At 47.2% G+C, this 57671-nt stretch carries 49 protein-coding genes (2 of these 49 running past the window's edge); 10 read left to right on the forward strand and 39 right to left on the reverse strand.

Annotated features, from left to right (window positions below; genetic code table 11):
- From rsmB to RS891_RS21625, 12 genes are all read right to left on the reverse strand, one after another.
- Positions 1–1504, reverse strand: the 5' portion of a protein-coding gene (rsmB, locus tag RS891_RS21570; protein WP_315793137.1) for a 16S rRNA (cytosine(967)-C(5))-methyltransferase RsmB. The gene continues 17 nt to the left of window position 1, outside the view; only the first 1504 of its 1521 coding nucleotides appear in the window; its start codon is at positions 1502–1504; its stop codon lies beyond the left edge, outside the window.
- Positions 1501–2454: a methionyl-tRNA formyltransferase gene (gene fmt, locus RS891_RS21575; RefSeq protein ID WP_113053937.1), complete on the reverse strand. Its 954-nt coding sequence runs from the start codon at positions 2452–2454 to the stop codon at positions 1501–1503. Before fmt ends, rsmB begins: the two co-directional genes overlap by 4 nt.
- Before the next feature lie 12 nt (positions 2455–2466).
- The gene (def, locus tag RS891_RS21580) at positions 2467–2955 is read right to left on the reverse strand and encodes a peptide deformylase (protein WP_113053936.1); all 489 of its coding nucleotides are present in this window, start codon (positions 2953–2955) and stop codon (positions 2467–2469) included.
- A gap of 182 nt (positions 2956–3137) precedes the next feature.
- On the reverse strand, positions 3138–5687 hold the full coding sequence (gene priA / locus RS891_RS21585) for a primosomal protein N' (RefSeq protein ID WP_113053935.1): 2550 nt from the start codon (positions 5685–5687) through the stop codon (positions 3138–3140).
- 1 nt (position 5688) lies between these two features.
- On the reverse strand, positions 5689–6924 hold the full coding sequence (gene coaBC, locus RS891_RS21590; protein ID WP_113053934.1) for a bifunctional phosphopantothenoylcysteine decarboxylase/phosphopantothenate--cysteine ligase CoaBC: 1236 nt from the start codon (positions 6922–6924) through the stop codon (positions 5689–5691).
- A 118-nt stretch (positions 6925–7042) separates the two neighbouring features.
- Positions 7043–7258, reverse strand: a complete 216-nt coding sequence (gene rpoZ / locus RS891_RS21595; RefSeq protein WP_024631120.1) for a DNA-directed RNA polymerase subunit omega — start codon at positions 7256–7258, stop codon at positions 7043–7045.
- Positions 7259–7413: 155 nt separating this feature from the next.
- On the reverse strand, positions 7414–7986 hold the full coding sequence (gene gmk / locus RS891_RS21600; RefSeq protein ID WP_024631121.1) for a guanylate kinase: 573 nt from the start codon (positions 7984–7986) through the stop codon (positions 7414–7416).
- 13 nt (positions 7987–7999) lie between these two features.
- A complete protein-coding gene (gene remA / locus RS891_RS21605) occupies positions 8000–8260 on the reverse strand; it encodes an extracellular matrix/biofilm regulator RemA (protein ID WP_006209218.1) in 261 nt (86 codons plus the stop codon).
- 51 nt (positions 8261–8311) lie between these two features.
- Positions 8312–9211: a YicC/YloC family endoribonuclease gene (locus tag RS891_RS21610; protein WP_076288229.1), complete on the reverse strand. Its 900-nt coding sequence runs from the start codon at positions 9209–9211 to the stop codon at positions 8312–8314.
- A 19-nt stretch (positions 9212–9230) separates the two neighbouring features.
- Positions 9231–11120, reverse strand: coding sequence for a bifunctional homocysteine S-methyltransferase/methylenetetrahydrofolate reductase (locus tag RS891_RS21615; RefSeq protein ID WP_113053933.1), 1890 nt, complete (start codon positions 11118–11120; stop codon positions 9231–9233).
- Between the two features lie 176 nt (positions 11121–11296).
- Complete coding sequence (gene dapF / locus RS891_RS21620) at positions 11297–12130, reverse strand: diaminopimelate epimerase (RefSeq protein ID WP_113053932.1); 834 nt, start codon at positions 12128–12130, stop codon at positions 11297–11299.
- 185 nt (positions 12131–12315) lie between these two features.
- On the reverse strand, positions 12316–15180 hold the full coding sequence (locus RS891_RS21625) for a cation-translocating P-type ATPase (protein ID WP_315793138.1): 2865 nt from the start codon (positions 15178–15180) through the stop codon (positions 12316–12318).
- A 314-nt stretch (positions 15181–15494) separates the two neighbouring features.
- Here RS891_RS21625 and RS891_RS21630 point away from each other — a divergent pair, with 314 nt between their 5' ends.
- Together RS891_RS21630 and RS891_RS21635 are read left to right on the forward strand one after the other, a co-directional pair.
- Complete coding sequence (locus RS891_RS21630; RefSeq protein ID WP_315793139.1) at positions 15495–17261, forward strand: Rqc2 family fibronectin-binding protein; 1767 nt, start codon at positions 15495–15497, stop codon at positions 17259–17261.
- Between the two features lie 204 nt (positions 17262–17465).
- Positions 17466–17912: a GNAT family N-acetyltransferase gene (locus tag RS891_RS21635; RefSeq protein ID WP_113053929.1), complete on the forward strand. Its 447-nt coding sequence runs from the start codon at positions 17466–17468 to the stop codon at positions 17910–17912.
- 156 nt (positions 17913–18068) lie between these two features.
- Here the strand turns inward: RS891_RS21635 and RS891_RS21640 are convergent, their stop codons facing one another.
- From RS891_RS21640 to RS891_RS21675, 8 genes are all read right to left on the reverse strand, one after another.
- Positions 18069–18929, reverse strand: a complete 861-nt coding sequence (locus RS891_RS21640; RefSeq protein WP_315793140.1) for a PHP domain-containing protein — start codon at positions 18927–18929, stop codon at positions 18069–18071.
- A gap of 101 nt (positions 18930–19030) precedes the next feature.
- Entirely contained in the window at positions 19031–19957 is a 927-nt protein-coding gene (locus RS891_RS21645; protein WP_315793141.1) for a selenium metabolism-associated LysR family transcriptional regulator, read from the reverse strand.
- Positions 19958–20088: 131 nt separating this feature from the next.
- Positions 20089–20526: a hypothetical protein gene (locus RS891_RS21650; RefSeq protein WP_063565592.1), complete on the reverse strand. Its 438-nt coding sequence runs from the start codon at positions 20524–20526 to the stop codon at positions 20089–20091.
- A gap of 215 nt (positions 20527–20741) precedes the next feature.
- Positions 20742–21005, reverse strand: a complete 264-nt coding sequence (locus RS891_RS21655; RefSeq protein ID WP_063565591.1) for a YlbG family protein — start codon at positions 21003–21005, stop codon at positions 20742–20744.
- Between the two features lie 83 nt (positions 21006–21088).
- The gene (locus RS891_RS21660) at positions 21089–21526 is read right to left on the reverse strand and encodes a YlbF/YmcA family competence regulator (protein WP_113053926.1); all 438 of its coding nucleotides are present in this window, start codon (positions 21524–21526) and stop codon (positions 21089–21091) included.
- Positions 21527–21667: 141 nt separating this feature from the next.
- Entirely contained in the window at positions 21668–23569 is a 1902-nt protein-coding gene (locus tag RS891_RS21665) for a helicase-associated domain-containing protein (protein ID WP_315793142.1), read from the reverse strand.
- 50 nt (positions 23570–23619) lie between these two features.
- Positions 23620–25296: a DNA repair helicase XPB gene (locus RS891_RS21670; protein WP_315793143.1), complete on the reverse strand. Its 1677-nt coding sequence runs from the start codon at positions 25294–25296 to the stop codon at positions 23620–23622.
- A 200-nt stretch (positions 25297–25496) separates the two neighbouring features.
- Positions 25497–26666: a M20 family metallopeptidase gene (locus RS891_RS21675; RefSeq protein WP_315793144.1), complete on the reverse strand. Its 1170-nt coding sequence runs from the start codon at positions 26664–26666 to the stop codon at positions 25497–25499.
- 212 nt (positions 26667–26878) lie between these two features.
- Between RS891_RS21675 and RS891_RS21680 the strand changes: the two genes are divergently transcribed.
- The gene (locus tag RS891_RS21680) at positions 26879–27226 is read left to right on the forward strand and encodes a YugN family protein (RefSeq protein WP_063565586.1); all 348 of its coding nucleotides are present in this window, start codon (positions 26879–26881) and stop codon (positions 27224–27226) included.
- A 13-nt stretch (positions 27227–27239) separates the two neighbouring features.
- The gene (ftsW, locus tag RS891_RS21685; RefSeq protein ID WP_315793145.1) at positions 27240–28526 is read left to right on the forward strand and encodes a putative lipid II flippase FtsW; all 1287 of its coding nucleotides are present in this window, start codon (positions 27240–27242) and stop codon (positions 28524–28526) included.
- Between the two features lie 157 nt (positions 28527–28683).
- Here the strand turns inward: ftsW and RS891_RS21690 are convergent, their stop codons facing one another.
- The gene (locus RS891_RS21690) at positions 28684–29046 is read right to left on the reverse strand and encodes an Asp23/Gls24 family envelope stress response protein (protein WP_024631137.1); all 363 of its coding nucleotides are present in this window, start codon (positions 29044–29046) and stop codon (positions 28684–28686) included.
- Positions 29047–29230: 184 nt separating this feature from the next.
- On the opposite strand from RS891_RS21690, the gene cax reads away from it, so the two are divergent.
- On the forward strand, positions 29231–30301 hold the full coding sequence (cax, locus tag RS891_RS21695; RefSeq protein ID WP_063565584.1) for a calcium/proton exchanger: 1071 nt from the start codon (positions 29231–29233) through the stop codon (positions 30299–30301).
- Positions 30302–30495: 194 nt separating this feature from the next.
- Here cax and RS891_RS21700 read toward each other — a convergent pair whose 3' ends face one another.
- From RS891_RS21700 to RS891_RS21720, 5 genes are all read right to left on the reverse strand, one after another.
- On the reverse strand, positions 30496–30789 hold the full coding sequence (locus RS891_RS21700; RefSeq protein ID WP_024631139.1) for an Fpa/YlaN family protein: 294 nt from the start codon (positions 30787–30789) through the stop codon (positions 30496–30498).
- A gap of 224 nt (positions 30790–31013) precedes the next feature.
- Positions 31014–31259, reverse strand: a complete 246-nt coding sequence (locus RS891_RS21705) for an HPr family phosphocarrier protein (RefSeq protein ID WP_024631140.1) — start codon at positions 31257–31259, stop codon at positions 31014–31016.
- Between the two features lie 96 nt (positions 31260–31355).
- On the reverse strand, positions 31356–32471 hold the full coding sequence (locus tag RS891_RS21710; protein WP_113053921.1) for an aminopeptidase: 1116 nt from the start codon (positions 32469–32471) through the stop codon (positions 31356–31358).
- Positions 32472–32580: 109 nt separating this feature from the next.
- A complete protein-coding gene (locus RS891_RS21715; RefSeq protein ID WP_113053920.1) occupies positions 32581–33447 on the reverse strand; it encodes a hypothetical protein in 867 nt (288 codons plus the stop codon).
- Between the two features lie 132 nt (positions 33448–33579).
- On the reverse strand, positions 33580–35559 hold the full coding sequence (locus RS891_RS21720) for a sensor domain-containing diguanylate cyclase (RefSeq protein WP_315793146.1): 1980 nt from the start codon (positions 35557–35559) through the stop codon (positions 33580–33582).
- A 462-nt stretch (positions 35560–36021) separates the two neighbouring features.
- Here RS891_RS21720 and rpsD point away from each other — a divergent pair, with 462 nt between their 5' ends.
- Together rpsD and RS891_RS21730 are read left to right on the forward strand one after the other, a co-directional pair.
- Positions 36022–36621, forward strand: coding sequence for a 30S ribosomal protein S4 (rpsD, locus tag RS891_RS21725; protein WP_076288214.1), 600 nt, complete (start codon positions 36022–36024; stop codon positions 36619–36621).
- 356 nt (positions 36622–36977) lie between these two features.
- Entirely contained in the window at positions 36978–40097 is a 3120-nt protein-coding gene (locus RS891_RS21730) for a transglycosylase domain-containing protein (RefSeq protein WP_315793147.1), read from the forward strand.
- 178 nt (positions 40098–40275) lie between these two features.
- On the opposite strand, the gene acsA is transcribed toward RS891_RS21730, so the two are convergent.
- A complete protein-coding gene (acsA, locus tag RS891_RS21735; RefSeq protein ID WP_315793148.1) occupies positions 40276–42000 on the reverse strand; it encodes an acetate--CoA ligase in 1725 nt (574 codons plus the stop codon).
- 272 nt (positions 42001–42272) lie between these two features.
- On the opposite strand from acsA, the gene RS891_RS21740 reads away from it, so the two are divergent.
- Positions 42273–42905: a GNAT family N-acetyltransferase gene (locus tag RS891_RS21740; protein ID WP_315793149.1), complete on the forward strand. Its 633-nt coding sequence runs from the start codon at positions 42273–42275 to the stop codon at positions 42903–42905.
- Positions 42906–43056: 151 nt separating this feature from the next.
- On the opposite strand, the gene RS891_RS21745 is transcribed toward RS891_RS21740, so the two are convergent.
- The 4 genes from RS891_RS21745 to RS891_RS21760 form a co-directional block, all read right to left on the reverse strand.
- Positions 43057–43752 (reverse strand): 5'-methylthioadenosine/adenosylhomocysteine nucleosidase, encoded by a 696-nt coding sequence (locus RS891_RS21745; protein WP_315793150.1) that lies wholly within the window; start codon positions 43750–43752, stop codon positions 43057–43059.
- Positions 43753–43954: 202 nt separating this feature from the next.
- Complete coding sequence (gene ccpA, locus RS891_RS21750; protein WP_024631149.1) at positions 43955–44968, reverse strand: catabolite control protein A; 1014 nt, start codon at positions 44966–44968, stop codon at positions 43955–43957.
- Between the two features lie 92 nt (positions 44969–45060).
- Positions 45061–45408: a bacillithiol system redox-active protein YtxJ gene (ytxJ, locus tag RS891_RS21755; RefSeq protein ID WP_113053914.1), complete on the reverse strand. Its 348-nt coding sequence runs from the start codon at positions 45406–45408 to the stop codon at positions 45061–45063.
- A gap of 122 nt (positions 45409–45530) precedes the next feature.
- On the reverse strand, positions 45531–45944 hold the full coding sequence (locus tag RS891_RS21760) for a hypothetical protein (RefSeq protein ID WP_315793151.1): 414 nt from the start codon (positions 45942–45944) through the stop codon (positions 45531–45533).
- Between the two features lie 273 nt (positions 45945–46217).
- Here RS891_RS21760 and RS891_RS21765 point away from each other — a divergent pair, with 273 nt between their 5' ends.
- On the forward strand, positions 46218–46745 hold the full coding sequence (locus RS891_RS21765) for a type 1 glutamine amidotransferase domain-containing protein (protein ID WP_113053912.1): 528 nt from the start codon (positions 46218–46220) through the stop codon (positions 46743–46745).
- A 113-nt stretch (positions 46746–46858) separates the two neighbouring features.
- Here RS891_RS21765 and ptsP read toward each other — a convergent pair whose 3' ends face one another.
- From ptsP to aroA, 4 genes are all read right to left on the reverse strand, one after another.
- Positions 46859–48619: a phosphoenolpyruvate--protein phosphotransferase gene (ptsP, locus tag RS891_RS21770; RefSeq protein ID WP_113053911.1), complete on the reverse strand. Its 1761-nt coding sequence runs from the start codon at positions 48617–48619 to the stop codon at positions 46859–46861.
- Positions 48616–50496 carry a glucose PTS transporter subunit IIA gene (locus tag RS891_RS21775; protein WP_315793153.1) on the reverse strand — a complete coding sequence of 627 codons (1881 nt, stop codon included), beginning with the start codon at positions 50494–50496 and terminating at the stop codon, positions 48616–48618. The genes ptsP and RS891_RS21775 overlap by 4 nt, the downstream gene beginning before the upstream one ends.
- A gap of 153 nt (positions 50497–50649) precedes the next feature.
- On the reverse strand, positions 50650–51084 hold the full coding sequence (locus RS891_RS21780; RefSeq protein ID WP_315793154.1) for a CoA-binding protein: 435 nt from the start codon (positions 51082–51084) through the stop codon (positions 50650–50652).
- Positions 51085–51160: 76 nt separating this feature from the next.
- Complete coding sequence (gene aroA, locus RS891_RS21785; protein WP_315793155.1) at positions 51161–52456, reverse strand: 3-phosphoshikimate 1-carboxyvinyltransferase; 1296 nt, start codon at positions 52454–52456, stop codon at positions 51161–51163.
- 163 nt (positions 52457–52619) lie between these two features.
- Between aroA and RS891_RS21790 the strand changes: the two genes are divergently transcribed.
- A complete protein-coding gene (locus RS891_RS21790) occupies positions 52620–52925 on the forward strand; it encodes a rhodanese-like domain-containing protein (protein WP_113053910.1) in 306 nt (101 codons plus the stop codon).
- A gap of 284 nt (positions 52926–53209) precedes the next feature.
- Here the strand turns inward: RS891_RS21790 and RS891_RS21795 are convergent, their stop codons facing one another.
- From RS891_RS21795 to RS891_RS21810, 4 genes are all read right to left on the reverse strand, one after another.
- The gene (locus RS891_RS21795; RefSeq protein WP_258530689.1) at positions 53210–53719 is read right to left on the reverse strand and encodes a shikimate kinase; all 510 of its coding nucleotides are present in this window, start codon (positions 53717–53719) and stop codon (positions 53210–53212) included.
- Between the two features lie 519 nt (positions 53720–54238).
- Positions 54239–55648 (reverse strand): NADP-dependent phosphogluconate dehydrogenase, encoded by a 1410-nt coding sequence (gene gndA / locus RS891_RS21800; RefSeq protein WP_315793156.1) that lies wholly within the window; start codon positions 55646–55648, stop codon positions 54239–54241.
- Positions 55649–55817: 169 nt separating this feature from the next.
- The gene (locus RS891_RS21805; RefSeq protein ID WP_113053909.1) at positions 55818–56417 is read right to left on the reverse strand and encodes a hypothetical protein; all 600 of its coding nucleotides are present in this window, start codon (positions 56415–56417) and stop codon (positions 55818–55820) included.
- A 453-nt stretch (positions 56418–56870) separates the two neighbouring features.
- Positions 56871–57671, reverse strand: the 3' portion of a protein-coding gene (locus RS891_RS21810) for an MFS transporter (protein WP_315793157.1). Its footprint extends 492 nt past the window's final position; the window shows 801 of its 1293 coding nt (coding positions 493–1293); the start codon falls outside the window, past its right edge — the gene reads right to left on this strand; the stop codon is at positions 56871–56873.

A 57671-nucleotide genomic window follows, 5' to 3' on the forward strand; every position in this document is an offset into this window, starting at 1 on the left:
TCAACCTGGCAATGAAGAAGCCATCGCTGTGAGCATACTGTGGCAGGATCTGCACACCGCCGTTCACAACCTTCCAATCGGCTGTTTCCATACCAGACCAGGCAGAGTCTTCAGCTGCCTTGTATTCCGGATGCCGGGCCAAAAAGTCAGAGATCCTATGCTCGTTCTCCGCAGGCTCGATTGTACACGTACTATACACCAGAATACCCCCCGGCTTTAATAACGGTGCAACCCGATCCAGCAGTTCACGTTGCAGATTGGAGATATCTTGAATATCTTCCGCAGTTTTGGTCCATTTGACATCCGGCTTGCGGCGAATAACACCTAGACCGGAACATGGCGCATCCAGCAAAATACGGTCAAATGATGCCTCAGGATAACGCTCATCCAGATCAAGCGCATCACCTGTCACAGCATCAATGCAGCTAAGTCCCAGACGATCTGCCTGATCCATGATCAACTGACGTTTGTGAGCATGTACATCATTGGACACAATCCGTCCACGATCCTGCATTTTCTCCGCCATATGGGCTGTCTTTCCGCCGGGTGCTGCACAGCAGTCCATTACGGTTTGTCCTTCTTCAGGCCCAACTGCCTCGGCTACAAGCATGGAACTTTCATCTTGAACGGACAGCAAGCCATCCCGATACCAGGACGTAAGTGCCATGTTGCCACCACTACGAACGAGAATACCGTCTGGACTAAGCCGGGAAGGTTCCACGATCGCCCCCGTGCTCTCCATCTCCAGCATTAGTTTCTCACGAGTAGTCATTGTCGTGTTCACACGAACACTAACCGCAGGCGGTTCATTATTTGCACGACAGATCGCTTCCGCTGTCTCTTCACCATATTGGCTGATCCAGCGTTCAACCATCCACAGCGGGTGAGAATGCTCCAGTGAGATACGTTCAGCTGCAGGCAGATGATCGGGAATACGCAGTTCATCACGATTGCGAATCATGTTCCGCAGAACGCCATTCACCATACCCGAGATGCCCTGATGACCCAATTTCTTAGCCAAATTGACGGCTTCACTCACCACTGCGTGTTCCGGAATACGGTCCAGATATAACATCTGGTACACGCTGATGCGAAGCAGGCTACGAACCCACGGTTGCAGCTTGGACACACCTTTGGCTACATAGCGTTCCAGAAAATAATCAAGGGTATTCAATCTTGCGATCGTACCATAGACCAACTCCGTAGCCAGTCCGGCATCTGCCGGACTTAGTTCGGCCTCTTTCAGACGCCGGTTCAGCTCAAGGTTGCTGTACGCTCCTTCTTGCTCAACGGCGCTGAGTACCTTTACAGCGAGTGCACGAGCAGATGTTTTGGGTCGCTCCGAGCGTGATTTACCACTGGCAGAAGATGAGGATGCAGATGAATGTCCTGCACGACCCGATTTTCCCGAATTCGGACGACGTTGGTTTCCTCCGCGCCCGGGCGCATTTTCTGCGACTTTATGACCATTTCCTGACGGACGGCCTGATGTATTTCCGCTCATCTCAGCACCGTTCCTGGTTTCAGGGTACCACCACGGGCAAAGTCAGCAGCTTGCATTACTTTTTTGCCTGCAGGCTGAACCTCAGTAAGCCAGAGAGAACCGTCGCCTGTGCGAACTTCAATGCCGTTTTTGCCCAATTGTAACACCGTTCCCGGCTCAGCTTGTCCAGCATCCGATGATGAGAGTACATCTGCCTGCTTCGGATTTGCTGCTGCCCAAACCTTGAATACCTGTTCATCCCACATCGTAAATGCACCCGAGAACGGCACAAGACCACGAATCTGGTTGAACAATTCACGCGACGTGCGATTCCAGTCCATCTTCTCGTCATCCCGAGTTAGATTGCGAGCATACGAAGCATCGGCTTCATCCTGTGCATTAGCCGTTGTTTCGCCTGCAATCAGCCGCGGCATTTCTTCTTGAAGCAATTTGGAGCCCGCTTCGCTGAGCTTTACAAACATGGACCCTGATGTATCTTCATCCGTAATCTCCACTTCCACACGTGAGATCATATCTCCCGTATCCAAGCCTTCGGCCATAAACATCAGTGTAACTCCCGTCACCGGCTCTCCATTAATAATGGAACGTTGAATCGGGGCGCCACCGCGATATTTTGGCAAAAGAGAGCCATGCACGTTCACACAACCACGAACGGGCATATCCAGCACAGCTTTGGGCAGAATCTGCCCAAAAGCCGCAGTCACAATCAGATCCGGTTTCCATTCAGCCAATCGGGCTACAGCTTCTGGAGCACGCAGTTTCACTGGTTGAAATACAGGCAGGCCGTGGCGTTCTGCCGCAGCCTTGACTGGTGTTGGTGTAAGCACCTTTTTACGCCCCTGTGGTTTATCTGGCTGTGTTACTACCCCAACCACGTTATATCCCTCGGCTATAAGCATATCGAGAGACGGAACTGCAAATTCAGGCGTTCCCATAAAAACAATATTCAAATCGATCACTCCTTAGTTACGACGCGGCCCGGTTTGATCGGCTGCAATTTCGTATACCTTTTCAGCAATATCCGTAAAGAGCACGCCATCCAAATGGTCAATCTCATGTTGGAATGCGCGTGACAACAATCCGCTTCCCGTAATAGTCAGTTCCTTGCCTTCGCGGTCCAGCCCTTTGACTGTAACCGTCTCAAAACGACGCACATCACCGTTAATGCCAGGAATACTCAAGCATCCTTCAGGTCCAAATTGCTCTCCCTCGCTCGAAATAATCTCCGGATTAATCATCTTGATCAAGCCCTGCTCATCTCCGCAATCGATCACAATCAGACGTTTCAAAATACCAACCTGTGGTGCAGCCAGACCTACGCCTTCTGCGTCATACATCGTATCTGCCATATCATCCAGCAGTTTCTGTACATTAGGTGTAACTTTAGTTACTTCTTTAGCTCTTTTGTGTAGTACCTCATCTGGTTCTTTCACGATAATACGAATCGACATGTTGTAAGCACCTTCCTAATCCTCATCATAATTTCAGGACATCAGGCTCATTTCAAAAATAAGTACTGATTTTCTGCTATGTAGCAGGTATCAAAAACTGATTTTAAGATCGAGCCATCATTCATGCTGTTTTTAATCTATGTTTATACCGCTTGTTTACATCCGCATTTTACTACAAATGCTCACATTAACATTTGCGGGTCTACATCCAGACTAATTTGCAGTTTTTGCGCCTGAACATCGTCGTCCATGCGCCGGGCCGTCGCGAGCGCCAGTCCAATGGCGTCGACATCCCCCCGCCATTTTATCATACATTGGAATCTGTATCTATTCTTGATCCGAGGAATCGGTGATGCTACCGGGCCAAGCACATCAAAAGCATTATTACTGAAACGGTCCAAACTGCCTAACCAGCCAGCAGCATTTGCCTTTTCTTTCAGTATTCGTGTGTAGTTCTCAGCCAGCCGGATCAGTACCGGAAGCTGCTCATGTGAGAAGGTCACCAAAATCAGGCGACAGTATGGCGGATACTGCAAATTGCGCCGATGCAATAACTCCTCACGGACAAACGAAACATAGTCATGCTGGCTCGCATGCCCAATCGAATAGTGCTCTGGTGTATAGGACTGGACAAATACCTCGCCCGGCAGTTGATGTCGACCTGCACGGCCCGCCACCTGGGTGAGCAGCTGAAATGTTTTTTCGGCAGCCCGGAAATCCGGCAAATTGAGTGCCGAGTCTGCTGTGATGACTCCGACCAGGGTGACATCAGGAAAATCAAGCCCTTTGGCAACCATCTGGGTACCCAGCAATACGTCTGCCTTTTTCTCACGAAACTGCTTCAATAACTTCTCATGCGAACCTTTTTCACTCGTTGTATCCACGTCCATCCGAATGACGCGAATACCCGGGAACAGTTTCGCCAATTCTTCCTCTACCCGCTGTGTACCTGTACCAAAATATCGAATATGCTCGCTGCCACAATCCGGGCACACTTCTGGTGCTGCTTCCGCATATCCACAATAGTGACAACGAAGATTGTTTGAGCGCTGATGATAGGTTAATGAAATATCACACTCGGGACAGCCTGCAACGTATCCACAACTGCGACACATTACAAAGGTGGAATAGCCACGTCGATTCAGCAAAAGCACGGTCTGTTCCCCACGCTCCAACCGCTCTTCCAATCCTTTGTGCAAGGCGCGGCTGAACATCGAGCGATTTCCATCCTTCAGCTCTTCGCGCATATCAACAATCCGTACCTCTGGCAGCTTATTACCAAGTGCGCGGGTAGGCATCTCCAACAACAGTGGTGCAAAATCATCATTGCTCTGCGAACGGGCAGCATAGTAACTTTCCAGCGAAGGTGTCGCTGAACCCAGGACTACGACCGCCTGGTGCTGCTGTGCTCTTTTTACCGCTACATCACGGGCATGATACTTCGGAGTTTCTTCCTGTTTATATGAAGTCTCGTGCTCCTCGTCCATAATGATCAAACCAAGACGACTGAACGGAGCAAAGACTGCTGAACGGGCGCCAATGGCAACCTTCACCTGACCTTCCCGAATTTTGCGCCACTCATCATAACGCTCCCCACCGGACAACCGACTATGCATCACAGCAACCTGGTCACCAAAACGTCCTTTAAAACGCTCTACCATCTGTGGTGTCAGTGCAATCTCAGGTACAAGTACAATTGCCTGTCGATCCTGTTCAATACAGCGCTGAATGGTCTGGAGGTATACTTCCGTCTTGCCGCTACCTGTTACACCATGAAGCAAAAAGACGCCATGGCGCCTTTCCTGTAATCGACCATTAATATTGTTATAGACAAGCTGCTGCTCGTCGGTCAGATTCAGTGGCTCGGTCGCACGAAACTTCCGGCCCTGATAAGGGTCACGGAAGACTTCGACGTCCTCCGTCACAACCAACCCTTTCTCCTCCAGTCCTTTGACTGTAGCCGCTGATACCTGAAGTGTGGACAACAATTCTTTCATCGCCATCGGCAACAGTTCTTTCATTTCCAGCAAGAAGGCCAAAACTTCCTTCTGCCGTTGCGCCTTTGCCGGGAATGAAGTCAATGCCTCTTCCGCAGCTGCTGCATCCACAGCTAGATTAATGGATTTCATCGTTTTTTTATTCAGCTTGTCCTTAATCGCCTGACTTTCCAGCAGGACACCACTGAGCAACAACTTCTTGATCAGCGCAGCATGATTGGGGTATTTACGACTCAATTGTTGCAGGGGAACCTGCCCACGACTCTTCACAAAACGAATAATATCTTGCTGCACTTTTTCTGAAGTCGATTCTTCTCCCCACACAAAAAGAACTTCTTCACCTGACGCAGAACCTGCCATTTGTCCGTCCAGGGCATCTCCAAGTGAGATATACCGTTCTGCTTTCCCTTTCAGCGCAGTCGGTACCATCACCTGCAAAGACAAAATCCGATTGCTGGCATAACGTTCACTCATCCATTCGGCTAATTCAACCAAATCTTCTGACAACGGTGGAACGATATCCAGCAATTCCTGAATCGGTTTGAGTTTGAAAGTCTCCGTACCCGTGCGAGGCACCAGATCAATTACGAAACCCTGCACCGTCCGATGACCAAAAGGTACACCTACCCTGCTGCCAATCTCAATCCATTCACGCATGGATTCCGGCACCAGATAATCAAACGGCCGGTCCGTTTCCTTCACAGGAACATCGACAATAACCTTGGCGATTTCCATATTAATTCCTCCCGGCAATGCGCTCCGCCGCAATCGAAAGCAACCGGCGAGCCACCTCTTCCTTGGCCACCACCTGAAGCTTTTCCACCAAACCTTCACGGTCATAGATGTGCACCGCGTTGGTATCTGTTCCAAATCCGGCACCCGCCTGGGTGACATCATTGGCTACGATCAGATCACAGTTTTTCCGTTCCAGTTTCTCACGTGCATACATTTCTAATGAATTTGTCTCCGCAGCAAAACCAATCAAAAATTGATGGCTCTTCTGCTTGCCCAGCGTTTCAAGAATATCTATATTTTTAATAAGTTCAAGCGATAATGTATCGCCTTTCTTCTTGATTTTCTCCGTGTACACTTCCTTGGGGCGATAATCCGCAACAGCCGCGGCCTTAACCACGATATCTGCATCATCCCACTCACCTGCTACCGCATCATACATATCCTGCGCAGACTGTACCGGGATCACCTTTACATTGGCTGGCGGCTGAACCTGGGTATTCCCCATAACCAAAGTCACATCTGCCCCCAGATCACGCGCTGTCGCTGCAATGGCAAAACCCATTTTTCCAGAGGAATCATTGGTAATATACCTCACCGGATCAATGCGTTCGATGGTACCTCCTGCAGTGACTACAACCTTTTTCCCGCTCAACAACGAAAGCTGTTCGTTACGTTCCCGTTTGGCAGACTCCTGCTGTTCAAAAAAACGTTCCACCACATCGACAATCGTCTCTGGTTCTTCCAAACGTCCTTTGCCCACATACCCGCACGCCAGTTGACCTTCACCCGGTTCAATCATCAGGGTTCCGCGCTCCGTTAACAGGCACATATTATGTTGTACCGCCGGATGATCATACATATGTACATTCATCGCTGGTGCAATCATTACCGGAGCAGTGGTCGCCAGCAAGGTTGTAGAGAGCATATCATCAGCCATCCCATGTGCCATTTTGGCAATCACATTGGCTGTTGCCGGAGCAACCAGAACAAGATCGGCCATATCAGCCAGATGGATATGCGAGACGACCGAAGGCTCCCGCTCATCAAATGTATCACTATATACCACATTTCGGGTCAAGGTTTGCAGCGTTAATTCGGTAATAAACTGTTTCGCGGAATTCGTCATAATGACATGAACGTCCGCTCCTTTTTGCACCAGTCTGCTGCATAATGTAGCCGCCTTGTATGCGGCTATGCCGCCAGTCACACCAAGCACGATTTTTTTACCGTTTAACATGGTTATCCCCCCGATATACGACGTTTATAATGATGAATAGAGAAAAAAATAACAACCTCGCGGTTGTCAAATAAATCCGGCTTGCGCCGTATGCAGTTGAAGAGCAGCCGCAGGCGGCTTACTCTTCTTCCTCTTCGTCCTGTCCTTTGATGACAACGAGCAGATCACCATAAATCTCTTCAAGTGCAACGCCAACCTGTTTATGGGATCTGGCATTTCTCAAATCCGTTTTCTCACCTTCACGAAGCTGTCTTGCCCGGCGGGAAGCGGCAACAACAAGGGAATACTTGCTGTCGACTTTGTTCATCATTTCATCAATAGAAGGATACAGCATATTTACAAAACACCTCTTTGCATTAGTATAATCACAATTCGCCGCCTGACGGAATCATGGTGCACCGCTGGATACACTAACCAGACTGGAGCTGCTCTACATATATACTATGACAGCAGCTCCACTGATTATCGCATTTCGCGGCGGCAAATGGATTATTTATTGATCTTACAATGTTCGGCGATAATGATGCTTTCTATTCGTTTACACGCCAAATCAATTTCATCATTAACGACAGCGTAATCGTACTGCTCCAGCAGACTGATCTCATCTACCGCGACGGACATCCGATGATCAATCGTCGCCTGACTTTCCGTACCACGGCCCTGAATGCGATCTTTAAGCTCGTCCAATGAAGGAGGCAACAGAAATACAAAGATCCCTTCCGGAAACTTCTCTTTCACTTTCAACGCGCCTTGAACTTCAATCTCAAGAATGATGTCCCGGCCTTCGTTAATCGTTTTCTCCACAAAATCACGCGGTGTTCCGTAATAGTTCCCTACATATTCTGCGTGTTCCAACAATTGATCTTCAGCAATCATGTTCAGGAATTCTTCATGGCTTCTGAAGAAATAATTGACGCCATGTTCCTCACCCAGACGTGGCTGACGAGTCGTTGCCGATACAGAATAAATCAATTCCGGCACCCGTTTGCGCAAAGCGCTGCATACTGTACCCTTCCCGACCCCAGATGGGCCGGACAACACTACCAGTAATCCCTTAGACATATTACACTCCATTTTATTCGTCGTTGTCATCATCTTTCGAAGAAAGACGATGGGCGACCGTTTCTGGCTGAACCGCAGACAGAATGACATGATCGCTATCCGTAATAATCACGGCGCGAGTACGTCTTCCGTACGTTGCGTCTATCAGCATATGACGGTCTCTTGCCTCTTGTATAATCCTCTTGATCGGCGCCGATTCCGGACTCACGATGGATATAATCCGGTTCGCCGATACGATGTTACCGAATCCAATGTTAATGAGTTTGATTGCCATAATCAGGTTCTTCCCCCTATACATGCGACTCTTTTGCCGAAATATGACCGTTCATTCGATATTCGCCGCTTGCTCACGAATTTTCTCCAGTTCCGCCTTCATCTCGACAACACGGTTCACCAGAGCCAAATGGTTGGCTTTTGATCCAATCGTATTGACTTCCCTATTCATCTCCTGAATAAGAAAGTCCAACTTGCGGCCTACTGGCTCATCACTTTTCAGCAGCTCCCTGCTCTGTCCAAAGTGACTCAGTAGACGCGTAAGCTCTTCCTCTATGTTAGAACGATCGGCAAACATAGCAATTTCCATACCCAATTTATGCTCGTCAAAAGGGAAAGAGCCTTCTTCCTGCATTTCCGTAAGCCTTTGTCTTAACTTGTTGCGATGATCACTCACCACAGTCGGCGCAAGAGCAAGCATCTCGGTATGCAGTGATTCCAGACGACTGACACGTCGTTCCAGATCACTGGCCAGATGAAGACCCTCGCGGGCGCGCATCTGCTCCAGACCGGATAAAGCCTCTTCCAACCCCTGCTGCAGGACACGCTCCCATTCGTCTTTCTGCTCTTCCGGAAGCGAACTCGTCCCATCCGAATGAACCATGACATCTGGAAGTGCCAGCATATCCATAATACTCGGTTTGCCCTGCATACCATAGCGGCTCTCCAATTGCTCTGCGGCCTGAAGATAGGCCCTGACCGCCTGCTCATTCAGAACAGCGGGAAGAGCCTGGTCTTCATCTTTTTCTTTCATCACATAAACATCAATCCGCCCACGTTTTAAGCGGCTCTGTACCTTTTTCCTCAATCCGTCTTCATAACACGTCCACTCTCTTGGGAGACGCATCATCACTTCGCAATAACGATGATTGACAGACTTGATTTCCAATTGTACCTTATAGCCTCCAAAATGAAAGGCGGATTGACCGTATCCGGTCATACTGAATGACATCGGCATCACATCCGTTACACTATTGTAATTGATTATTAGGGTTGAAACAAGTAGGACATTGATGCTCCGACTTCTCCCACACATATTGGGTCAGTTCGGCCGTCATACTATAGAACATAAATGGAGTCATTAAATAGATTCCTTTGAAATGTTTTGTTGCTACATCCAGAAGCTCCTTGGCGATTTTCACTCCCATTGCCCGACCTTCTTCACCTTCGAGACCAGCCATCCGGGAGCGCACTTCATCTGACAGCTGAATACCCGGAACCTCATTATGCAGGTATTCTGCATTTCGGCCGCTCGCTAGCGGCATCACCCCTACAAAGATCGGTACATCCAGATGCTTGGTCGCTTCATGCATGGCTACGATGAGTTGGGGATCGTACACAGGCTGCGTCATAATATAATCGGCACCGGAAGCAATCTTTTTCTCAAGCCGCTGTACAGCTTTATCCAGATGTTTCACATTCGGGTTAAATGCGGCACCGATAACAAATCCCGCCTTCTGCTTGAGCGGTTTACCAGAGAAGGATACGCCGTCGTTCAGCTGTTTGATCATACGTATAATTTCAAAAGAAGTCAGATCGTATACCGAGCTTGATCCGGGCAAGTCACCAAAACGTGCAGGGTCACCTGTTACAGCGAGTACATGATTAATGCCCAGAGCATCAAATCCCATCATGTGCGATTGGGTCCCGATCAAATTCCGGTCACGACATGCAATATGCACCAGTGGGCGCAATCCTGTACGATCCTGAACAAGATGGCCGAGAGCCATATTACTCATCCGGGTAACCGCTAAGGAATTATCAGCCAATGTTAACGCATCTGCACCTGCCGCTTTTAATGTCTCGGCGCCTTTCATAAACTTCGCAATGTCGAGATCACGCGGTGGGTCAAGTTCGACGATAACCGTATGACGTTGTTTGACCAGATCCACAATCGTAGGCTGCCCCCCCCGTCCAGATCGTTCATCTACATTCTCATGCAGGATAATACGCGGTTTCGACTCGGATGGATCAGGTTCCAGTATTGGAACAGGTGTGTATTCAACAAGAGCCTGGGCAATTGCCGCGATATGATCAGGTGTTGTGCCACAGCAGCCCCCGATGATACGTGCGCCCAGATCAGCGAATTGCACTGCGGTCTGTCCGAAGTATTCCGGAGACGCTCCATAACGGAACTGACCATCGACGTAATCCGCGGCACCCGCATTTGGGTAAACAGACATTGGGACACCGATACGGCCTGACACCGTCTCCATCGCCCGCATAATTCCGTTTGGACCGGAACGGCAGTTGAAACCAATGACATCAGCCCCTTGCTCACGCATGATTCGGAAAGCTTCAGGCATCGTATATCCATCCAGTGTGTGTCCTACATCCTCAACAGCGAACTGTCCAATTACCGGCAGATCACTCAGCTTGCGCGCCTGCAGAAGGGCGATATCCATCTCCTCGATATCATAGAAGGTTTCGAGCAGAATGCCATCCACTCCTTCATCGAGCAATGCAAAAATCTGTTGCTGATAGAAACGCTTCAATTCACTTGTTGATACGTTCGTCCGCTTTCCTCCACGAATGGAGCCCACCGCGCCCAGAACATACCCGTTTGCGCCCGCTACTTCTTTGGCGATACGCACACCGGCACGATTGACATCCTCCACTTTGGACTCCAGACCAAACTTGGACAACTTATCATAATTGGCAGAGTACGTATTAGTTTCATGAATTTCCGTACCTGCATCGCGGTAACGACGATGCACATCTGCCACCACTTCAGGTGATATCAAGTTCAACTCTTCATAAGAAATCCCTACCGGGAATCCCATCTGATACAGGAAAGTTCCCATTGCCCCATCCCCTATGAGGACCCGTTCCTGCATTACACTGCGTAAATCCGCCTTCATCCCTTTTCCCCCCGCCTGACTGATCATTTCATACTAATGTAACACAAAAAACATCTGAAAACGAAGAAAAACACAGGTTTTTCGTGAAATTCAGTCTCAATAACCATCCTGACAAGTAGGAATTCATATAACAGCAAAAAAAGAGGCCCAAAGGCCTCCTCATTTAAACGTATTCTTTACGAAGTGACTCCTTTGAAAACAACTTCAGCAGGACCAGTCATGTACACGTGATTGTCAGCTTCGCTCCACTCAATATGAAGATCCCCGCCCTTGAGGCTGATCACCGCTGTACGATCCGTATGCCCGTTCAGAACGGATGATACCAGTGTTGCACAAGCTCCGGTTCCACAGGCCAGTGTTGGTCCTGCACCGCGTTCCCATACACGCATGTCCACATATCCGCGATCGCGAACCGTTGCGAACTCTACATTGATTTTTTTCGGGAACATGGGATGAACCTCAAGTAATGGCCCCCATGTAGAGAGATCAAAATTCACAGCATCATCCACATAGATGACTGCATGAGGATTACCCATGGAGACTGCCGTAAATTTAAACTCCTGTCCATTTGCTTCAATGGAATGATTCACCACCGGATTGGCATCGACGGTGGTTGGAACCTGAAGTCCATTCAGAATAGGTTCTCCCATATCCACTCGAACAGTTTCCACTTTACCATTACGAATGTTCAAGCTTACGGGTTGTACACCCGCACCGATGGTTTCAATCGTAATCTTTTCTTGGGTCACATGACCGTGATCATATACATATTTGGATACACAGCGTATGGCATTGCCACATTGCTCTGCTTCCGAACCGTCCGAGTTCATGATGCGCATCTGAAAATCCGCCTTCTCTGAAGGCAGTATATATACCAGGCCATCCGCACCGATGCCGAAGAAACGGTTGCACCATTTTACAGCCAATTCAGCTGCATCAGCCGGAAGCTGTTGTTCTCCAAATACAACAATAAAATCGTTGCCGAGTCCGTGCATTTTTGTAAATTCCATAACCTTGCCCACTCCTTTTGGCAGTCTGCTGCCAAAGCGTTATTCTTGCTTCTCTACAGGGTACCCTGGGATATTCATATCCAGCATTCCCAATAAAAAAAGCTATCCTGCAAAATGCCGAGGAATCTCGCCTCGAATCATTTTGAGGATAGCATAACGAAAACGATAAGCAATTGCTATTGATTTTATGCCGAAAACTTTGTACTTTTCGGTACGAAGCGCCCAGGGCCCATACGGCGACGGTTGCGACGACCTCCCCACACACTGCCCACTCCCATGAGGAAGGTTGGAATACCTGCGGCAACGATGGAAATGGCCCATTCACGCATACCCAGGGGCACGGTTTTGAAGATAGGCTGCAACGGCTCTACATACATGACTGCCAGCATCAGCACGATGGATGAAATGACTGCAAACACCAGATATTTATTCTGCAATGGATTCCGGTGGAAAATGGAGCGGGAACTACGGCAGTCAAATACATGAATGAGCTGTGCTAAAACGAGCGTAGCAAAGGCAACAGATTGAGCTTTGATGAGCTGACCCGGTTGATCTGGCGCCGCCTGTAAGGTAAGCCAGAAGGCCCCAAGTGTACAAAGCCCGATCAATACACCCCGACTGACAATTTTCCAGCCCAGTCGTCTGGCAAATATATTTTCCTTAGAGCCGCGCGGCTTGTGTTCCATCAGATCTTTTTCCGGCTGATCCACACCGAGCGCCATTGCTGGCAAACCATCCGTCACCAGGTTGACCCACAAAATCTGGATCGGCACGAGTGGCAAAGGTAATCCCATCATCATCGCGAAAAACATCGTTAAAATCTCGCCTACATTCGATGCCAGCAAATACCGGATAAACTTGCGGATGTTCTCATAAATATTACGCCCTTCTTCAATTGCAGCTACTATTGTAGAGAAATTATCGTCACTCAGAATTAACGCCGATGCTTCCTTCGTCACATCCGTGCCTGTTATTCCCATTGCAATACCGATGTCTGCTGCTTTAATGGCTGGTGCGTCGTTGACGCCATCTCCAGTCATCGCTACGACATGTCCTTTGCGCTGCAATGATTTTACAATCCGCAGTTTGTGCTCAGGCGATACTCGTGAGAACACGTAAATGCTCTCCACCTGTTTATCCAGTTGCTCATCCGTCATGCCCGCCAATTGTTGTCCACTAAGTGAAGCCCCACCCCGTGGAAGAATACCCAGTTGCTGCGCAATAGCCTCTGCTGTCGTGCCATGATCGCCGGTAATCATAACGGTACGTATGCCTGCTCTGCGACAAGTCGCAATTGCATCCCGTGCTTCACGCCGCGGTGGATCAATCATGCCTGCAAGCCCGACAAAGACGAGTTGGTTCTCGGCAGCATGTTCATTCTCCACTTTTTCATCCGGCTTTACATCGCGGTAAGCCATACCGAGAACCCGCAGTGCAGAACCAGCCATACTCTCGTTTGCCGCCATGACTTTCTGCCGCAGCGTTCCTGTGAAAGGCACAACATTACCTTCCCACAAAATGTGGCTGCATTGCCCAATCAGAACATCCGGTGCACCTTTGGTGTAGATCATGCGCCCACCCTGATGATGAACGAGGACGGACATCCGCTTCCGATCAGAATCGAACGGAAATTCCTGCTCACGTGCATATAACTCTTTGAGACCAGCCGGGGTAAGCCCCATTTTGGAGGCCAGTGTTACAAGTGCCCCTTCCGTAGGATCGCCTTTCAGCTCCCAAACCACACTGTCTTCCTTGACCGTTTCATTAACATGATCTTTCTTTGTATCTTTCTTTGCTTCTTTCTTGCTATCCTTATTTGTCTCTTTGCCTTTCTTTTTATTCCGCATCTCATCTGCAACACTTTCGATAATACTGGCATTATTACATAGTGCGCTGATCTGAAGCATTCTCCGCAATGTCTGGTCACTCTTCAGTTCCAAGGTACGACCATTCTCCAGCATCTGCCCTTCGGGTGCATAGCCATCCCCTGTGACCTTGATGCTGCGTCCCTCCAGCCACACGTCCGTAACCGTCATCTTGTTCTGGGTCAACGTACCCGTTTTATCCGAACAGATGACCGAGGCACAACCAAGGGTTTCGACGGAGGGAAGCTTGCGCACAATCGCTTTTCGCTTGATCATACGCTGTACCCCCAGGGCTAGCGCAATCGTTACAATCGCTGGTAACCCCTCTGGTATGGCGGCAACTGCAAGACTGACCCCTGCCAGAAACATGCCTACTGCCGGTTGTCCATGCAGAATTCCTGCAACAACAACCATGACGGTTAATCCGAGCGCCACAAAAATCAATATTTTGCCCAGTTGTTCCAGCCTGTGTTGCAGCGGTGTTTCCTGTTCCTCCGTATTCTGGATCAGGTCGGCGATTTTGCCCATCTCAGTATCCATGCCTGTCCTGATCACAACACCCTTGGCTGTACCGCGAGTGACCATCGTCCCCATGAATCCAATGTTCTTCTGATCTCCTAGCGGTACGTCATCCGCTGCTATGGGATGGCAATGTTTGCTTACAGGAACTGATTCCCCAGTGAGCGCAGATTCCTCCACATCGAGGCTATTTGTGGACAGCCAGCGCACATCGGCAGGAATACGATCCCCGCTCTCCACAAGCACGATATCCCCTGGCACCAGAAGTTTGGCTGCAAGATGAGCTTCCTGACCCGACCTCAACACTTTTGCCAGCGGGGCTGACAATTGTTTCAATGCACGAAGGGAACGCTCCGCCCGGAATTCTTGTACGAATCCAAGAATGGCATTAAGGACGATGATGGCAACAATCGTTACAGCATCCAAATATTCTCCAAGCAATCCGGACACCAGTGTGGCCCCCATCAACACCAGAACCATGAAGTCCTTAAATTGATTAAGCAATAATGTAATTGGAGATATGCGCTTTCCTTCGCTCAGCTCATTCGAACCGGCGGCCTTCCTCTTCTCTGCTGCAGTCTCTTCGGTTAATCCTTCCTCAAGACTGACGCCAAGAGTGTTGCGAAGCTCTTCAACGCTTAGTTGGTGCCACTTGGTATGTTCCATGCTTCAAAATTCCCTCCCAGTCTGTATTTCCTCTGTAAAACGTCACACCTACTACACCGGCTATGCTAATCAACAGGTTGTACTCAATGCCGGACAAACTACCTGCTCTATATGTATTCGGACAGGACCCCAAATAGCACCCGATGGCGAATCCTTTCCCTGATGGGCAGAATAAGCTAAAATAAAGGTCTGCGGTTATATACGCAGCGGCAATCCAATTTTTTGCTATACAAACAAATACGAATCTGCAACGGGTTCTTTTTTACATATCCCGGTGTTCATTTCAGTTATAGATAGAGAGGACGTTGAAAAAAATGGCATTGGACGGCATCGTAACACGAGCGATCGTAAATGAACTGCAAGGCTGCAAGGGCGGACGCATCAGCAAAATACATCAACCTAACGGCCATGATGTTGTACTGACTCTCCGTGCTCAGCGCGGAAATAGCAAATTGCTTATTTCGGCCAGCCCAACATATCCGCGTGTGCACTTCACCGAAAAAACGTTTGTTAACCCTACTGAAGCTCCTATGTTTTGCATGCTGCTGCGCAAGCACTGTGAGGGAGCGATCATCGAGGAGATCCGTCAGATTGGCATGGAGCGGATTATTCATATCGACGTGCGTCAGCGCGATGAATTGGGTGATGTTTCGGTCAAACGGATCATCATTGAACTGATGGGACGTCACAGTAATATTGTTTTGGTGGATCCGATAACAGGAACGATTCTGGATGGAATTCATCACGTAACCCCGTCCATCAGTAGTTACCGGGTCATTATGCCTGGATTTTCGTATACCGAACCACCCGAGCAGCATAAAAGCAATCCACTGGAAGTGAGCAGCACTGAATTCCAAAATAGCTATACTGCTGCTGAAGAAGAGGCCTCTCGCTGGCTGGTGAATTCATTCAGCGGTCTTAGTCCGCTGATTGCAGGCGAGATTACCTCTCGGGTATCTGCTAATAAAGGTGACGATCACGCTGCAAGTGAAGGTGAGGCTCGAATCGAAGCCGAAGCATTGTGGACTGCTTTTGAGTCCGTCATGGGACCTGTAAGAGATAATAGTTATGCGCCTGTGACTGGGCTGAACGCCAAAGGCAAAATGATTTTCTCGGCCGTTATGCTCCAGAGCATTCAGGACGCAGAGAAAACCTATGACACGATGAGCAAGTGTATGGAGGATTATTACGGAGACAAGGCCGAGCGAGACACGGTCAAACAAAGAGTGAGCGATCTGCTTCGTTTTCTGCAAAATGAGCGCAGCAAAAACATCAAAAAGCTGGACAACCTGAACAAGGATCTGCTGGAAGCCGACGATGCGGATAAATTCAGATTATGGGGTGAGCTGCTGTTTGCCTCCCTGCATCAGGTTAGTAAAGGAGACAAAAGTGTTGAGCTTGTGAACTTCTATGATGAAGATCAAGCCAATATTACCATTCAGCTTGACCCATTACTTACACCGTCTGACAACGCTCAACGTTATTTCAAACGATATAACAAATACAAGAACAGTCTGGCTGTTATTCATGAGCAACTTGGAAAAACAAAAGACGAGATCGACTATCTCGACAATCTGCTCCAGCAACTGTCTATCGCATCCATGAACGACATCGAGGAAATTCGCGATGAACTTGTGCAACAGGGTTATCTTCGCGACCGCAACAAAAAAGGGAAAAAGAAAAAGAAAAACGACCGCCCTACAGTACATCAGTTTACTTCATCGGAGGGAATTGAACTTCTTGTAGGCAAAAACAATCTGCAAAATGAGTACGTCACCAACCGTTTGGCTTCTTCCAATGACACTTGGTTGCACACCAAAGACATCCCTGGTTCACATGTCGTCATTCGCAGCACAGATTTTGGCGAAGCAACCCTGGAGGAGGCTGCCCAACTCGCGGCTTACTTCAGTCAGGCCAAAGAATCCAGCAGCGTGCCGGTGGACTACACCTTTATCCGACATGTGCGCAAGCCAAGTGGCTCCAAACCAGGCTTTGTCATTTATGACCACCAGAAGACCTTATTTGTAACACCGAACGAAGATCTGGTTAAAAGTTTGCCATCCACGATCAAAAATGGATAAGATGCTTGCTTTCAATCCTGTTAGGAAACCTAAAATCCCCCGGAACAAAAGACTGTTCGGGGGGATTTTTTTTGTTTCTCAAAAAACAACACGATAGACTTGAGTTGGTGATTCAGTTTATTGTTTTATTTTGAGTATAAATTCATTTTAATGTATAATAATCCAATTATGAAATCTATAAATAAACTTCTAAGGATGTGTCCCATGACGCTAAATATCAGACTAACTCAGCCTAATGATGTACTGCCATTGAATGAATTAATGCGTGAGTATGTCGTCGGTTTTTATAACAACCCCTGGCCTGGTGATCAGGCAATCGAGCTTTTGATCAAAAACCTGCTTGATCAGCAAATAGGTGTTCAATTCGTTGCAGAGCAGGATGGTGCACTCATCGGATTCGCTACACTTTATTTTACCTACAGCACGATGAAGGCAAACCGCGTTGCCATTATGAATGACTTGTTTGTGACGGAAGCTTGGAGAGAAGGCGACGCTGAGGCCAGACTGTTTGAACACTGTCAGCAGTACACACGTGAACACGGATGTGCTTACATGTCCTGGATCACAGCAGCAACCAACGAACGGGCACAGCAGTTATTTGAACGCCTTGGAGCTGCTCGGGGCACATGGGTGAATTATTCCATCACCTAGCCAACTATAGGCAATCAAAAAGGACATAGAAACATGGCTAGTGACTAACACTCACCCCATCCCTATGTCCTTTCTTTTTTCATATTCAATTTCAGCACGATGACATCCGATCCCTTATGCCCTAGTCTCATACAACATATGAAGAGAGTTTCCGAATCAAGACTTCCTGGCAGCAGCCCGGAGTTTATCGAGCACATCAATGGTTACGGTTTTGCTACCCAGATCCCCGTGGAATACTACCCCTTGTCTTATACCATGGTAATCCGAACCACCTGTTTGAATGAGCCCAAATTCCCGTGCCAACTCGGCATATCTGCGCTCTTCTTTTGGTCCATGATCCGAATGAACCACTTCAATACCGTCAGGGCGGGAGTCCACCAGAATACGACGAACCAATTCATCGTCTCCGTATAAACCAGGATGGGCAATAACAGCAGCACCACCCGCATCTTTAATCCACTGGCATGCGTCTCCCGGTGCAACTCGGGGAACCGACACATAGCCCGGCTGACCTTCAGCCAGATAACGATTGAACGCATCCCTCATATCAGCTGCATAACCTTTTCGTACCAACACATCGGCCATATGAGGTCTACCGATGCTTTCATCCGGCTCCAGTGGTCGACCAAGGCCATCAATGACCTCCTGCCAGCTGATTTCAAGTCCAAGCTCCTGCAGCTTGGCGATGATCAGATGATTGCGTTCTTCCCTCGCTTCCCGAAGCCCGCGCAGTCGCTCCAGAAATTTCTCATCTTCTGTATTCACATAATACCCCAGCACATGAATATCCTTGCCACCTGCTCGGGTACTGATCTCTACCCCTGCTACAACGTCAATCCCATACTCACGGCCAGCCTGCTGTGCCTCGGCTACCCCCGCTACGGTATCATGATCCGTCAGCGCCACCGCAGACAAACCTCTTTGTTTGGCGAGCTTTACATTCTCTGCAGGGGGCTGCATTCCGTCCGACGCTTGGCTATGGGTATGAAGATCACAACGTCCTTGATGATGATTCATAAATAACAACTCCCTTTAATCGGCTCATTATAGGTCTGACCATTGCAAGGTATTGCATTCACCATTCTTTGGATCAATCATGCATTATTCCGGCTCTGTATTTATTGTCCCTGTTCCGCTCGTCCTCCTGATGTTGTCTGCTCATGCTGACGCAAATAATTCAGGAATGCTACAGCTGACAAGGGAAGCAACGACGATTTCAGATGTATGGCGTAGAATTGTCGTTTGAACTCAAGCCCACGAATATCCACGATATGAACCAGTCCAAGAGCCAGTTCATGCTGAACCGACGACGGGGATAACATGGTGATCCCCACACCCGCTTCCACGGCGGATTTCACAGCACCTGTACTGCCAAGTTCCATCACCACATTCATGTCCTGCGGATCGATATTTCTCTTCTGCAGCTGATCTTCCATCACCTGACGGGTACCCGAACCTTTCTCCCGCAGTACAAATGCATAGTTCAGCACATCTTCCAGCTCTACTTCACCACGATCTGCCAGTGCATGTCCTGCCGGAACAACCAGCTTCAATTCATCCTGCATGACCGGCTCCACAATCATATCCGGGTGGTGAACTGGCGCTTCAATCAGTCCAAAATTAAGCTGATGTTTCAAGATATCATCCATAATTTGCGTAGTATTCATCACTTTCATAACGATCGAGATATCCGGGTATTGGCGAGCAAAAGGACCCAGCATTCGTGGCAGCACATACTCACCAATCGTCAAACTTGCACCCAGCTGCAATCTGCCTTGCAGCATCTGTGTGAACGCAGACATCGCCTCATCTGTCTGTCTGACCAACTCTACACTGCGTTTGGCATGAGGCAGTAATGTCCGACCCGCCTCGGATAATTCTATTTTCTTGGTTGAACGGTGAAGCAGCTTGGTCCCAAAATAATCCTCAAGCGATTGAATCTGCATCGTCACCGCAGGTTGTGTCATATGTAATGCTTGCGCAGCCGCTGAAAAACTACCCTTCTCTGCTACGGTATAAAAAATATGCAATTGATGAAAATTCATATCTTCGCCCCTCTTCTGTACGCTTTCCCCATTGTAGCCCATTTCCTGAATTCCAACAAAAAAAGCATGCAGCTTGTCTGCATGCGATGTAACCTGAATCTATCAATTCGAAAATATGGATTATTCCAAACTTACTTATGCTTGCGACTGTTCTTGACAAGCGTCATTCGTCTTGAATGTCTTAGCCAAGAATAATACGATTTTAAATCCCGCAGTTCAATTGTCTCGGACATTTTCCCCAGAAACGTAACAACAATCATCTTATGAAGCGGATTGCCAGCGATATCATATTCCCCTTCAAGTTCGGAAAATTCAGCAACCACGACCAGATCTTCATCGATCAGGTAAACATCCTGCTCATTACGGTAGTATGGTGTAATACGGTCCTGCTTCAGACACTCCCATAACCATGCCGCAATATGGTCATCATCATTACGTGCCGGCTCAATACGGTCTGCATACCGCATCTTGGCATGATTGGTAATGACGATGTCGGCCACTTTTTTGTCTCCAAGAGCCACGAAAAAAGGCTCGTACGTGCTCCAACGTTGCATCACCTTATCACGCATGGGAATCACTCTCCACCAGATAGGACTTTCTATCTATTTATTTACCCAATATATTACAACATAAGTCCTGTAACCTCAAGGCGTAACTTCAGATTTTTTCACAAAATCCAGTTTATGCATAATTCAATAAAAGAGCGGCCCCGAAGGACCCCTCTGGTTAATCGTTTCGAAATGTACAGCGGCAAAAATCCAATGCACATTCCCAAACCATGTTGTTATATCCCGTAAAAACTCGTTTTGTCCATCGTTTTGCTAGCATACTCTGTTTTGATCTCATTCCGGTAGGAACGTTCAACCTTGCGCACATAGGAAAGTCTGTTCACATTTTTCATCGTATCTTCAGCCCGCTCTGCATTAACATACATGACGACATAATGCATACGGCGGGAGATGTAATGAACGGTACCATACTTTTCGAGATTACGAGCCGCTTTTAAATCGCTGACCCATATAATGAATCCTGTCCTTTCCGCGAACATCATTTTTTCCCCGCCTTTCTATAGTGGAGACCGGATCCTCAGTAAGGTCCGGTCTGTCATGAATTTATTTTCTTATCGAAATCTTAGCTACAACCACACTTGCCCCCGCTACCGCAGCCACCCTTCGGATTTGGATCATTGCTCGGTACCTTAATGGTCGTTGACACGGCGAATGCAATCGTCTCCGACATCTGGAACAACATATCGTCCAACGCCTTCTCCGCCTGTTTGAAGCGGGCTACCGCCTCGAAACTTTCCAGTTCCAGCTCCAAAGCCTGAACCTGATCTTTGGCCGCGTGATAATCCGGGTGAAAATGCCCAAAACGCTGAGTTTCTTCAAATAGTTCCTTTTTGGCGTCCAGCTTGCGTATTCCCGCCTGAATTTCAGGACTTGTCTCCACTTGCTGCTTCCAATATAAATAATCCGATACTTCGGCTGATTGGTTAATCATGTCGCCCAGTTCATACGCGCCCGTTAACACTTGGGCCATATCGACCGTGTTCATTTCCGCTACGCTCATGAAATTCATCCTATCTATATATAAAGTTCTACTTAACGTAGACTACTTCATCATATCATATCCCCGAAAAGTTAAGAAGAGTTTTTCCTGCAAATAGAAATAAAGGGAACAGGTGATCTGCTTTGGTATAGTCAATCAAGTTTATGCATGGTTCGGAATAATAAGGCGAATCTGGTTCCATTCGTTAGGCGAAAAAGTACGACGTTCTGCGGGATCTGTTCCACCCTCAGATATGTACCAGCCCGTTAGTGTCCAATCTTCATGACCCTGAATCTGATCAGGGATAACATAAAAGATATGGTTGTCCAGCTTCAGACCCAGTTTTGTCTGCCATTCAATGGCTTTTGCAGCAATCTGACGAGCCGTAGACACATGATACCCTCGCCACTCGTTATGCCACATCTCCGGGATCTCTCCGTATCCGGGAAACAGACCCGATTGTTCCGTGATGGAATAATCCTGTTCATACGTGTGAAGTTTGGAATCGTCTTGAATGAGCCCTACTTTTCCACGAATATAAAAGAGTTCCTTCGGTACCTTAAGTCCATCTTCGAACTCATCTGCTCCGACAATGGATTCATCTGCAATTACTTCCGAATCTGTGCGGTTCAACTTCTCAAGTAATTCACTTCTCGATTCATATATCCATGTATCCTTTTTCTTGACTTTATCCGTTGCTTCATCCTGATCAACGTTCTGTCCAGCATCCATCTGAAGTCTTTCTGCCTCCTGTCCCCACTGCCGGATTGCTAACTCCACATGCTCAGGCACTCCCGAGCCAGCATAGCGTCTAAGGAAGTTTATCATTACATCCGCTGTAAGATCGATCTCTGATGCTGCGACGATTCGTTCCTTTGTCATCCGATATATGGACATTCGATCACGACTCATCAGTTCTGCACCAATTTCCAGAATCCAGCGGGCCTGGGGAGTTACATCTGGGGGAACCATAATTTCAAAGTCAGGTTGTACAAAAATAGTATTATTCCCCACATGTTCCGCCTCATCATCCTTCAAGTTCAATAAGATTTCAGGATCAATCTGCCAGCGATAAAAAAGCTCTCCCGCTGCTGACTCACCCACCTCCCCATATCCCAAACCTGCCAGAAGATCGAGCCATCCACTAATATGTGCTATGAAGGATGGTCCTCTACTCTCTCTACTTTCCATTGTTTCTTCCAGGCTGTCGTAGTCTATAGTTCCTGCTGTAATATTCAGCCATTCATTTTCCCGTGAAGCAAACATCAGCAATTGATAACGAAAATGTTGAAGTTTGGGCTCGGCTACACCATATCGGTCCATGCATACGCTATAAATTTCTCGGTGCATTGAAGACCACGGCAACGATAACCAGTGATAAAGACGGTCAGCTAACACATAAATCCGACTATGCACCTGTTCAATCAAACCCAGACTGAGCAGCAAATCGATAACAAAGGCCACATGGACTGGATACACATCCGCATGATCGTAGCGAATACCCAGTTCGGCAAAGTCTTCTGGGCCCAGAATCGTCATTCGACTTAATCGCTGTACCATTTTCTTGTGGATCGTTCCCTTACTTGTTAATGGAAGTCCTCCTTGCGCTTGACCTTCTCTTACCATCCAAGCCAATACATGCAGAAGCTCCGCAGCAATATCCGGCTTTCCCTCTCGAACAATTTTCATGTTCTGGACTTCATTTTCGGATATGAACTTAGCTTGTATCATGTCATCCTGTAAAATGTTCACTTTCTTCTGAACGAATTGCCCGACCCGTGCCCCATAGGCAATAGTTAACAAAGAAAGTATTGATTCTGGTATGTAATACAGGCGTTCGCCCCAAGACTTGCGCACAGCCTTTATCCACCCTTTGTGGCGAAGCGCTATAAACGCTGTTACCGCTTCAGCTCTGCTAAGACCTTCCACAGCCCATTCTGCGGATGTAAGCATGTTGGAAAAGGGTTGTCCGGCATATTTGCAGAAAATCACACCAAGTACCGCTCTTTCAACGCATGAAAGCTCTTTTAATGAATTCACATCCAGCTTACCTTGTGTATGCATTGCTTATCATGCCTTTCCCATTATTTTAATTAGAGGTGTACACCACTTTTTTATTGCAATTCATGAACGATTTTGTACTCATATCCTTGTTCGACCAGGAACATCTGACGACGTAATGCAAACTCCTGTTCCTTACTGTCTTCTGATACCAGGGCATAGAAATAAGCTTTATTTTCTCCGGACTTCGGCCTTAAGATCCGACCCAATCGCTGGGCTTCTTCCTGCCTTGAACCGAAACTTCCGGATATTTCAAGTGCAACAGCAGCATCCGGCAGATCTACGGCAAAATTGGCAACCTTGGATACGACAATTGTTTTGATCTCTCCGCGTCGGAACGCTGCAAACCATTTCACTCGCTCTTGTTGGGACATCGTACCCGATATAAGCGGTGCTTCAATTTCCCGGGCAATGCTCTCAAGCTGGTCCAAATACTGTCCGATGACAAGCGCTGGCATCCCCTCATGATGATCCAATATCCGTCTGATCACAGCTAATTTGGCCGGATTCTCGGCTGCAAGGCGAAATTGATGCTTCACCTCCGCTTCCACATAGTTTGATCGAAGCTCAGGAGTGAAAGGAATACGTATCTCCTGGCACTGTACATTCGCAATCCAGCCTTGCTGCTCCAATTCTTTCCACGGCATGTCATATAGTTTCGGACCAATTAATGAAAATACATCCTGTTCACAGCCATCCTCACGCACCAATGTTGCTGTCAATCCCAGTCTTCTCGTAGCCTGAATATCTGCAGTAGCCCGAAATACAGGTGCTGGCAGCAGATGGACCTCATCATAGATGATGAGTCCCCACTGGCGTTCACTGAGCAATTTGATATGAGTAAAATCAGCATCTTTGGATTTTCGATGTGTAAGAATCTGATAAGTAGCCACAGTCACAGGTTTCACCTGTTTTTTCTGACCGGAATACTCACCAATCTGTTCACTCGTTATCGTTGTTTTATCCTGCAATTCCTGAATCCATTGCCTCACGGATGTGGTGTTCGAGGTCAAGATCAGGCATTCACATTGCAAACGTTCCAATACAGCCATCCCAATAACCGTTTTGCCTGCACCGCAGGGAAGAACAAGCAGACCGCTTCCTCCCATGCCTTCGCTGCCTTCAAAAGCATCCACAGCATCTCGTTGATACGGGCGCAAACGGAAACCGTCCGAACTGTCGCCTAGCGTGTTTGCACGCCATTCAAACGGAAGACTTGTTCCTTCTCGATATCCCGCATAATCCAGCACCGGATAACCCAATCGGGTCAATTCCCGCTTCAGCAATCCACGTTGCTCACCGCCAAGCATAAGCTCATGGGGATCGACACGCTCCATCCGAAAAGCCGAGATGGTCTTCATACTGCTTAATTCATCCAGCAATCGTTCGTCTTCACTCACGAGACGCATTCTTCCATGATCTGCCTCTGGTTTCAGTTGCAGCTTCCCATATTGATGGATAATTCTCCGGATATCCTGAATCAGGGCGGCAGGAACATTCCAACGAGACACTGATTCCAGACTTGCTATCACTTGATCAGCACTCCATCCGAGTGCAGCCGCATTCCACAGTGATAATGCAGTGATACGATATGTATGAAAAGCTGCAGGTGTCTTCACCAGTTCGGCATACATCCCTATTTGAGCTCGGGCTTGGTCAAATCCAGGATGACCCACTTCAAGCAATATTGTAAAATCACGCTGGACAATGCAGGCGTCCGTTTTCTCCATTCCGTTTCCTCCCTAATTTGAAAATGATCTATATGTTATCTGATTAGCAGGCATCACAAAAAGTCCAGTTTCGGTTACTTCCGAAATTGAACCTGTATCGTACAACAGTTCGACCTTGCCTTGATACTTTGCAAAGACTATACAAAAAAAAGCACCCTGCTCATACCTTGGTATGAATAGGATGCCCAACTATACTCAAATCATTCGGCTGTATATCCTTTAGCCATGGCTATAAATAGTTTTACAGCATTCTGCATGGCATCCTCATCAAAGTCAAACTTGGGATGATGATGCGGATAGATGGCATTCTTCTCCGGGTTGCCTGCTCCGACAAACATAAAGCACCCAGGAATCTGCTGCAGGTAATAAGCGAAATCTTCAGCTGGCATCAGCATCGGTGACTTCTGTACATGGTCTGCGCCAAATACATCCACCGCTTCCCTAAAGAACCGTGCCGTTTCCTGCTCATCATTCACAACTGGAGGATATCCCATAATATAGTTCAACTTGGTCTCAGCACCATAGATCTCTCCGGTCTGAGCTACGATCGTATGCACACGTTCCTTCATCATACGGCGTGTCTCTTCATCAAAGGTTCTCACCGTACCCGTCATTTTGCATAACTCGGCGATAATATTCTGTGCTGACCCTGCCTGCATCGTGCCAATCGTCAATACTGCGGGACGCAAAGGATCTACTGAACGGCTGACAACCGTCTGCAATTGCATCACAAGGGCTGAACCAGCCACCAAGCTGTCCACTGTGGATTGCGGCATGCCGCCATGTCCACCTTTCCCTTTGATCTCAATATAAAAGTCATCTGCCGCTGCCATCATCGGCCCCGGGGTACTTGCTGCCACGCCTACAGGAAGTGGGGTCCACAAATGAATACCATAGATGACATCTACCCCTTCTAGTCCTCCGTCTGCAATGACCTTGATAGCCCCACCTGGAAGCAACTCTTCTGCAGGTTGGAACAAAAAGCGAATCTCACCTTTGATTTCATGTTTATGGCGACTGAAGTACAATGCCGTGCCCAGCAAAATGGATATGTGACCATCATGACCGCAGGCATGCATGGCTCCTGCTTGTTGTGATGCATATTCAACGTCCTTTTCGTCCTGGATCGGAAGTGCATCCATATCTGCACGAAGCATTACGACAGGCCCAGGCTTGTCCCCACGAAGGGTACCTATAACCCCGTGTCCGCCAACATGCCGTTTCACTTCAACGCCAAAGCTCTCCAGCATACCCGCTACAAAAGAGGATGTTTTCTCCTCATGAAAGGAAACCTCAGGATTCCGATGAAGATGACGACGCCATTCTACCATGTGGATTTGCAGGTCATTCCACCATATATTATTTGTCATGTCTCTCCATCCTTTCGCTCTCTATACGGGACTTTCATCAAGCCCGAACCTTCCTCTTGAAACCTATTGCTGTATATTGTAGCAGAATTGGAAGAAAACCGATACGAATGACCGCTTGAAAGCTTGCACGGGAAGGGGAAACATACTATCATAAAATAGAGAAAAGAACGAGATTTATACTCTCGGAAGCTTATGAGGAGGATCAAACGCTTATGATTTTTGAGAATACAGGCTTGGATGGCTTGAAGAGCGACTTGGCATACCTGGATGAGAGCGCCGAGAAAGTCGGATTTGTCCGGTGGCAATGGGAATATTATCGTGCTACATATGACTACAAAATTGAAGATGAGCAAACCAAATCGGAATACTTTGTACGTATTAATACCCGTGCGATAGATGGCAAACTCGAAAAACCGGATACGGTTCTCGCAGTTGAAGCTGTTTATCTTGGAAAAGCAACCTTTCCACATGGTCTGGATTATGACTCTACCATACCGCAGCCAGTCGTGAAGCTGGCGGCCCAAAAATTACAGCAGCTTAAAGAACTGCTGGAAGCTTAGGCTGGGCCGAATCATGAAACAACAAACGGCCCAAACGAAAACGAAGAGAGGCACGCCGGATTTTCAACTGCTAATCCTCACTTTATTGTTGGTGGGCTTCGGACTGGTGATGGTGTTCAGCTCCAGTTCCAGCATTGCAATTGCAAACAAAAGTTTTAACAATGATGCCCTGTTCTTCACGAAAAAACAACTTATGTGGGCGGTTATCGGTTTAGTGGGCATGTTTTTTGCCATGAATATCCGATTTAACAAATACAAGAAACTTTATGCACCATTTTTCCTGTTCACCACGGTATTGCTCCTGATTGTTTTGGTTACAGGCAAGGTACTGAACGGCGCACGAAGCTGGATTCACATTTTTGGTTTCAGTATTCAGCCCGCCGAGTTTGCCAAAATCGCTATTATTCTGTACCTTGCGGCGCTAATCACCAAAAAAGGGGAACGATTCAGGGATCTTAGGACAGGATATATTCCCGTGCTGGTCATAGTCGGTTTCATTGCAGGACTGATTATGCTGCAACCGGATTTTGGTACCTGCTTCATTCTGGTTTCTACGTGCGGATTGGTCATTTATGCGGGTGGAGCAAGTATGAAACACATTATGGCTTCCATTTTGCTGGTAGTGTTGGGAGCAGCATTAGCACTTGGAGCGAATGCGTTGTTTTCTTCCATGTCTTCTTCCGATACTGCCAGTAGCACTACAGCTACGGAAGCTACACAGAACTACAAAATCGGGCGGATACAGGCGTTCCTTGATCCATTATCCGATACGACAGGTGGAAGTCTTAACCTCTATCGCTCCCTTGTTGCAATTGGAGATGGAGGCATCACCGGCTCCGGAATCGGACAAGGTACGATGAAGCTGCATTATTTGCCTAATGCCTATAATGACTTTATTTTCTCCGTAATTGGGGAAGAGCTTGGCTTTGTTGGAACAGCGCTGTTTCTGTTGGTCTACCTTTACTTCATCTGGCGAGGAATTATTGTCTCCCTTCGCTGTCCCGATCCATTTGGGACGCTGGTTGGTATTGGTATTATGGGATTAATTGCAATTCAGGCCTTTATCAACATTGGGGGCGTGACCCAGACCATTCCAGTGACAGGGGTTACTCTTCCATTTATCAGTTATGGCGGTACCTCACTCTTTGTGATGATGGTGGCCATGGGAATCCTGCTCAGCATCTCGCGTACCAATAATTTGGACGTCATCAAGGAAGAAAAAACAAAGTCGGTGACGGTTCAAACATCACGTACCTCTCCCGCACTTCGTTCACGTGAATCCATTCGTCGAATTCGCTAATGCGAAGCAAACGTGATACGAATGGTTTTGAAACAAAATGAATTGGAAACAGAAAAAGACTTGGCATCGGATTTGATGCCAAGTCTTTTTGCTGTTGTCTATCTAGATGAAGAACCAGGTCAATTTACCGCTGTTCTTCCTCACGGATTGCTAAAGTTTACAGATCGTCGCCTCTGAAAGATACGCCTTCTACCTTTACATTGACTTCAACAACACGTAACCCGGTCATAGTCTCTACCGCTTCTCTTACATTCTGCTGAAGCATGCGGGAAACTTCGTGAATCGGTGTCTCGTACAGGACGATGATGCGCAGGTCAATGGCTGCTTCCAGCTGGCCGACCTCCACGCCTACGCCTTTCTGTACGTTTTTACCGCTCAAGCGCTTCGCCCAGCCCTCTGACAATCCTCCAGACATTGCGGCAATTCCGGGTGTCTCCATCGCAGCCATTCCGGCAATTTTCGCCACTACGTCATCGGCAATCCGGATGTTTCCGCCCTCTAGTTGAAGTTGTTCTGCCATGCCACATCCTCCTTCACTTCGTTACTCGTATTTTAAATCCTTTCCACCCCAAAAAGCAAATTAAACTCAAAAAGATGCGTTTACAACCTACCATGATTTGGTTATATTGAAATATGAAAATAATCTCATAAGTGTTTAGTACTATCGTTTAAAACAAAATAATAAAGTTACCGAGGTGTTTGTTGTGAGAAACCGAATTTCATCCATTTTGCTGATTGCCACCTTTGCACTCAGCGCCGTCGCCCACTACTTGAAATGGGATTCGATTCTGCAATTCGTCATTTCAGCCATTTCGGTTATTTTTGTGGCCGGTTTTTTAGGCAAAGCCACCGAAAATGTAGCCCATTATGCCGGACAACGCTTAGGTGGATTTTTAAATGCTACATTCGGCAATGCCGCCGAATTAATCATCGCCATTTTCCTCGTTAAAGAAGGATTGTTCGACATGGTTAAGGCCAGTTTGACAGGCTCCATCATCGGTAACCTGCTGCTGGTGCTAGGTCTAAGTATCTTTGCCGGAGGACTCAAGTTCAAAATTCAGAATTATAACGTATCCCTTGCCGGTCTAAACGGTTCCCTGATGATTGTAGCCATCATTGCCCTGTTTATTCCAGCCGTCTTTCTGAATACCCATTCCATCACACAGAAGGATACGAATACACTAAGCCTCATTGTTGCAGGTTTGCTGATCCTTGCCTACATAGCGTGGTTGGTGTTCTCCATGGTTACACACAAGAACTATCTCGCAGATGTCACGGTGGATGAAGATGAAGAATTACCGCATGAACATGCACCCGAGTGGTCCAAGAAAAAATCAATTCTCTATCTCGTTCTTGCGACAGTCATGGTTGCCTTCGTCAGTGAATGGCTGGTTGGCACCCTTGAGGTGTTTACTGAACAATTTGGACTCAGCGAACTGTTCGTTGGTGCGTTCCTCGTGGCCATTATCGGTAACGCCGCAGAGCATAGTGCAGCCATCATGCTTGCCATGAAAAACAAAATTGGTGCCGCCGTAGAGATCGCCGTTGGCAGCAGTTTGCAAATTGCACTCTTCGTTGCTCCTGTGCTCGTTTTTGTCAGTTACTTCACTGGCAGAACGATGGACATTGTGTTTACAACGATCGAGCTGGTCGCCATTGGCGTAGCCGTATTTATCGCCAAGTCCATCACCCAGGACGGTTCAACGAACTGGTACGAAGGTCTGCTCCTAATGGTTGTGTATGTTATTTTGGGTGTATCCTTCTTCCTTGTATAACAGTACTCCCATCATCCTAATGGATAGACAAAAAAATTAGCGCGTAAAAAGGCAGCCTGGGAATCGCATTTCCAGACTGCTTTTTTCTTTTCTCCCTCTGCCTGAACCACATCAGACGAGCTGTTCGATCCAGGCGCACAAAAAAAGCATGCAAACACCTGCATGCCTTCTATTCTGACCCACGCTATTGCAGGCTATTGCTCATTCTTCTTGTTCAAAGCTTCATATAGAATTGCCAGATTCCGCTCAAGCGCGCTTACCAGCTGCTTACCAGCACCTTCTGGAAGAAGCCCTGCACGAACAGCAAAATCGACTTCCTTGGAGAACCCATACATCTGTGTATCCAATACTTCCTCATAGAGAGGGCAGTAGCGGGTAGCCAGATTCTCCATCTGTACTTCAATGAGCTTCTGTATTTTATCTGCATCTTCTTGAAGAAGACTGATCGCTTTCAAGTGCAACTGGTCCTGCAGATCAGATGAAGTCATGCATTTTTCCCCCCTATGTCCCAAAAATCGCGTAAAGACGTTCTACCTCTAATATTAGACGAAATCAGGAGCTAATACAAGAACCTGACCAAAATAACCCTAGATCATGGAGAGCTTTATTCCTGCCTAAACTCCCTATTTTCGGAGGTCTTGCCTTACACCTGAATGATCTCATGCAAAAAAAGCACCTCTGCCATAATAGGCAGAGATGCTTCTTAGTGCCATTACTCGGATGCGATACTTACGTTCAGTCCATGTTTGGCAAACACTTCTGACATAGCTGCTTTGGCTTCAGCTGCATCCGGACCATGAACGTGCAGTTCATAGCTGTGCGTGCTAATCAGCGTGGTGAACAGTCCAAGAATACTTTTTACATCGATATACTTGTTTTCTGAATGAAGTACGATTGAAGAAGTAAATTTGCTCGCTGTTTGAGCAATTTCAACTACCGCTGCGTTATTACTCGACATAGGAATCCCTCCGTCTTTTCACTTTTGGTATCATCTATTAATTACCACTACATGATACCGTGAATCCGCTTTCCTAGCAACAGCAAAATACTGTTCCTACTTCAGACGATCCGGATTGAGGCATTCCAGCTCAGGAATAACGAAAATCCCGTCTTTACGGATCAATACATCATCAAAATAAATTTCGCCACCACCGTAGTCCGGACGCTGGATCAACACCAGATCCCAGTGAATGGAGGAACGGTTTCCGTTATCTGTTTCTTCATATGCTTGGCCTGGCGTAAAGTGCAAGCTGCCTGCAATTTTCTCATCAAACAGAATGTCCTTCATTGGGTGCAGGATATGTGGATTAAATCCAATTGCGAATTCGCCAATATGACGAGCGCCATCATCTGAATTCAGAATTTCATTGATGCGGTCTGTATCGTTGCTTGTTGCTTCAACAATTTTACCGTCTTTGAACGTGAATTTAATATTTTCAAAAGTAATGCCATTATACAGCGTTGGCGCATTATAACTAATTGTTCCGTTTACTGAATCCCGTACAGGGGCGCTGTACACTTCGCCATCCGGAATATTTTTTTGGCCAGAACATTTCTCTGCACCGATATCTTTAATGGAGAAGCTCAGGTCTGTTCCCGGTCCAGTGATACGCACTTTGTCCGTGCGTTTCATAAGATTAGCCAATGAATCCTGTGCTTTGTCCATTTTAGCGTAATCCAGGTTACATACGTCGAAGTAGAAATCTTCAAACGCTTCTGTGCTTGTATTCGCCAGCTGTGCCATACTTGCATTCGGGTAACGAAGAACAACCCATTTTGTATGTTTTACCCGTTGCTCGCTATGTACCGGATGGGAATAAAGTGAATTGTACATTTTCATTTTCTCTTCCGGTACATCGGACAGATCATTCACATTCTCTCCTGCACGGATACCAATATAACAATCCATTTGCTTCATCCGGTTCAAATCGATCTCTGCCCAGGTTTTCATCATTTCTTCTGTCGCATTTTTGAGCATGGCACGCTGAACTGTTTTGTCCGTCAGCTGTACAAAGACGTTACCGCCTTTTTTGCCTACTTCTTCAATAATTGCATTAATCAGATCACGCTCTGTGCCGATCATCTCAACCAGCACATTCTCGCCGGGCTGTACATCTACAGAGTAGCCCACCAGATTGGCTGCGAGCTTCTGAATTCTTGGGTCCTTCATCGTGTAAACTCCTCCTGTCATCCGCCATTCCTGAATTGAACAACGGTAAATTACGATACTATTGTAGCACGCTACAACGATCCCGTCAGCAGGCAGTCCAGCAACTCATCTACTCATAGGCCCTGAAGTTTACATCTGTTACAAGAGCTTCTTTATTCCTTTTGCTGTTCATGTCCTTATAGCTCACCTGACTTTCCGAGGAAAGTCGCAAGGGCAAGCTAGTTTTCCGATCTACGGTTAGATGATATACCGTCTGTACCTCGGCCTGTTTCATCATCTCTTGCATCGATGTTTCCCCTTGCTCCCACACTTTGTTCAGATCCTTTTCCAGCTTCTCCTGACTGCCTCCCTTAACCGCAGTAGCCTTGTGCATATACTCCGCCCGAATCGCATTCATCTCGTCATTAAGCTGCGCGAGTGCCCACGTTTTGGCGTCTTTCGGCGCGAGTTCAATTCGCAGTATTTTTGTTCGACGGCCTGAACCGTACTCTGACTTTATCGTCTTGTTCATACGATCGATACTTTCCATTTGAGCGATAGGATTAAAACGGGACAGCGAACCACGCAGGGGCTCATGTTGGGCAGTTAAAGCCATCCATTGTCCTTGTTTCCGTTCAAAAGATGCACTGAATCCACTCGGTTGCCCGTTATTGTTAACAGCGGCGGTATTTACCCCTTTTACTCCCGTTCCGGCAGCAGTCACAGCTCCAGGCAGCCTCGTTTGCAAGGTCAAACGGTCATGATTCTCCAGCTTGCCCTCAAATTTAAACTGATTTTCGAACAGCCCGCTGCTTTCTCGTCGTAACCCCGCTTCCCCATCAAAACTCAGCTTTTCTTTGCCTGCAATTCCTGATAAAGCCAGAGAAAATAATTCCTCGGGAGTTCGATCTCGCTCTAACAATCCACAACCAGGAGCACACAATACAACAATGCTCAGAATCAACAATAATCCACGTATATATCGACGGTTCAACATGTTCTATTCCACCTTTCCATCAAACTTTCTCCATAGCCTGCCCCTCCCTTATTTGCTTATACTTCCTTCCTTTGGCATATCCCCTTCTAAAAAATAAAGAGAGGACGACTCCGCAATCGGAATAGTCCTCTCTTAACGTGTAACTTCCTGTTCTTCCATGACGATCCGATTTCGACCACCATGCTTCGCATCGTACAAGGCCATATCAGCTCGGTAAAATAACGATTCCACACTAACCTTCTCATCCATCCAGTTCCATTCGGCAATACCGCTGGAAACGGTCACGGGAGGCCTTGTCTCCTCAGCAACCCTGGTACGAATGATTTCCGCATATTCCAGTGCCTGACGAGCACCGATCTGAGGCATATAAATAGCCAGTTCTTCTCCACCCCATCTGGCACAGATATCCTCAGGGCGCACGGAACTCGTCACAATATCGCTCACCTGTTTTAATACCTGATCACCTGTTTGGTGCCCAAACGTATCATTCACCTGTTTAAACTGGTCGATATCCACGACAACCAGTGAACCACAGAATTCATGAGCCTGACGTTCATGGATCACACTATCCAGATAATGCCTCACAAAAAGCCCTGTTAGCATATCCAGGTTAGCCAAACGTCGTACCTCGGCGTGAAGTGTTGCATTGGAGAGAGCAAGTCCAATATGAATGGACAGCATCTGCAGCAGGCGGTAATTATCGTACGAAAAATACTGCTTTTTCGGATGTCCCAGCAAAATGGCACCTTTCACTTCACCATTCACCCGAACGGGTGAGGCAATCAATGACATAGAGCCAGTAAGATCCATGAAGACCGATGACACTCTATCGTATTTCGCATAATTGGATAGAATGAGCGGTTCTTCGGTTTGATACAGTAGCCCTGCGATACCATAATCCGTTGGAAACGATTTGCGACATAATTCATTCACATTAGATGACATCACTTCAAAATGATCCGTACTGTCATTTAGTTGAAGAATACAGCATGATTCAGCCTGAAAAATGTCCTTCAATTCCTGCTCGGAGAATTGATAAATCTCCATTAGCTGCAAGCTCTTGTTCAAACGTTGTGTCAGATCGTTGATTAGACGAAGTTCCTGGATCAACATATTCGATTGTTCGTGCAACTTGGCATTTTCAAAAGCAGTTCCTGCTGTATCCGCCATCATCGTTATGAGCTGCAGATCGGAATCTTCCATTAGCTCCTCATTCATCTCAATATGAAATACACCATAGATCCCTTGTTTGCCTTTTAGAGGAAGGCCAACCTCCAGAATGCGGCGTTCACCTTCATCTGATCGAACAACAATAAGTTTGCCTTCCATAAACGATTGTACACAGATGTCTTCTCCACGTTCATGAACAAGCAACGGTTTGATACGTGGGTTGAGGCTGCTCTGATCCTGAGACATATACAATGTCATGTGGGTCGTTGGATATAAGTAGTCAATACTGTCAAACACTTCATCCAATATCGCGTCCACATCCATCTTGTCATGCATCCGTTGAACGATTTGGAACAGAATCGACCTTCGATGCTCTTCACGGGCAGTTTGTTCATGAGCTTGTAGTAGATCCGTCATAAATATGTATTCAAATCTTCGGTAAAAGCAGGTACGATAATGCAATGCCTCCGATCGAACAACAGCTTCAGACGTGTCATCCCGATTTTGCTCGTAGGTTACAGCAGTGAAGACAGCAAACATATCCCTGTTTGTTCTGGAAAATAGAGGTTCAGCCATTAGATGATACTCTCCATTTTCAGTGGTTCCCCGTAACGACTGGGCCTGTCCCGATTCAAGACATTGCATCACAGTCGAATGTACATCGAGTAATGGAGCCCCTTCAATCCCTTGCCCCATACAGATCCCTTCTGTATTCCATACGTTGTATATTATTGACGATCTGTCTGAGTGTGGTCGCCGTTGGATATGCCAGTCGGTGTATGCTTGCTGCAGAAGGGTCCCCAAATATGAAAAATCAAAAGGTGTGATGTCCATTTTTTGCATCCAGAATACATGCGCTTCGTGAGGAGCGACAGAAGATGCGGAATCGCCCGAACTTCGCGAATTCAAGCTGGCTGGTTTACTTCTTAGATGTTCTAACATGTCAGGCGCTCCTTTGCACCGTTTTTGCATCCTCTCGGATGCATTAATCTGCAGACGTTATCGCAAACCTGCAAATCTATGCGATAACCTTAATGTACAAGATCATTTAAAGTTAAGATACAATCTATTTTACTCTCTTTAAAGCTTTTTTGCATCCATATTTCAGAAAATTGTCCCATTATTTTGGGCCTAAGGACCTATCGACAAATTTAGACGTTTTTTTGCTTTTATCACACGCTTGACTTTGGTTCTAGTAAACTGTAAAATAAATTGTTGATGAAGACTACTAATGGGTCTTTAAATTTGGGCATTACCGGTTGTGTCACCCTCATTCTTTTTGTTGCTTTCAGGACAGCGGCTGAACTTTTCTGATCGTCTTATGTGTGGCCTAGCCCGCATCAACAAATTGGAGCGCAAACAGAGCCCTATATGAACTTTAACTAAAAAGGAGCTACTTTAAACATGGCACGTTACACTGGTCCTAAATTTAAATTGAGCCGTCGCCTCGGCATTTCCCTGAGCGGAACAGGCAAAGAATTGAAACGTCCTTTCCCTCCAGGTCAGCACGGAGCTAACCAACGGAGAAAAATGAGCAACTACGGTATGCAATTGCAAGAAAAACAAAAACTGCGTCACATGTACGGTTTGGGCGAGAAGCAATTCCGCACTCTCTTTGCTAAAGCGCAAAAAATGCAAGGTATCGCAGGTGAAAACTTCATGTTCTTGCTTGAGAGCCGCCTTGATAACCTCGTATACCGCCTTGGATTTGCTAACTCCCGCGCTGGTTCGCGTCAGTTGGTATCCCACGGTCACGTAACTGTAAACGGCAAAAAAGTTGACATCGCTTCTTACCAAGTAAGCACTGGCGACGTTATCAGCCTGCGTGAAAGAAGCCGCGGTCTTTCTTCCGTTAAGGAAGCTTTGGAAAACCGTTCGCATCTTCCGGCATACGTAGAATTCAACGATACTGCTCTGGAAGGTAAATTTATTCGTTTGCCTGAGCGTTCGGAATTGTCCCAAGACATCGACGAAAAACAAATCGTCGAGTTCTACAACCGTTAATCGTTGGAATTTCATTAAGCTTCACACCAAACAGCTGTCCGAGATTTTCTCGGCAGCTGTTTTTTATTTCGAGTGAATCAAAGAGCAGAATAAAGGAGGTCACACCTGCACCTAATGCATGGATATGGCCTCCTTTCTATACATAGTCATCTATTTTCTCTACACTCCGACGCTCAGTGCTTCCACGTTTTACTGAAATTCTCCACGACTTCTCATGATATGCAATTCAATTCCACATGATATATATCATAATCCAAGAAAGAATGGCAATTTTCGACCATTGCTTGTATTTCTCAGGCATGCAAACCAGCCTTTTTATGCTATAATAAGTGCTGTTAAAAGGAGGAAGACACTGAATGGTTGATGTTAATAAGAAAAAGCCCGATGAACAGCCTGCCCGCAAGCGCAGCTTTGCCCGCAGACTGGGTAGTTTCGTCAAATGGATGGTTGTCCTGGGATTCATGGGGGTACTATTTGTAGGCGGTGCTCTGATGGGATACGTCAGTTCCATTGTGAAAGACGAACCCGTCCGTTCAAGGGCGCTGATTGAACAAAAAGTCAGCGAAAACTCCATCACAGGCTTTGCTTACTTTGCCGACGGCAGCCCGATCGGCCAATTACGAACAGAAGAAGACAGGCGTCCGGTCACCTTTGACCAGATCCCGCAGAAGGTTATTGATGCAGTCATTTCGATTGAAGACAATCATTTTTACGAACATAAAGGTGTAGACATGAGCGGAACGCTCCGTGCCGTCAAACAGAAAGTGCTAAAAGAATCTGTTCAAACGGGCGGTAGCACACTGACTCAACAGTTAGCCCGGCGTGTATTCCTTAATCTGGATCGAACCGAGGATCGGAAAGTGAAAGAAATACTACTTTCGCTTCGACTCGAACGTTTCCTGACCAAAGACGAAATTATGACAGCGTATCTGAACAAGGTTCCTTTCGGTAACGGCTCCAGTGGATATAATGTATATGGAGTCAAGGCAGCCGCCAAAGGACTGTTCAATATTAATGATTTGAGCACATTAAACACAGCTCAGGCTGCTTATTTGGCAGGATTGCCTCAGCTTCCCTCCTCTTATTCTGCCTTTAATGGAAAAGGCGACTTTGTTGAGGACAATTTTGAGCGTGCAATCAATCGTCAGCATCTTGTCTTGCGCCGTATGCTGGAACTGGGCAAAATTAATCAATCCGAGTATGACGAAGCTCTTGCTTTTGACATCAAGAGTTCACTCGCACCTAAAACCATCAAAGCTTACAATACTTATCCATATCTTATGATGGAAACAGAGCGACAAGCTGCACAGATTTTAATGCAACTCAATTCGGATAAAGCTGAAGGCACCGATACCAAAGCGGATACAGCAAAGGATACGGATACAGATACACCACAAAAAGAAAGCAGTGCCCTGCTCGAAGAAGCTCAGCAGCAATTGCGTACAGGTGGATATCGTATCTACACGACGATCAACAAGAGTATCTACAAAACGATGCGAACCATTGCCGAAGATGACAGTAATTTTGCTGCTGACGATTCCGTGAAGGGAAAAGAACAGACTGCTGCCATGTTGATCAATCACAAAACAGGCGCCATTCTCGGCATGATTGAAGGCCGTGATTTCCAGGATGAGCAGATGAACTATGCAACCCAAATGGTGCGTCAGCCAGGTTCAACCATGAAACCCATTGCTGCTTATCTGCCTGCATTGGATGAAGGACTTGTTCAACCGGCTTCCATTATTGATGATTCACCGATAATTCTGAAGGACGGCCAGACCGGATTCCATATCCCGAAAAATGCCAACAACCGCTACCAGGGACTTGTGACTGCCCGTAGAGCACTCAACTACTCGCTGAATGTTCCTGCCCTGAAGCTGTTCAACGAAGATGTTGGTATCGACAAATCATGGGCTTTCGCCAAGAAGCTCGGGATTACCACCATCCAACCGATTGACTACCAAGCCCAGACTGGTGTTCTTGGAGGACTTCAGTACGGAGTTACCGTTGAAGAGCTCACCAATGCCTATGGAGCCATTGCCAACAATGGTGTGTACAATGATTCCTATATGATTAGCAAAATTGTAGACTCCAATGGAAATATCGTATATAAACACGATGCAGAACCTGTTCAAGCTTTCTCAGAACAGACGGCATACCTGATGACAGATATGCTTCGTACCGTTATTACGGAAGGTACAGCTGATAAAGTCCGTGAAAATTACAAGTACTCCAAGAGTGTGCCTATCGTAGGCAAAACAGGTTCAACTCAAAACTACGCCGATGTCTGGTTTGAAGGCTATACGCCGGATGTCACGTTGGGTGTATGGGTTGGATACAAACAGCCTGTAAACACACTGGAGACCAAATCACAGAAGAAGCGTGCACAGCAGCTGTGGACGCAAATCATGAATCAAGTCATCGCTACAAACAAAGAGATGTTTGTAACCGATTCGTTCAAGAAACCATCCGGGATCGAGACACGAACTGTATCGGCTTATAGCGGCAAATTGCCGACATCTCTGACTGACAGATTTGTCACTGATATCTTCAATAGCAAATTTGTGCCGAAAGACAGCGATGATGGCGTCGCAAAAGCCAAATATATCACTTACAATGGTGTCAACTACATTCCGCGTGATGAAACACCTGGAGATATGACGAAAGAGAAAACGGTCATTAAGCGCAAGAAACCGATCTCTGATCTCATCAAGGAACTGCAAAGTGCATTCTCACGCATGAGTCGTCACGAATCACTTGCATATTACCTGCCGGAAGATGCCGATGCAGACATGCCGACACAGATCGATCCAAGAACGGATAACGGCAAAGCACCGGACGCACCAGGCAATGTTAGAATTTCCGTTGCCAACGGAAACGCCGTGATTACATTTAATGCAACACCGGAAAGTGATGTGGTTGGTTATCGCCTGTATCGCTCAGTAAATGGCGCCGGATTCCAGAATCAGGGGCAGGTTGTCCTGACAGGCGAGTCTAGATCATTTACCGCATATGCACAGGGTGGAAACTTTGCATTCTACGTTACAGCGGTCGATGTAGCGGGTCGTGAGTCTGCTCCTAGCGCAGCAGTTAGCAGTGCGGGAACGGTAGAACCTCCTGCAGATGAAGAAATAAATGAACCGATTAATGTTCCGGGAACTGTTGTTACACCGGAAGACTCCCAGAATGAGAACACCACAACTACGGCTCCAGCTACACCGGGCCAAGTGAGCGTGTCGGCACTCTCCCAAGGACTGCGCATTCAGTGGGCCTCCAATCCGGAATCGGATGGTGTTCAAAGTTATGCTGTATATTTTAGTGAAACAGGGGCAGCCCCTTACACCAAAATTGGCACTACTTCGGGTACCTCCATGGACTACGGAGTGCCTGCATCAACCAGTGGATGGTTCAAGGTATCCGCCAGCAACAGTATAGGCGAATCCGAGCCGTCCGGAGCCGTGCATTTCCAACCATAATACAGAGTTTCATGACTATGCTCTTAACCCCATTCTCGCATCATGAGGATGGGGTTTTGTTATTTATGCAAACTCCAAAGTAAAAAAGCCTGATCCGCAAGTGAGACACGGGTCAGGCCTTGTATTGGAATCATGGGACGAACAGACACGTTGTATCCGCTGGTTTATGGTTTATGCTTTAGTCTTCAATCGTCGATAGATCGCCTGTCGGCAGATCCAGCTCCCAAGCTTTCAACACACGGCGCATAATTTTGCCGGAGCGGGTCTTGGGCAGTTTATCCTTGAACTCAATCTCACGCGGAGCCGCGTGAGCAGATAAACCCTCTTTTACAAATCGATAGATCTCTTCCTTCAGCTCCGGTGTTGGCTCATAGCCCTCACGCAATGCCACAAAGGCCTTAATGATCTCTCCGCGAGTTACATCCGGTTTGCCGATAACGCCTGCCTCAGCTACCGCAGGATGCTCTACGAGCTTGCTCTCCACCTCAAAGGGGCCAATACGTTCACCCGAAGAGTTAATGACATCATCAATCCGGCCCTGGAACCAAAAGTAGCCATCTTCGTCCATATAAGCGGAATCACCGGATACATACCAGCCAGAAAGTCGGAAGTACTCCTCATATTTGGCCGGGTTATTCCAGATCTTCGCCATTATGGACGGCCAGGAAGTACGAATAGCCAGGTTACCCATACTGTATGGTGGCAGTTCCTGTCCTCGATCGTCAATAATGGCGGCTTCGATTCCCGGTAATGGACGACCCATGGAACCTGGCTTAATTGGCATGCCCGGGTAGTTACAGATTAATTGTCCACCCGTCTCCGTCATCCACCAAGTATCATGAATTCGCTGTCCATAGGCTTTCCAGCCCCAGCGCACCACCTCGGGGTTAAGTGGCTCACCCACAGACATGACGTGACGGAGACTGCTCAGATCATGCTGGGCAATGGTCTCTTCGCCCGCTCCCATCAACATGCGGAAAGCCGTCGGCGCACTGTACCATACGCTAACTTTATTTTTCTCAATGGTGCTATACCAGTCTTGCGGACTGAAACGCCCTCCACGAATAACGTTGGTTACACCATTCAACCACGGTGCAAAAATTCCGTAGGAGGTACCTGTTACCCAGCCTGGATCGGCTGTGCACCAGTATACATCATCCTCACGCAAATCAAGTACAACCTTGCCAGTGTAATAATGCTGAATCATCGCATTCTGCACATGATATACACCTTTTGGTTTGCCTGTAGAGCCGGAAGTATAGTGAATCAGCAGACCATCTTCACGAGTCAGCCACTCCACTTCCATATCATCCGAAGCCGCGGACATCTCTGCATCAAAGTCGATGAGTCCTTCTTCCGTCTGCGGACCGCCACCTACAACAAAAATATGTTTCAGTTCAGGCAATTCCGAACGTTTGATTCTTCCAAGTAACTGAGGGGTCGTTACTAGTGCCACGGCGCCGCTATCCTCAAGCCGGTCCTTCACCGCAGTTTCCATGAAGGCTTCAAATAGCGGGCCTGCAATGGCCCCAACCTTCAATATGCCCAGCAGACTAAAATAGAGCTCAGGACTTCGTGGCATAAAAATAAATACCCGATCACCCTTGGCTATGCCATATTTGCGGAGAACGTTACCAAAGCGACTCGACTGCTCGCTCAAATCAGCAAACGTGTATGCCTCTTCACGCGAAGCATCACTGTATAATAGTGCGGTTCTCCCGCCTCTTCCTTCCAGCACATGACGATCTATCGCTTCATGCGCCATGTTGACTTTCCCGCTGGCGTGCCACGTAAAGTGCCTTTCAACCGTTTCCCAATCAAACCGGCTTCGGGCCTCCGTGTAATCGCCCAGATTAGATTCAGACACAACCGTTTGCAGCATCTCACCATGTGCTTGACTCATGCTTGCCAGCCTCCTTCAACTCGACATTTCGATTCCCAATATGGGTCACTTCTGATTGCCTTTGTGTTGACTGAACTTCCAGTTAGCGCTTACATTAGTAGAGAGAACTTCTCATCATGTACTTGCCTGGCCAAAACCGATGAACCCAAACTGCAGTTGAATTGTGAACATTTTTTGTCTACGCAATTATAGCAAATCTTTTCAATCATCGTCTATGGCTTTTCAAATTTTTGGTTTTTTGCTATAAGTAGGGGGAGAGAGGAGCATGAACTATGGAGCATATTAAGGAGCATCATATGCGTTCCATCTTCAAGTCCGGCCACCGAATCATCATTGAGGGACCAGTTCAGGCCGAGACGGTTACGCAGCTTGAATTTCATTCCGATCTGGATGCCTTCAGGCGCCCTTCGGAACAACAGGAGGCACTGGCCGAAATTGCCGCTTTGCCTGAAGGTCGAATCATCGTTGCACGGGAAAATGAGACCATTGTCGGTTATGTAACTTTCCATTATGCAGATGAATGCGAGCGTTGGTCGGAAGGCAATATGACCGATCTAATTGAGCTGGGCGCCATTGAGGTTGCGGATTCCTATCGCTCTCTCGGGATTGGGCGCGAAATGCTGCTCACGGCGTTTGAAAATGGACAGATGGAGAAATATATCATATTCACAACGGAATATTACTGGCATTGGGATTTGAAGGGCAGCGCCCTTTCCGTATGGGATTACCGCAAGATGATGGAAAAATTGATGCAAACCGTAGATATGACTTGGTACGCCACCGATGATCCCGAGATTTGTTCACATCCGGCGAACTGCCTCATGGTCCGCATTGGTAGCCAAGTGCCCCTGGAATCGGAAGAACAGTTCGACCGGGTGCGATTCCGCCATCGTTTTATGTATTAATCACGAATTCACATGGATGATTCCCGAATACGTATACATAGAAAAACCGCCTCTTCGCGAACAGGTTCATCAAGGATGATCTGAAAGGAAGAAGCGGTTTTTGTTTCTTTTTAAGCCACTACCATGCTCAACATGCATATACCTTATGGAATTACATATGTTCCAGCATATGTTCCACAATACCGTGAGAACGCTGGGAAGACTCCACAGTAAACTCGGCAAAGTTCACGTGTGCTGATCCATCTGCTTTGTCAGACATTGCGCGAAGTATAACGAACGGAACACGATTCATGAAGCTTACTTGCGCTACGGCAGCTCCCTCCATCTCCGCACATGCCCCATTCATTTCGGTATACAGCATTTTCACCGTATCCTTGCTTGCAATGAATTGATCTCCAGACAGCACTTTACCGATCAGATAGTTCGCACCCCGCGCTTTGCAGGCTTCTTCAGCTAACGAGATAAGTGATGCTTCCGCTGGGAAGGCGGACGTCTCCTGATAAGGAATAACCCCGCGCTCAAATCCAAGTGGAGTTACATCCATATCATGCTGCACACATTCGGAAGAGATGACCATATCTCCAATGTTCAACTCCGGATTAACTGCACCCGCAACACCTGTGAAAATAATACGGTTAACCTGAAAACGATCAATTAAAATCTGTGTCGTTACAGCCGCATTTACTTTCCCCACGCCTGATTTGCAGACTACAATCTGCTTACCCAACCATTCACCTGCAACATAGGTAATACCGGTTTGTTTTACAGTCTCTAATTGCTTCATACCAGCCAAGAGAAGTTCTACTTCCTCATCCATTGCACCAATAATGCCAATTGTTTCACGCATGTTATGACCTCCTATATAGCATTCTGCATGTAAACCTGGACTCGTTTCCTCCAAGTATGTTTTTCCGTCTACGTCCAAAGCCCTGTTCAGCACAAAAGCTCCGTTTCCGGAGCTTCCGTAATTCCACTATGTAGAGAGAATGCCTTCTCCCTTTCTTAAAGCAATTCCATCAGAAATGACGGTGAATCATCCAATCCTGTATTTAAACTACGTCTGCATGGCTTACAGACAGACGAAGAATCGTTTCATGCGGCAAAATAACCCGTGGGTTCTCCACATTTTCTTTCTTCATGAGCTTGGTCAGCAAACGCATCGCTACAGCGCCCAGGTCATACATCGGTTGAGCTACAGTAGTCAACTGAGGACGGACCATGGAAGCCATACGAATGTTATCCACACTGATGATGGAGAAGTCATCCGGTACTTTCAGACCTTCATCCTGAATGCTGTGAATCGCACCAATTGCCATCTCATCTGTTGCAGCGAAGATTGCCGATGGTTTTTTCTTCAATCCGAGGAAATACTTCATCGCTTCCACACCTGACTCATAACGATAGTTACCAATGCGTACGAGATCCTCCTGATATTCCATACCTGCTGCTTCGAGCGCTTTCTTGTACCCTTGGAAACGGGCATAACCGTTGGCAGGATCTTGCAGTGTACCACTGATCATTGCGATTTCCTTGTGTCCATGACGGATCAACGTATTTACAGCGTCAAATGCCGCTGCTTCATGATCGATATCTACAGAAGGATACGTGCCCTTCTCGTCACTAGTTGCACAGAGAACAATCGGCACAGCCGCTGATTGGAACGCCTGAATATGCTCGTCAGTCACAGTTCCACCCATGAAGAGCAGACCGTCCACTTGTTTTTCCAACAAGGTATTAATTACACGAATTTCTTTTTCTTTCTTCTTATCCGCGTTACACAAGATAATGTTGTAGTGATACATATTCGCAATATCTTCAATTCCGCGGGCAATCTCTGCAAAGGTTGAGTTCGAAATGTCCGGAATAACGACCCCGACCGTGGTTGTCTTCTTGCTCGCCAAGCCTCTGGCTACCGCATTTGGACGATATCCCAACCGATCGATGGCTTCATATACTTTTTTGCGTGTCTGTGGCTTTACATTAGGGTTATTGTTAACAACCCGTGATACCGTTGCCATAGAGACACCGGCCTCACGTGCCACATCATAAATGGTTACCGTCACAGTACTTCTCTCCATTACCAGTAAATTTTCATACCATTTTCATTAAGATTTATATTACGACAAATTTATGCATTAATCAATTAAAATAGGCTTTAGGACTCACGCAGTGCATTCGTGATTGTGGTTGAAGTAATATTCGAGTGGGAAGTATGCCATACAGGAATTCCCTTTTTGACTAGAATCGCCTGCGGAGATTCGTGCTTAACACCCAGCTTGTCCGCTGCTTCATTGGACACAGGGCGGTCTTCCACTACATAGATGATACCGTATTTCACTTGTTCATTTGGACTATTTTGCAAATAATCGTTCATCTCCTGATAAGCATTCGCGCTGATCGGGCAGCGTGTACTGTGCTTAAACAGAAGCAAGGGTTGATCCTCGGTAGCCTCCACTGCGGAGTTTAGCTGTTCAATACTTGTCATTTTAGTCATGTCAGCCATTTGATATACATCCCCCTTTACCAGGATTACCGCTATGTTGAGCGTTTTCACTCTACGATATCTTAACAAAAAGCGGGCGAAAAAGCCAATTTTCATGAAAACAAGCATTTCGCACGTCAAAATCAGACAGCATTCGAGAAGTGTGCCTGCCATACAAAGCCGGATAATTGACCTAATCTTCGCTGTGTTGTTTCAATCCATTCTTGATCATTAGATTTTTGGGCATAGCCCATAATATCCAGCAGAAGGTTAATTCTCTCCTCCACAGCACGTTGCATCCGATGCTCCATCTCGCGATCCGAAGCGTCCGGCCAGGCCAACAATTGTTCATGGAAGAGGTCCGCAAGTTCATTTCTCTCCCCAAACGATACATCCTGTTTCGCTGGCTGTTCACCTAGTGTACTGATGCACTCTTTCAAATCCGGCTTGACCGGCTGAAGCACTTCATAGGAAATGCAATCTGTGCAAGCAAATACAGGTACGTTACGAATCTCCACCTTTTTGGCATATACCACCGTTCTTAATTCCAATTCCATTACATGTCCGCATCTGCACGTCTTACGCACAGTCATCACCTCATTCGTTCTATAACTCTTATACAGATACCATTCGACCTATTTCCGTTCAAATCCTGCTATAAACCATAGGTTGCACAAATTACCACCGTCTCCAGAAGAAGGTTGTCGAATGTAGGCGTTCATTAAGTTGTAATCGCTTACCCGATTGACAGATTGCGTGACGATGAAGTCACCACGAGAATCTGTTACAATAAAGACGCTATGTGCTAATTACCGCAAAAAGGAGAGATGATGATGAGATTAACAGGCAAAAAAGTCATCGCCCTGGTCGATGAAGAATTCGAAGATCTGGAACTGTGGTATCCGGTGCATCGTGTCCGTGAAGAAGGCGCTGAGGTGCATCTTGCCGGAGAGAAAAAAGGCAAAACCTACATTGGTAAATATGGTGTTCCCGCCGAGGCGGAATACAGTTTTGATGAACTCGATAGTTCACAATATGATGGTATTCTTGTACCCGGAGGCTGGGCACCAGACAAGCTTCGTCGCTATCCCAAAGTACTTGAGCTTGTCAAGGAAATGCATGCGGACCGTAAGCCGATTGGACAGATCTGTCACGCAGGCTGGGTACTGATATCCGCCAAAATACTGGACGGGGTTACGGTCACATCTACACCAGGTATCCGGGATGACATGGAAAATGCCGGAGCCATCTGGAAAGATGAAGCCGTTGTTGTGGATGGACACATCATTTCAGCTCGTCGTCCACCTGACCTTCCGCCTTATGGCAAAGCATTTTGCGATGCACTTGCTAAAAAATAAAACAAAACCCCGCGCCAATGGCGTGGGGTTTTATCGTTGAAATAAGACTATTTTCCAAAATTGTACAAAAGTTAATATTTTCATTTAAAGGTATTTATTTGAAAACAACCCATTCAAGATGCATTCGATCCACTCTGTTCATCTGGACTGCCCATCGAATCATTGAAGACCTGTAGGCGCTCTTCGATGTCTGCACTTGTCCGCAGGGTAAAGCAATCATGGGCTACCTCTTTGGCAGCAGCAGCTGTCGTATTCAATACCCTGTGCTTCACACGCAGCAAGGATTGTGGAGACATACTCAAATTGCTGATCCCCAGCTCCAGCCATAGGGGAATCGAACGCTCGTCTCCTGCCATCTCTCCACAAACACTGATATCAATGCCTGCCGTATGGGCCGCGTCAACTGTTGCGCGAAGCATGCGAAGTACAGCCGGGTGATACGGATGATACATATGTGCAATCTGCTCATTCATTCGGTCTACAGCCAGTACATATTGCACGAGATCATTGGTACCGATACTGAAGAAATCAGCTTCTTCTGCAAGCAAATCGGCTATCATCACCGCTGCCGGAACCTCAATCATGATACCCACCTGAATATGCGGATCGTAAGGCAATTTGCGCTCATCCAGATCAGACATCGCTTCACGCAGGATTTCATTGGCCTCCTGAAGTTCCTCTACCGAAGAGATCATCGGGTACATAATTTTGACATTGCCCGAAGCACTGGCCCTCAGAATGGCAGTGAGCTGTGTTTTGAACAGATCTTTGCGGTCCAGACTGATCCGAATCGCACGATATCCGAGAAACGGGTTATCTTCTTCTGGCAGTTCAAAGTAATCTAACTGCTTGTCACCACCGATATCGAGCGTACGAATAACGACAGACTGACCAGCAGTTTTCTCAGCGACCAGACGATAGACCTCATACTGTTCCTGCTCACCCGGAAACGTAGCACGGTCCATGTATAGGAACTCTGTCCGGAACAACCCCACGCCCTTTGCCCCATGTTTCAGTGCCATATCCAATTCCTTCACGGAACTGATGTTAGAAGCCAGATGCAGAACGGAACCGTCTTTGGTTACGGCATCCACTGTTGCAAGTACCTGCAGCTGTTCTTTTTTCTTCAATTGTTTGCTGCGAATCATCGTGTAACGTTCAATCGTCTTCCGATCCGGCTCCGTAAATACGAGGCCATTATCCCCATCGACAACCAGCATATCTCCGGTCTCCACCGGCATGCCAAGACTCGCTTCCAGACCGGAAACGAGAGGAATGCCAAGGGCACGAGCCATAATCGCCGAATGTGATGTTTTGCCTCCGATAAGTGTCACAATACCCAGCACGTGGCTTGGATTCAAATGCGCCAATTGAGAGGGAGAGAGCTCTTTGGCAACGAGTATATAAGGCTGGGTATCCGACGGAAGCGTAATCTCAGGTGCGCCCAGCAGATGTTTTAACAGACGGTTCCCCACGTCCTTGATGTCAATGGCCCGCTCCTTCATATACTCGTCTTCGAGCAAATCAAACATGGTGACAAAATGATCAATGGCCTCTTTGACGGCTACTTCTGCTGCTTTGTACTGCCGTTCAATAATGCCTCGAATCTCGTTCATGAACACCGGATCTTCCAGAATGGCCAGATGCGCATCAAAGATGCTGGACTCTTCAGGACCGACTACTTCCTTGAACTCGTTCTTGATATATTCAATCTCATCCTTCGATGTCCGTATGCCCTCGTACAGCCGTTCGAACTCTTGGGCGAGGTCCACCGAATCCATCTTCTGATCCGGCAGATCCCATTCCCAACTGGGCAGGACAAATGCTTTGCCGATGGCTATGCCTGCAGCGCCGTTGATGCCTTGTATCTTCATTCTACCCCTCCAACGTTCCTGTCATAGAGCACCACGGACATAACGGATGCCTGACCTTTCTTAACTTGCTTAAATGGAGCGAAGCTCCATGATTTGACACGATCAGGATTCGTGATAACCATCGGTGTCGTCAGCGATGCCGCCTCGGCTTGCAATACAGCCAGGTCAAACTTGATTAACAACTGCCCCGGCTCCACCGTATCCCCTTCCTGAACAAAGGCTTCAAAGTGGCCTTTCAGTTGGGATGTGTCAATACCGATATGCAGCAGGACCTCAAGTCCCTCCCGGGTTGAAATGCCCAGTGCGTGCATCGTCGGATACATGTGCATAATCGTTCCGTATACGGGCGAGACCAGCTCTCCCTTTTCAGGGACAAATGCTACTCCATCGCCCACAAGCTTGGCTGCAAATATCTGATCCGGCACCTCTTCAATCGGCAGCATTTTACCCTGTACAGGAGCACAGAACAGAACTTGTTGCAGATCCCGTTCAAGCAGCTTCGCAATCTCTTCCCGGATTAACTCCGAATAGGTGCCAAATACCACTTGTACGTTACCGCCACCCAACTTAATGAGCCCTGCGGACCCCATACTCTTCATTGCCCCTGTATCGATTAACCGATCATTATGCACGGTGAGTCGAAGTCGTGTAATACAGGCCTCTACTTGCACAATGTTTTCTTTCCCGCCCAATGCTTCCAAAATGAGAGGAGCCTGATAAGGAATGTTACCTACCCAATCTTCCAGCATGGACCCCTCTTCGCGCCCTGGAGTTGGAATCTTGAACGTACGAATCGCCCACCTAAACAGGAAATAATAGACCAACCCATATAGTATGCCAATCGGTATGAGCTTCCAAGCATTCTCCGATAGATGGAAATTGAGTATGTAGTCAATAATGCCGGCCGAATAGGAGAAACCATGGCGTATATCAAGCCAGTAACTGATCCACATCGCAAGTCCTGACATGACTGCATGCACGATGAACAGATAAGGTGCCGCAAACAAAAAGGCAAATTCAATCTGCTCCGATACCCCTGTCAGAAAACAAACAAGTGCGGAAGTGAGAAATGTTTTTTTGATTTTCGGCTTCAGGTCTTCCCTTGCCTCCTGAATAATCGCAAAGGCAATCGCTGGAATCGCAAACATCATGATCGGGAATAACCCGGCCATAAAATACCCTGCTGTTGGATCACCCGCAAAAAATCGCGGCAAATCCCCTTGCACAATATTACCGTCTGCTGTTTCATACGTCCCCAGTTGGAACCAGAACACATTGTTAAGCAAATGATGCAGTCCGAAGGCCACCAGCACCCTGTACAAGACCCCATATATAAACAGCCCAAAACCGCCGAGACTGTATTCCCAGGTGGCGATGGCGTTCAATGCATGTTGCAAAATGGGTGCAATCCATAACATAAAGAAGGAGAACAGTGCCGAGCACAGCCCTACGATGAGCAAAACAAATCTGGAACCACCGAAAAACTGTAAGATTTCGGGCAGTTTAATACTTTTGAAGCGATTATGCGTCACCCCGGCAAGTGCGCCGAGAATAATCCCGATTAAGGAAGCAGGTTGAACGGTGCCATCCCCGAAATTGCGAGTCACCTGATCATATATCACAATACCAGCCAGAGCAGCGAGTCCCGCTTGTCCGGCCTGGTTGGAGAGTCCCAGCGCTACACCGACAGCGAACAAATACGGCAAAAAATAAAAAATACCGTGTCCGGCCACGGTAGACACTTCACCAACAACTTTCAATCCCCAGGCGTCCCAGGGCAAACTGCCAACACTCAGCAAAATTGCGGCGGCGGGCAGGACCATTGTAGGCAGCATTACCGCTCGTCCGAGCTGCTGCAAGGATCCGAGCCAATTCATGGCGACCTCTCCTTTCTATCCTAGATGGTAAGCTTTACGCAACGTTTTGTCAAAGCAAAACAGTAACCTGTTGGTAATTTATTCTATACTCCAATGATGCCACAGAAAAAATCCCGTTAACTCGAAGTTAACGGGATTTTAAGTGATCGAGATTTAACCGCGTCCAGCACCGCGCAGAACGATGGAATCCTCTACCTTGATACAACGATTCGTTACCGCTGTCATGCCGTTCTCAGCAGCAATCTGTACGGCTTCATCACTATGGATACCAAGCTGAAGCCACAATACATTTGCCTTGATTGCCGCAGCTTCACGAGCGACATCCGCGCAATATTCATTCCGGCGGAATACGTTCACGATATCTACCGGTTCAGGGATATCTGCGAGGGTTGCATATACCGTCTCACCGAGAATCTCACCTTGTACCTGTGGATTTACCGGGATGATGCGATAACCTCTGCTTTGCATGGCTTCCGCTACCATATAGGAAGTACGATCTGATTTGTCCGATAAGCCGACGACTGCGATGTTGCCTGCCTTGCGCAAAAGTTGTCCAATTTCTTCACGAGTAGGATTGTTAAATTCCATGTTCAAGCACCATCCTTTTCTGCTTAAAGTGCGTGTTCAAAAAATCGTTTTTGAACAACTTCTTAAACGTGTTATTTTACTCTTTTACCCATTGAACCGAGGCACCAAGCGCCTGCAAATGATCAAAATATTGCGGATAAGACTTGGCTACATGGTGTGCATCCCGAATACGAAGCGGTTCTTTCGAACGCAAACCAACAACGGTCAGTGCCATAATTACGCGATGATCGTAGTGAGCATTAATCTCAACGCCGCCTTCGACGCCTTCCGGACGACCATGTACGATAATCTCAGCCTGACGTTCTTCTACGTAGGCTCCTGCCTTCCGCAGTTCGTTCAAATAATCCGTAATTCGGTCACATTCCTTGTAACGTAAGTTCTCTACATTATAGAACCGTGAAGTGCCTTCCGCAAACACTGCCGCCGCTACCATGGCCAAAACCGCGTCTGTCGCGGCATCTCCATCGAATTCCACGGCTTTCAATGTACCGTTACCTTGCACGTGAACCACGTCGTTCTCATGCGTCAACGGCACTTCCATCATGCGCAGAACGTCAACAATAGCACGCTCACCTTGTTTGCTCTGTTCCATCAAACGCAAAATTTTAACATCTGATTGGGTGACAGCCGCGGCCGCGAGGACAGCTGCTGAACCCGGATAGTCTCCTTGAACTGTATATGTTTGCGGTTTATAGGCTTGGCCGCCAGGTACACGAAAGGACATATAATCATCACTCGCATGAATGACGATACCCGCTTGTTCCAGTACTTCCAGCGTCTGACCGATAACCACTTTGGATTTCAAATCGTTTAATACTTCAATCGTGCTGTCTTCGGCCAGAAGAGGAGTTACAAACAGCAACGCACTCAAATACTGGGAGCTAACCGAACCTGATACGCGAATATGTCCGCCCTTGGCCTGACCACCTTTGATGGTGATCGGCAAGCGTCCTTGTTCGTGCTGTACCTCAACACCAAGCTGACCAAGCGCATCGATCAGGTCATCATGTGGGCGTTTGCCAAGAGAATCCGGGTACGTATTGACAAACGTCACCTCAGGACAAAGTGCCGTTACCCCCATCAGGAAACGCAGCACTGCACCCGCATTACCCACATTCAATTCACGTACATCACGTGGATGGCTGCCGAAGCCTTGGATAACGATTTTGCTATCATCTTCTTCAAGTACCGCTCCAAGATCGCGAATACATCTGCGCATAGCATCGCTATCTTCACTATGAGCAGGGTAATGGATCGTACTCGTGCCTTCTGCCAGCGCAGCAGCTAGCAAATAACGTGTGGTGTAGTTTTTGGAAGACAAAGCTCCAATTTCCCCGTTCAGGGATGGGGTTGGTTTAACGATAACGTCCATGGATGAAATTCTCCTTCATTGATTATAATTTGCTTCGTTAGATGATCCTGTTACGTGTTTGGTTCAGGATACATAGGGTGTGCGGTACTGCCAAATTGACATTCCATACATCGCTTGGGTATCATTATAGGCGTTAAGTCCATACAGAAAAGAGGACCTGAATATGACACAAATTGCTGAAATTGAACCTTCTGAGCTGCGCCGCCGTTTGCAGGCGGGAGAGAAGCTGCAGATGATAGACGTCCGAGAGGACGATGAAGTCGCACAAGGCATGATCGCAGGAGCCAAACACATCCCGCTCGGACAGATTCCCGACAGACTCTCCGAAATTCAAAAGTCTGGTGAGATTGTTCTGATCTGCCGCAGTGGATACCGCAGTGAGCGTGCCTGTGAGTACTTGCAGCAGCTCGGATATGATGGTTGCACCAATATGGTTGGCGGCATGCTGCAATGGCAAGAGGAAGACTGAGTAACATCAGGATCGGCGTTATAAGGTTAGGATAGATAAATGCAATCAGCAGTTATCGATAACCACCATGCATCCTGATCCTTGCAGTCAGTCAAACGGGCCAATCGGCCCGTTTTTCATATCCATCTACCACTACGATCACATGGCTCCATTTAAACTTTAATTCCTTCGACATCTCTTCTTCCACATACACGCCATACATATTTCTTTCCTCGCTTAGACCCTGCACTCCTGTGTGTACATTCTATCCATACCTAAGACGAGAAAATGAAATGATTACAAGCTTAGACGCGGTAATGCGCTAAAATTAAACGTGTCACTTCAGAAGCGGATAACTCGGTTGTATCCACCGTGTAATGTGCAAACCGGTATGCGTCCTTCCGTTCCTGCATAATGGTCTTAATGCGTTCCTCCGCATTACCTGCCAAGAGTGGACGGTTATCACAGCCGCTGACGCGTTCTACGATCACTGCCGGATCGGCAGTCAGGGCAACCACCCAGCCGTTCTTCGACATGACGTCACAGTTGTCCGAACGCAGAACCACACCGCCTCCGGTTGCAATCACCTGTGCCTTTTTCTCTAACACCGAGCACAACATGCGACTCTCTGCATCGCGGAAATATGTCTCTCCCTTGCCTGTGAACAATTCAGGAATCGTACAGCCTTCCTCTTTCTCCACTGCGGCGTCAACATCAATCAGTCGGTAACCTAACTCGCGCGCGAGCATGTCAGCAACGGTTGATTTGCCAGTTCCCATCATGCCGATGAGAATAATATTGTTAGACTTGCTCAAGGTGTACACTCCTTTAATTCAAGCAATTCGTGAGCACTTTTGTCCTATCATAACACAGCCCTGCAGACGGGGGAAGGCCATAGTGCCCCCTTCCCTCCCAGCATCCGCAAGCACTTCCAGAGCATGTCGTAGCATGTTTATGTACTCCATACGATTTCAACGAATTCAGATAAGTTTATTTTGAATTAGAGGCGATTATAAAAATCTAACGAATCTCAGGAAACTTATTTCACAAAAACACCCTCAAAACAGCGCAATTTCGCTCCATCTGTTCTAAATAGGATCTTCTCATTTCGTTAGAGAATAGAAAAGGTTCATATTCATGAAATAAGGCTTCTCAGGTTCATAAGATGTAGGATCAACAGCTTACATATACGGTAAAAAAGAGACCTGGAGGTCATCGGTATGAACCGACTCTCCAAGTCCCCTTTCCAAGCTTCTGCCCATGCCTTTCTTCCAGCCAAGGCTCCTGATTCAGGACACTTTAGCCAACTCACACGGACTTGCATATATACGTTACTATTCCATCCAGTTGTGGTGGAAACTGCCTTCTTTGTCCACACGTTTGAACGTATGAGCGCCAAAGTAGTCACGTTGTGCTTGCAGCAGGTTCGCAGGCAAACGCTCTGTACGGTAGCTATCGTAGTAGGACAAGGCACTGGAGAACCCAGGAACCGGAACGCCTTGAGTTACCGCAGCCGCTACAACTTCACGCCATGCACCTTGGTAGGATTCTACAATGTTTTGGAAATATGGATCCAGAAGCAGGTTTTTCAGTGCTGCATCTTTGTCATACGCTTCTTTGATGTTTTGCAGGAACTGAGAACGGATGATGCAACCACCACGGAAGATCATGGCGATGTTGCCGTATTTCAGATCCCAGCCGTACTCGTCGGAAGCTGCACGCATTTGTGCAAATCCTTGTGCATAGGATACGATTTTACTTGCAAACAGCGCTTTACGCACATTCTCGATGAACGCCTTTTTGTCACCGGAGAAGGCTTCAACCGCAGGTCCGTTCAGGATTTTGCTTGCTGCCACACGCTCATCTTTCATCGCAGACAGGAAGCGGGAGAATACGGATTCGGTAATCATGGACAATGGTACGCCGAGATCCAGCGCGCTTTGGCTTGTCCATTTTCCTGTTCCTTTTTGTCCGGCTGCATCCAGAATGACATCAACCATTGGTTTGCCCGTTTCTGGATCGTATTTGGAGAAGATGTCTGCCGTGATTTCGATCAAATAGCTATCCAGCTCTCCCTGGTTCCATTCTGTAAAGATAGCGTGAAGCTCTTCAACGGACACATTTAACACAGATTTGAGCAGGTGGTAAGCTTCACCAATCAGCTGCATATCTCCGTATTCGATACCGTTATGCACCATTTTCACATAATGTCCGGCACCGTCTGGTCCAATATATGTACAACAAGGATCGTCACCGACTTTGGCCGAAATGGCTGTCAGGATCGGTTCAACCAGCTTGTACGCACTCTCTTGTCCACCAGGCATAATTGCTGGGCCTTTCAACGCGCCTTCTTCCCCACCGGATACACCTGTACCGATGAAGCGAATGCCTTTGTCTTCCAGCTCTTTGCTGCGACGTTGGGTGTCAGGGAAGTATGCGTTACCGCCATCAATGATGATGTCGCCCTCATCCAAATGAGGAAGCAGTTGTTCAATGGTAGCGTCGGTTGCATAACCAGCTTGTACCATGATCAGGATTTTGCGCGGGGATTCCAGGGATGCCACAAACTCTTCAATAGAGAATGTGCCTGTCAGGTTTTTACCTTCGGCTTCTTTCAGAAGATCGTTGGTTTTCTCCGGAGAACGGTTAAATACCGACACCGTGAAACCTCTGCTTTCAATGTTAAGGGCCAAATTTTTGCCCATTACTGCAAGTCCAATGACACCGATCTGTTGTTTCGCCATCTGGTCCTCCATCCTTTGCTCCAATTAATTTTATTGAATGAATTCTCAACAATACCCCCATTTTAACGGTTTTACGCATAGAAGTGAACCCCGGACTATGGTCACACAGCGAGAAAACACCCCAATTACCTGAGGTGTTCATCGTATTTTCATAAATACAGCGTTATATTCAGCCTTCCAGCATCAACATGTGCCCTGACAACTGCTTTAAGACTTTACGACAGGCATCTGCTTTTTCGATATTATCCGTCTGAATGGCGGCATGCAGACGCTCCAGTTCATCGTCCACTTCCATGCGCAGAAGCATGAGTCGCTCCTCACCTTCACGCGAGAGGAACATTTCTTCCATCTCTTCCGCAGTCGGCGCAGGTTCCTTTTGAAAAATAACACGCTGTTTGAACCCGGATACTTCAACGAGACGAATGACTTCACCAAACAAAATATTCTCTACAGTCATCTGCTGATCCTTAAACCGCTTCACAACGGCATGCCCGCGTGTATCCCCAATCAGCTTCTCCAACCATTCCGCAAGCTTTGCATCCTTGATAATATAATCTCCCGTCATCTTGTAATTCCCACTGCGCGTCTGTTGAAAACGGAGCTTTACCAGCTTGCGTCCGGTGCGGACTGACAGAATAAAAAAGGATTCGTCCTCGCTCCAATATAGTGAATACCCCTCACGAATAAGGTCTTTGATCAAATTTTGGATATGCCGACGGTTGAACCGCAGCTCCAGATTGCAATATTCAACTTCATAACTCTTATTCACGGCACTCCCTCCATCTGTACCGGAGATGCTCCGGCCATCTTCTTCAATCGCTTCTACTCAATCGGCTTACCCTATTTTATACTTCATTTTATGTAAGGGTACTTGGTTATTTGACTATTTTTCACCGATTGATCCGGAGGATCGCAGCTTTCCGCAAATGCACAGGGGCAAGCCCCCGTTTTTCATGATATGATGGACGCGAAATGAAGGTATGCAGAGGTCATGTGCGGACTGCGAGTTGATGGGAATGATCTGCTTGCTACGGATGGGGACAAGTTCCTGGAAACAATTTGTTCACAGTTAGTTCCCGAAGTTGATCACTGCGGCGGGCAGAATGATCTTCACGTCGTTAGCTAAATGGATGCACTATATTACATAAAAAGGGAGTTCCAAACCTGTACGGTTGTTGGAACTCCCTTTCTTATTAGATCAACCTTACCAGGCTTCATCGCATCATTTAGCAGGAGCTGTACGATACGGTTTACGGGATAACACATAGTGCACAACAGCAAGTCCAGCCATAACGACAGCACTTCCGATAAATGGAGCCGGATGACTAATGTGATCCCACAGCAGTCCGGATACAATCGGCCCTACGACCATGCCTGATCCCTGAAGGGTCAGGAAGAAACCCCAGATCGCTCCGCGTTCCCCTTTGGGAATCAATGTGGCTACAAACGCATTCCAAGCCGGGAGAATCATCGCATAGCTGACACCGACCAGCATGACGATGCCGAACACAACAGGAATGGACGTAATGGAAGAAAAGGCAAACAGACTGGCTGCTGCCATCAAAAAACCGATGTTCAGGAACGGTGCCGTTCCAAAGCGGTCTACCATTTTACCTACAGGCAGCAGGGCAATGACCGTGATGCCACCACCGGCTATCAGCAACAAGCTGTACAGGTTGGGCGAGATGTGCAGGTCTGTACGAGTATATAACGTAATCACGGGACTGAGCAGACCAATAACAAAAGACTGCATGAACAGTGCAGGATATACGAGCGGATTTACATTAAGGGTGCTGCGTACCCGTTGCAATGTGCCCTGAACACTATTTTTGAGTCGGATGAAAGGCGTAAGAATATTCGGCTTAGCCGGATATTTCATATCTTCCCGCTTGGGCTCACTATCCGCATGCTCTTCCTCAACAACAACACGTCCGGGTAGAATCAAGGCGACCAGAATGACCAGGATTGCAACACCCATCAATACCAGGAAAATGGTGCGATAATCGTGATGCGTCCGCTCCAA

This window comes from Paenibacillus sp. BIC5C1, from assembly GCF_032399705.1.
GTDB classification, from domain to species: Bacteria; Bacillota; Bacilli; order Paenibacillales; family Paenibacillaceae; genus Paenibacillus; species Paenibacillus taichungensis_A.

Excerpts from the sequence above, each read along its gene's own strand:
- aroA (WP_315793155.1), bottom strand. The coding sequence starts at position 52,456 with ATGGACGTTATCGTTAAACCAACCCCATCCCTGAACGGGGAAATTGGA.
- RS891_RS21670 (WP_315793143.1), bottom strand. The coding sequence starts at position 25,296 with ATGGAGAAAACGGACGCCTGCATTGTCCAGCGTGATTTTACAATATTG.
- RS891_RS21760 (WP_315793151.1), bottom strand. The coding sequence starts at position 45,944 with ATGGAATTGGAATTAAGAACGGTGGTATATGCCAAAAAGGTGGAGATT.
- RS891_RS21665 (WP_315793142.1), bottom strand. The coding sequence starts at position 23,569 with ATGCATACACAAGGTAAGCTGGATGTGAATTCATTAAAAGAGCTTTCA.
- RS891_RS21640 (WP_315793140.1), bottom strand. The coding sequence starts at position 18,929 with ATGAATCATCATCAAGGACGTTGTGATCTTCATACCCATAGCCAAGCG.
- RS891_RS21610 (WP_076288229.1), bottom strand. The coding sequence starts at position 9,211 with ATGTCATTCAGTATGACCGGATACGGTCAATCCGCCTTTCATTTTGGA.
- RS891_RS21780 (WP_315793154.1), bottom strand. The coding sequence starts at position 51,084 with ATGGAATTTAACAATCCTACTCGTGAAGAAATTGGACAACTTTTGCGC.
- RS891_RS21720 (WP_315793146.1), bottom strand. The coding sequence starts at position 35,559 with ATGTTAGAACATCTAAGAAGTAAACCAGCCAGCTTGAATTCGCGAAGT.
- RS891_RS21730 (WP_315793147.1), top strand. The coding sequence starts at position 36,978 with ATGGTTGATGTTAATAAGAAAAAGCCCGATGAACAGCCTGCCCGCAAG.
- coaBC (WP_113053934.1), bottom strand. The coding sequence starts at position 6,924 with ATGTTAAACGGTAAAAAAATCGTGCTTGGTGTGACTGGCGGCATAGCC.
- RS891_RS21680 (WP_063565586.1), top strand. The coding sequence starts at position 26,879 with ATGATTTTTGAGAATACAGGCTTGGATGGCTTGAAGAGCGACTTGGCA.
- RS891_RS21635 (WP_113053929.1), top strand. The coding sequence starts at position 17,466 with ATGACGCTAAATATCAGACTAACTCAGCCTAATGATGTACTGCCATTG.
- RS891_RS21655 (WP_063565591.1), bottom strand. The coding sequence starts at position 21,005 with ATGTTCGCGGAAAGGACAGGATTCATTATATGGGTCAGCGATTTAAAA.
- ptsP (WP_113053911.1), bottom strand. The coding sequence starts at position 48,619 with ATGAAGATACAAGGCATCAACGGCGCTGCAGGCATAGCCATCGGCAAA.
- priA (WP_113053935.1), bottom strand. The coding sequence starts at position 5,687 with ATGGAAATCGCCAAGGTTATTGTCGATGTTCCTGTGAAGGAAACGGAC.
- acsA (WP_315793148.1), bottom strand. The coding sequence starts at position 42,000 with ATGAGTCAAGCACATGGTGAGATGCTGCAAACGGTTGTGTCTGAATCT.
- RS891_RS21625 (WP_315793138.1), bottom strand. The coding sequence starts at position 15,180 with ATGGAACATACCAAGTGGCACCAACTAAGCGTTGAAGAGCTTCGCAAC.
- ftsW (WP_315793145.1), top strand. The coding sequence starts at position 27,240 with ATGAAACAACAAACGGCCCAAACGAAAACGAAGAGAGGCACGCCGGAT.
- RS891_RS21660 (WP_113053926.1), bottom strand. The coding sequence starts at position 21,526 with ATGAGCGTAGCGGAAATGAACACGGTCGATATGGCCCAAGTGTTAACG.
- rpoZ (WP_024631120.1), bottom strand. The coding sequence starts at position 7,258 with ATGCTGTATCCTTCTATTGATGAAATGATGAACAAAGTCGACAGCAAG.
- RS891_RS21745 (WP_315793150.1), bottom strand. The coding sequence starts at position 43,752 with ATGCGTGAAACAATTGGCATTATTGGTGCAATGGATGAGGAAGTAGAA.
- RS891_RS21790 (WP_113053910.1), top strand. The coding sequence starts at position 52,620 with ATGACACAAATTGCTGAAATTGAACCTTCTGAGCTGCGCCGCCGTTTG.
- ytxJ (WP_113053914.1), bottom strand. The coding sequence starts at position 45,408 with ATGGCTGACATGACTAAAATGACAAGTATTGAACAGCTAAACTCCGCA.
- RS891_RS21740 (WP_315793149.1), top strand. The coding sequence starts at position 42,273 with ATGGAGCATATTAAGGAGCATCATATGCGTTCCATCTTCAAGTCCGGC.
- RS891_RS21775 (WP_315793153.1), bottom strand. The coding sequence starts at position 50,496 with ATGAATTGGCTCGGATCCTTGCAGCAGCTCGGACGAGCGGTAATGCTG.
- remA (WP_006209218.1), bottom strand. The coding sequence starts at position 8,260 with ATGGCAATCAAACTCATTAACATTGGATTCGGTAACATCGTATCGGCG.
- RS891_RS21615 (WP_113053933.1), bottom strand. The coding sequence starts at position 11,120 with ATGAAGGCGGATTTACGCAGTGTAATGCAGGAACGGGTCCTCATAGGG.
- RS891_RS21630 (WP_315793139.1), top strand. The coding sequence starts at position 15,495 with ATGGCATTGGACGGCATCGTAACACGAGCGATCGTAAATGAACTGCAA.
- RS891_RS21690 (WP_024631137.1), bottom strand. The coding sequence starts at position 29,046 with ATGGCAGAACAACTTCAACTAGAGGGCGGAAACATCCGGATTGCCGAT.
- RS891_RS21705 (WP_024631140.1), bottom strand. The coding sequence starts at position 31,259 with ATGTCGAGTAATAACGCAGCGGTAGTTGAAATTGCTCAAACAGCGAGC.
- RS891_RS21675 (WP_315793144.1), bottom strand. The coding sequence starts at position 26,666 with ATGACAAATAATATATGGTGGAATGACCTGCAAATCCACATGGTAGAA.
- RS891_RS21715 (WP_113053920.1), bottom strand. The coding sequence starts at position 33,447 with ATGTTGAACCGTCGATATATACGTGGATTATTGTTGATTCTGAGCATT.
- RS891_RS21710 (WP_113053921.1), bottom strand. The coding sequence starts at position 32,471 with ATGAAGGACCCAAGAATTCAGAAGCTCGCAGCCAATCTGGTGGGCTAC.
- dapF (WP_113053932.1), bottom strand. The coding sequence starts at position 12,130 with ATGGAATTTACAAAAATGCACGGACTCGGCAACGATTTTATTGTTGTA.
- RS891_RS21645 (WP_315793141.1), bottom strand. The coding sequence starts at position 19,957 with ATGAATTTTCATCAATTGCATATTTTTTATACCGTAGCAGAGAAGGGT.
- def (WP_113053936.1), bottom strand. The coding sequence starts at position 2,955 with ATGTCGATTCGTATTATCGTGAAAGAACCAGATGAGGTACTACACAAA.
- RS891_RS21700 (WP_024631139.1), bottom strand. The coding sequence starts at position 30,789 with ATGACTTCATCTGATCTGCAGGACCAGTTGCACTTGAAAGCGATCAGT.
- gndA (WP_315793156.1), bottom strand. The coding sequence starts at position 55,648 with ATGGCGAAACAACAGATCGGTGTCATTGGACTTGCAGTAATGGGCAAA.
- RS891_RS21765 (WP_113053912.1), top strand. The coding sequence starts at position 46,218 with ATGATGAGATTAACAGGCAAAAAAGTCATCGCCCTGGTCGATGAAGAA.
- rpsD (WP_076288214.1), top strand. The coding sequence starts at position 36,022 with ATGGCACGTTACACTGGTCCTAAATTTAAATTGAGCCGTCGCCTCGGC.
- RS891_RS21650 (WP_063565592.1), bottom strand. The coding sequence starts at position 20,526 with ATGCGTGATAAGGTGATGCAACGTTGGAGCACGTACGAGCCTTTTTTC.
- gmk (WP_024631121.1), bottom strand. The coding sequence starts at position 7,986 with ATGTCTAAGGGATTACTGGTAGTGTTGTCCGGCCCATCTGGGGTCGGG.